Below are 57,671 nucleotides of genomic sequence, written 5' to 3'. Positions count from 1 at the left end.
GAAAGCAAAAGATGTTCGGTGGACATATATTCGTCCTCCATCTTTTCCGCTACTTTCTGAGCGTCTTGAAAGATCGTGTTCGTGCGCGAGCTGAAATATTGCTGGCCGCCTGTTACTTTGGGAAATTTTTCGATCGCAGCGTTAATTTCGCCGGCGATCGCACCGGCATTCGCACCGATCTTGCCGAAGATCGGTTTGACCACGCCCTCTTTCTGCTCAAGCATCGCTGCGAGCAAATGTTCTGGCTCGACCTGTTGATTTTGGCCTTTCTCGGCTATGCCGATAGCCTCCTGTACGGCCTCCTGGCCGCGGATCGTAAATTTATCGAATCTCATAGTCTTATTGTAAACAACGAACGGTGAATGATGAATGTTCGCACTCACCATTCACCGCTCGTCGTTTACCCTCGTGCGTTTTATGCACCGGCCGTCTTGGCCTTGTTTTCAGCCTCGATCGTCTTGGGCGTTGCATCACCCCCAACGATCTCGATCTTGCGTGCCTTGGTCTCTTCGCGTTTCGGCAGACTCAGATGCAGAATTCCGTTGTTGAATTCAGCTTTCACGCCTTCCACGGTAACCGTCTGCGGCAATGTGAACGAACGGGTGAATTCGCCGTATGAACGTTCGACGCGATGATAGTTGTCACCCTCGGTCTTCTTTTCAAATTTGCGTTCGCCCTTGAGCGTCAAGACATTGTTCTCGAATGACAGCTCAAAATCGTCCCGGCTCATGCCCGGAAGTTCAGCTTCAAGAACGAGATTTTCCTTATTCTCAAAAATATCGACCTTCGGCAACCATGCACCGTTGAGCATATCTTCACGGCTTGCGCTTGAAGGCGCAACTCCCGCAAAAAGACGCGTCATTTCGTCCTGAAGTCCGCGAAGTTCTCTAAATGGATCGTATCTTACTATGTTCATGATCATTTCCTCCAAAAATTCATTAGATTAATGACTAATCACTTAGTCTACGGAAATAATAAAATATGAGTGTAGGATTGTCAAGTATTCTGCGAAAAAAAATTCAAGGTCAAAAATAGTGGTAAGTTGTTGTTTTCGGGTGACACATTTGACGTTTCTCGGTTATATTTGTTGACGCACATTACCTACAAAGTAAATGAAGATTCTTCGCGAAGTTTTATGGCCGTTGATCGCCGTTTTGGCGGCGTTCGTTGTCGGCGGGATCATTGTGTTGCTGATCGGTGACAGTCCTTTCCAGACCTTTTACCAGCTTATCGGCAATTCCTTTGGTTCGCTCAACGACTTTGGCTACACGCTGTTCATTGCGACGCCGCTGATCTTTACGGGCCTAGCGGTTGCTGTCGCGTTTCGATGCGGATTGCTGAATATTGGAGCTGAAGGCCAATTGTATGTCGCCGCATTTGCGACGGCATGGGTCGGCATCAAGTTTGGGGGGACTATGGTCAATATCTTCGGAAAGGAAGAGAACTGGTCATGGTACAGTTTGCCGGCGGTTTTGCTTGTCTTACTTTGTATCGTCACGGCGGTGGTTGCGGGCGGTGTTTGGGGAGCGATCCCTGGAATACTGAAAGCAAAATTTGGCTCGCACGAAGTGATCAATACGATCATGCTGAACTTTATCGGCGTCGCCTTGGTCAGCTATTTTACACAGTATTATTTTAAGATCCCGGGCGACCCGATCATGCAGACCGCCGAAATAGGCCCGGCGGCCCATATTCCAAGAATCAGCCAGTACATTCCCGGAATGCCCGATTTTGTGCCGCTAAGTGTCGCCTTTTTGTTGGCAATATTGATGTGTGTGCTTGTCTACATTTTCTTATGGAAAACAAAATGGGGCTATGAGCTGAGAGCTGTCGGGGAAAATCCGTCCGCAGCGGAATACGGCGGCATTTCACCAAAAAGCAGATCATCATCGCGATGACGATCTCGGGCGGCTTGGCCGGAATGGTCGCCATCGGCGAGGTGCTCGGCTATCGATACCGTTACTACGACGGCTTCTCCGACGGCTGGGGATTTCTGGGGATCGCGGTAGCTTTGCTGGGCCGAAACCATCCGCTCGGGATCTTTTTCGCCGCTATCTTTTTCGCTGTTCTGAAACGCGGCGAGATCTTTGTGGATATCGAAACAAAATACGTTTCAAAAGATCTGGTCGAAGTACTTCAGGCGATCATCATTATATTTGTGGCTTCTCTACAGAGATTTACGAGGAAATAGAGTGGGCGAATTATTTACACCGGCATTTATTCTGATCTTGCTGTTTTCGACGGTGCGACTCGCAACGCCGCTCATTTTCGCTGCGCTAGGCGGCCTGTTCTCTGAGCGAGCAGGTGTGATCAACATTGCTCTCGAAGGACTAATGCTGGCGGGGGCCTTTGTCGGGGCCGTGGCAACGTATGAACTTCAGAATCCCTATATCGGTTTCATATGCGGAATTGTCGCCGGTGCGTTTGTCGCTTTGATTTATGCAGTAGCCGTGATCAAATTCGAGGCCGATCAGGTCGTTGCCGGGTTTGCAATTACGATGCTGATGATCGGTTTGCCGGCAGTGATCAGCAGCAGGATCTATGACTCGGCCGGGTCGACCCAGCAGATCGCCAAGGAATTTTTGCTTCCTTATTTTTACAACCGCGTCTCGATAGCATCGATCTTGGCGTTTGTCCTAGTGCCCGTTTGCTGGTACGTACTTTACAAAACGCCGTTCGGACTGCGTCTTCGGGCGACGGGCGAAAACCCTGAAGCTGCTGACGCTGCCGGCGTAAACGTTATCCGTCTGCGATACATCGCCGTCGTCATCTCAGGGGTTCTGGCCGCGGCCGGCGGCGCATATCTCTCGATCGGCCAGTCGTCATTATTCACTCGCGGAATGACTGCCGGCCGAGGCTATATCGCCCTCGCGGCATTGATCCTCGCAAAGTGGAAACCGATCCCTGTCCTGTTCGCTTGTCTTTTTTTCGGATTTACTGAGGCTTTAGCGATCCAATTACAAGGTGTAGTAAAAATGCCGTCCGGTGAAGACATCCCGGTCCAATTCATCCAGATGATCCCGTATGTTTTGACGATCATCGTCCTCGCTGGATTTATCGGCCTGTCACGGGCTCCAAAGGCGTTAGGAATTCCATATAGAAAAGAGAACTAGATTCGATCACAGTTTTGCCCGGATTACGCAGATGTAATTGATGCATCTGCGTTTTTCTATGTTAATCTGACATTCCGAAAATTTATGTCATACGAAAAAGCTGCTGAGGCGGCGGCGTTTATCAGATCAAAATATTCCGGTGAGACCGCGACGGCGATCGTGCTCGGCAGTGGCCTGGGTGCGTTTGCGGACGAACTCGAGAATGCGGTGAAGATACCATATGAGCAGGTCCCGGGTTTTGCGCGTTCTACAGTCGAGGGGCATGCGGGCCAGCTTGTTTTAGGCGAGATCGGCGGCATGGCGGTTGCCGTACAACAAGGCCGATTTCATTATTACGAAGGCTATGAGATGGAACAGGTGATGATGCCTGTCCGTACGTTTGGCTTGCTCGGTATTAAGAATCTAGTCCTGACGAATGCCGCCGGTAGCCTTAATTCGGATATGATCCCCGGCAGCCTGATGCTTATCACCGATCACCTCAACTGCATGGGCGTCAATCCGCTTCGAGGGCCGAACGACAGTCGATTCGGGCCGCGTTTTCCTGATATGAGCGACGTCTATGACCGTGAGTTTCAGGACATCGCGAGCGGGGAAGCAAAGGCGATCTCACACGAGCGGTTTGAAAAAGGCCTCGACAAAGAGAAGATCGATTTTATGCACCGCGGCATCTACTGCGGCCTGTCGGGACCGACGTATGAGACACCTGCGGAGATACGTATGCTTCGAGAATATGGCGCCGATGCCGTCGGCATGTCCACCGTACCCGAGGCCATCGCCGCCCGCCATCAGGGCACCCGCGTTCTCGGCATCTCGTGCATCACAAATCTCGCCGCCGGCATGAGCGACGAGCCGATAAATCACGAAGAAGTGATGGAAACGGGGGCGAGGGTCGCGGAGGTTTTCAAGGAACTTCTTCGCAGGATCGTTTCAAAGATCGGTTGAACCGCGGAGAGGCGGAGACGCCGAGGTAAAAACTTATTCCCTTTCTCTGCGTCTTTGCGTCTCTGCGGTTAAAATATTTTTATGATCATAGGAATTTGCGGTGGAACTGGTTCGGGAAAGACGACGATCGCGCGTTCGATCGTCGAGGCGGTCAGCGCGCAAAATGTGGTGTTGGTCGAGCAGGATTCGTATTACCGCAACCTCTCGGACATGCCGCTTGACGAGCGGCACCAGGCGAATTTCGATCATCCTGATTCCCTCGACAGCGATATGCTGGTCAATCACATCTTGCGCTTAAAGCAGGGCTTGTCGATCGAGATGCCGCTGTACGATTTTGCGACGCACACTCGCAGCGAGAAGATCGAGATCATCGAACCGCGTCCGGTCGTCATCGTCGAGGGGATTTTGATATTTGCCGAACCGCGGGTCTTGGACCTGCTTGACGTGCGTGTTTATGTCGATACGCCGGACGATATTCGCTTAATGCGGCGTTTGAGGCGTGACATAACCGAACGCGGACGCACATTCGAGCGCACATTAGAGCAGTACGAACGCACGATCCGGCCGATGCATTACGAATTTGTCGAGCCGTCGAAACGCCACGCTGATATCATCATCCCCGAAGGCGCCCAGACCGGCGTGACGGTCGAGGTGCTATGCGGGTTAGTGCAGCGAAAGTTGAATAAGGAATTGGCCGCCGATGGCCGGAAATGAAGTAACGTTGATGGAAATAAAAGAACTGATCAATGCCGCGATCGAAGCTCGTGAAAACGCATACGCCCCGTATTCCAACTTTCAGGTCGGTGCGGCCGTCGAGGGCGAAAGCGGTGACATCTACATAGGCTGCAACGTTGAGAGTGCGAGTTACGGCCTCACTGTCTGTGCCGAGCGGGTAGCTATTTGGAAAGGTATCTCCCGCGGCGAAAAGCGATTCAAGCAAATAGCCGTCGTAGTCGATACCGAGGAACTAACGCCACCGTGCGGCGTTTGCCGTCAGATCATTTGGGAATTCTGCGGCGATGTGCCCGTGATCCTCTCAAATCTCCACGGAAACACCGAGACCATCATGATGAGCGAACTCCTGCCGAGAGCATTTGATTCGAAGTTTTTGAAGTAGATTTGGCCGCGATCGGGCTCAGAAAATGCAAAAACCGCTTTTGCGCCTTTTGTGCTTTTTCGCGGCAAGTTGCCTTCGTCCGCCTATTTGATGTAACTTCAGCTATGGATAAGCTGAAATTTTTCTTTACAACATTCCTCCTTTTAACATTTTCAATTTCGACCCTTGCGCAGCGGATTCCGCATACGGAGAAGTATGTGGCGCCGTGGAGTTGTGACCTGTTGATCGTTGGCGGGACGGTGGTGACGATGGACGGCACACGCCGTGTGATCGAGGATGGAGCGGTTGCGATCAAGGACGGCAAGATTGCGATGGTCGGGACGCGGGCGGTGGTAACAAAGAATCTCAGAGCGAAGCAAACGATCAGCGCCAACGGCAAGGCCGTCATTCCCGGGCTGATAAATACTCACACGCACGCGGCGATGTCGTTGTTTCGCGGTATCTCGGACGATCTCGATCTGAATGATTGGCTGACGAAGTTCATATTCCCGGCCGAAGCGAAGAATGTGAACGAGCAATTCGTGCGGGCCGGAACTCGGCTTGGGCTCGCCGAGATGATAAAAGGCGGGACCACGACGTATTGCGACATGTATTACTTTGAGGATGCCGTCGCAGACGAAACGAAAAAAGCGGGAATGCGCGGCGTCTTGGGCGAGACGATCATCAGATTCCCTGTCTCTGACAACAAGACGCCCGAGGCGGCATTAGCCTATACCGAGAAATTCATCAACAAATGGAAAAACGATTCGCTGATCATTCCCGCAGCGGCTCCGCACGCACCGTACACGCTTGAGACCGCAACTCTCAAAGCCATAAAAGCTCAGTCTGACCGCTTGAATTCGACAGTGGTTATCCATGTCGCAGAGACGAAGAAAGAACGTGACGATATCCTCGCCCAATACGGCAAAACGCCTGCCGCGTATCTCGACAGCATCGGTTTTTTGTCGGATCGGACGATCGCTGCACACAGCGTTTGGCTGTCGACTGACGAGATCGATATTTACAAGACGCGAGGCGTCGGAGCCGCTCATTGCCCGACGTCGAATATGAAACTTGCGTCCGGCACCGCACCGATCGCGGCGATGCTTGCCAAAAATGTCGCGGTCGGCCTCGGCACCGACGGCGCAGCGTCGAACAACGATCTCGACATGTGGGAAGAGATGGACCTCGCCGCCAAGCTCCACAAACTCACCACGGGCGACCCCAAAACACTGCCCGCCGAACAGGCATTCGAAATGGCTACAATCCGCGGTGCACGTGCCTTGCATCTCGACAAGATCACCGGTTCGATCGAGACCGGCAAGCGTGCCGACATCGCCATCGTCGATCTCGACAGCCTCAATCAGGTGCCATATTTCAACATTTATTCGTCGCTCGTTTACTCGACCAAGGCGACGGATGTCCGCACAGTCATTATCAACGGCCGTGTCGTGATGCTCGACCGGCGGTTGCTCACGCTGAACGAAAGTGGTATAAAGAAAGACGCAAACGCATACCGCAAAAAAATCATCGAAAGCTTAAGGCAATGATTTAGCGGGCCCAACAAAGGCTCGAAAGCGTGATTATTTGGTAGCGTTATGAAATTTGGAACGGGTCGTACAAGTGAGCCTTCACGTTTAAGTTCGCTTGACCTTTACGGAAAATTTAAGTCAATGGGAGGACTCTAAATGCCGTTAAATGTCAGAAGGTTTTGCTCTGCAGTCTTCGTTAATTTACTGGTTCTTATCTTTATCGCACAGGCACAGGATGTGCCGACGGCGCCGACCTCGGGCGACGTGATGCGAGACCGCATCTCTAAGGCGAAAGCCTACATCGCCGTCCGCAATTACAACGCCGCGATCTACGAGCTGGAGAATATCCGCAAGGAAACGGCCGACGTGTCGGTCCAGGGCGTGGTCAACGTCCTGCTGATGAACAGCTATCTCGAACAGGGCGATTTCAAACGCGCTCAGGAATTTCTCAACGTATATTTCACCGCACAAAAATCTAATAAGGCCAACGCCGCCGCGTTTTACAACGCGATCGCCGGCCAGGTCGTCAAGGATGCCAAGAACCGTGCCGAACGCTATCGTTCCTTGGGGCTTAGCGTGTCCGATCGGACGCTGCCGCTCGAGGTTCTCAACGATCTCGAAAAGATGCGCGAGACGCTCGAGCTTGTCATCGAGCAATCAAAAGAAATCAGCAAAACGCCTGCGAGATCTGCCGACGCGATGGCGATGCTTGAGGAAGCGAGCAATTCACGCAGCATCCTCGCCCGCGACGATTACGACGCTCGTAAATGGAAGGACGAGGTCGCCGACACGCGTGAGCAGATGGTCAATACCCGCAGCGTCGTCAGCGCCGTCACCGAAAGCCCGTTGGCCGCCGGCAACACCAGCACAGTCGCTGCAAATACAAAGCCGGCAATCACAACACCCGTCGTGATGCAGCCGGTCGTCGAAACAAAGCAGCAGACGGTCCGCGACCGCGAAGTAAAACAAACGAACACCAAACCCGCTGACAATACGGTCGCCAAGAACGACAAACCGATCATTATCCGATCCGCTCCGGCCAAAGAACAGCCGCAAACCGACACCGCCCGCGAATAACACGGCCGCATCAACCGACGGTTCGCCGCTCGATGTCGGATCGCTGATACCGTACGCGACCAAACAGGCACAGCCTACATATCCGCCGGCAGCCAAAACGATGCGCGCGACCGGCGTCGTCAAGGTCGAATTCACCGTCGATGAAAAAGGCGAGGTCGCCGAGGTTCGAAAAGCCAGCGGCCCGACGATGCTGCAAGGAGCGGCCAAAGACGCGATCCTCAAATGGCGATTCAAACCCTTTATGCGCGACGGCCAGCCGGTCCGTGCGAACGGTTTTGTGAGCTTTAACTTCAATCTGTAGCATTGAGTGATATTTGAACGACCCATAGGCGGCAACCTTTTCGCAAGGTTTGCCGCCTAAGTTATTTGAGAAATATATCGTATTGAGGTCGCGGGACTAACGGGTCCGATAGTGTGCAATATGAATGCCACTGTAGCCGATAACCTTGCCATCGCGCTTCCCGCCAACGGCTTTGCGCACTTCGCGGATGGCTTTGCGCACTTCGCGGAAGGCTTTGCGCAACTCGCGAAGGGCTTTGCGCAACTCGCGGAAGGCTCTGCGCACTTCGCGGAAGGCTTTGCGCAACTCGCGGAAGGCTCTGCCACTTCGCGGAAGGCTTTGCGCAACTCGCGAAGGGCTTTGCGCAACTCGCGGAAGGCTCTGCGCACGGTGATATCCTAGATGTGTAATGCAGTGAACGTACAATTGACTACGAGGAATCAAAAGATATGCTGTTTCGGCTCTTATTTATCACGGTATTCGCAGCAGTGACGGCTCTTGCACAGGTTCCCGCCATCGAACCCGGCGTTTCGCACGACCTCGCTAAATGGCGTGCCGCGAGATACAGCGATGTTCGATACAAGCTAAACCTAACCCTCGTAAAGATGTCGCCGGTGCTGAAAGGGACGATGGAGATCCGCGTAAAGGTGCTCACCGTGTCACCAGACGGCTCCCCTCCTTACGAAGGAGGGGTGGACGCCGCTTTGGGCGGACGGGGTGGTTCTCTGCTTATCCTCGATTGGCGCAAGATCAAGGGAAGTGAGCAGCTTTCAACCATTTCTGCGGTTACTGTGAATGGCCGCGTGGCAGAGAACCACCCCGTCGGCGAAACGCCGCCACCCCTCCTTCGTAAGGAGGGGAGCCCGGAAGCAGCCGTCGCGTTCACCGAGCATAACGAACACCTCATCTTCCGCGACGGCGTCGTCGTCGGCGAGAACGTCATCAAGCTCGATTTCACTTCGCCGATATTGACCAGCGGGTCGGCGATCACGCGGTATGTGGATAAAGAGGACGGAGCGGAATACATCTACTCGCTCTTCGTCCCGTCCGACGCCAGCACCGCCTTCCCCGTCTTCGACCAGCCGGATCTGAAGGCGAGGTTTACGGTTTGCCCGATGATACCAAATGACTGGAAATTTATTTCAAATTCCGATGCGGGAACCTTTATGACCGGCCATGGTCCGTTATGTGTTACTGAAGAAACCAAACCCATCAGCACCTACGTCTTCGCATTCGCGGCCGGGCAGTTCGAGCAAATGTCAGAACCGCTTACGTTAGTGGGCGGCACGAACGCTATCGCGAAATCAACGTCGGGACCCACTGTTCAACGTCCGAGCAATGCCACCTCCACGCCGCCCGCTCACGCAGGCGGTTCTGACAAGACCAAGCCGCCGACCTCGATCTACGTCCGCAAATCCCAAGCCGCCAAGTTCAAGCCTCACGCGGCCGAGGTCTTTCGGCTTAACCGCGAGGGCATTAAATATCTCGAAACCTATTTCGACTACAAATTCCCGTTCCCTAAGTACGACATTGTGCTGATCCCCGAGTTTCCGTTTGGCGGGATGGAGCACGCCGGGGCGACTTTTTTGCGTGAGGCGTCCGTCATCTTTCCGCAGGAGCCGACCAAGAACGACTACATCTCGCGTGCCAACGTCATCTTTCACGAAGCGGCGCATCAGTGGTTTGGCGACACGGTGACGATGAAATGGTTCGACGACCTGTGGCTAAAGGAAGGCTTTGCCGAGTTCATGGCGTACAAGACGCTCGAAAAGGTGATGCCCGAATACAACGCCTGGAAGGTCTTCTACGAACGCAACAAACAGGCCGCCTACCTCACCGACTCCACCAAAGGCACCACGCCCATCTACCAGGAGATCGCGAACCTGAATTCCGCCAAAAGCGCCTACGGCAACATCGTCTATCGCAAAGCCCCGTCGTTCCTAAAACAAGCCGAGTTCTACCTCGGCCCCGACAAATTCCAAACCGCCGTCCGCGCGTTTTTGAAGAAGCACGAGTATGCGAATGCAGGTTGGGAAGATCTGGTGAAGGAGTTTGAGACGGCGAGTGGCACGAGACTTGCGAATGTTTTCGGGGATGGATGGGTTCAAGATCAAAGGAGTGGGTTACCCCGAACCACTGGTTGACTCGCTCTGGAGACCGCAACTTGAGTATGCTATTCGATGAAAGCGGCAGAGGCATGGGGCCTTCTATTCGCTGCGGACGACAAAGGCCCATTGGCGAATTTGAAGATCAATCCCCTCTCGATTGATAAGAAAGGCGGACAGAAATCCAGCCTTGTCGAATTCATTAGACCGGACCGTATGGTTTTTCTGGAAACAAATAATGAAGAACGCGTGCTAACGTTTCCAAACTTCCAAGACTACGGCTACGGCATCTTCCTTCTCGACAATAAGAGCCGCGATTACGTCCTGAAAAATATCCAAAACGAAAAGGACGATTTCCTTCGCACAATGATGTGGGGCAGCCTCTGGGACAGCGTCCGCGAAGCGGAACTCGACCCAAAAGACTATGTCGAACTCGTCATCAAACGTTCAGAGTGCAAGCTTTAGCTTGTCCTCACCGCCCGCAAGAAGACAGGCTAAAGCTTGCACTCTCAACTTGGCCGATACCGACGAAACCACAATGGCCACGCGACTCAACCGCCCTCCACCGCAATGCGACCCCTCCATATCAAGGGAGCAGACTGACAGTACCCTCGCCACGCTACTAGGCCGCGTCTCAACCGCAGTCCGGTACTATATGCCAGACGATGCAGCACGTCAGACGCGGCTCGAAGCATTACTCATCGACCGCATGCAGCACGCTCCGACGCCGGGACAGCGGATCACATACTACCGCGCCTTCCTCGGCCTAGCTTCGTCCGACAACGCGCGAAACGCGCTCAAACAGATCCTCGCCGGGCCCCTCAAAGGTAATCCGAAGGTCACGCCAACAGCCCCGCTCGACAACGACGGCCTGCCGACGCTGCGGACCAAAGACAAATTCGACATCGTCACACGCCTAATGATCCTCGGTGACGCCGACGCACCACGCTTGCTCGCACAGCTTGAAAAGACCGAAACCAGTGACGAAGCCCGACGCTACGCCTACGCCGCTCGTGCAGGTTTAGCGATGCCCGAGAACAAAGCAAAATACTGGAACGATTTTGTCAGCAACAAGGACATCAGTGAGAGCTGGATCGAAGCGGCGTTCGTCCCGTTCAACGCCACAAGCCACGCCGACCTAACGCTGCCGTATCTAGAACGAGCCCTCGCCGAACTGCCAAGCCTAAAACGAGGGCGCAAGATATTCTTCATAAACGGCTGGCTAGGCGCCTTCATCGGCGGCCAACGCTCCGAAGCGGCACTAGCGATCATCAACAAATTCCTGGCCGACAACCCAAACCTCGACAAAGATCTCCGGCTAAAGATCCTTGAAAACAGCGACCTCATCGAGCGAGCCGTGAAAATACAAGGGAAATTTAAGAATGGATAACCACAGATAAATACGGAAGCACAGAAAGAGTTTAGAATAAGATGAAAATGTTGGTTTGCATTCCTCTTATCCGTGCTTATCCGTGTCCATCTGTGGTTAATTTTCCTATTTCCTCGTAAACTCGACATTTATGCAGACGCCTGAGGATATTGAATTAGATAAGAAACGCCGAGTGGTCGATCGTTTGGCAGACCGTCTGGCGGATCGCGAAGAGGAGCTCGCCGACCTGCGTGCCGAGCAGGAGAGTTTTGAGGCGAGATATACGATGAGCGTCGGGCGTCTGTACGCCGAGATGGACGAGATCGAGGCGCAGATCGCTGAGGAAGAATACAAGCTCGTCCCCGACGATGTGGAGATCAAGAAAAAGGCCGAAGAGCTCCGCCGGCGAGCCGAAGAGTCTCTGGCACGAGCCGAAGAAGCTCTAAACCACGCCACTGAGTGGAAACCAACATTAGAGGCCAAAAAGGCGTATCACAACCTCGCCCGCACGATCCATCCAGACCTCGCGATGGACGCCGCAGAAAAAGAAAAACGCCACGGCCTGATGGCCGAGCTCAATCAGGCATACTCGGCCGGCGACCAGGCAAAGCTCAACAAGCTCGCTGACGACCTCAGAAACAGCCCTCACCTCGTCACCGGCGACAGCGTCGGCGACGAACTGGTACGCACCATACGCCAGATCGCCCAGATCAAATTGCGGCTGATCGAAATTCGACGGGAAATGGAAGAGGCACAGCAGTCGGAGCTTTTTGAACTTCATCAGAAGGTCGACGCGGAAATGGCCGAGGGCCGCGATATGCTCGCCCACATGGCAAACCGGACGAAAACGCACATAAATAAGGCCGAACGGCGGCTCCAGAATCTGAGAAACGTAAACCTTGCGGCTGAGGAATACGTAAAACAAAAATATGGAATGGATATTTCCGATTTCCGCTAATTTTGTTATAGTTATTTTGAGTTCAATTAACCTGACTTATTGCTTGACTTAGTCATTTGCAGGCTGTATTTTTAATCTTTCTCCCCCAGATTGTTGATACTATAAGATCAATTTTTCGCTGGCAGCCTGCTCCACGTAGGTGGCCGCGAAAAAAGAGGGGGACGGTGTGGGAGACGTTCCCCTCGCTTATTTTAAATCGAACTGCCTGCCGCATAGCCCGACGACCACGCCCACTGAAAGTTGTAACCGCCGAGCCAACCCGTCACATCGACCACTTCCCCGATAAAATATAGCCCCGGCTGACGTTTGCTCTCCATTGTTTGCGAAGATAACTCCGCCGTCGAAACGCCGCCGAGTGTCACCTCGGCCCGGTCGTAGCCTTCGGTCGTGTTGAATTCCAATTGCCAGCTGTTCAGTGCATCTGCGACGCGTTTTGTATCGGTTTTGGTTAGCTGTGAGACTGGTTTGTTTACGCCGACAGACTCGGCAAGGTGCTGGGCAAATCGCTGCGGCAGGTATTGGCTGAGGTAATTGCCAACCGTCTGGTTGCTCGATCGTCCTTTTTCTATCAACGCCGCCGCATCGGTCTCGGGCAGCAGATCGATCTCGACCGGTCTTCCCTTTTTCCAATAATTTGATATCTGCAGGATCGCCGGGCCCGAAAGCCCCCGATGTGTGAATAGGATATTCTCGCGAAAGCTGGCCTTGTCAGTCGAGACGTTTGCGTCGATCGAAACACCGGCCAGATGCTTCCAACCTTCGCCTTTCATCGCAAGTGCCACGAGAGACGGCCGAGTTTCGACGATCTTCAATCCAAACTGCCTGGCAATGCGGTAACCGAGATCGGTGGCACCGATCTTCGGGAACGAAAGGCCGCCGCAAGCGACGACAACGGATTTTGTTTTGAAGGTGCCGCGTGTGGTGGTGACCTCGAAGTTCGAAACGCTCGGCTGGCCCTTACTTACGTGCGGGCTACTGACACCGGTGACCGAACAAGACGTCTGGATGCGCACTTTTGCCGCACGACATTCAGCCAGCAGCAAGCGGACGATCTGGCTCGACGACTCGCGGCAGAATAGCTGGCCGAGCTTTTTTTCGTAATAGGCGATCTTGTGCTTTTTGACCAGCTCAATGAAATCTAGCGGCGTGTACCGCGAAAGGGCCGATTTACAGAAATGCGGATTTTGCGAGATGAAATTTTCAGGTTTTGTATGTCGATTTGTAAAATTACAACGCCCGCCGCCAGAAATAATTATCTTGCGGCCGACCTCGGCGTTGTGCTCCACAACAAGCACACGCTTTCCCCGCTTGCCCGCCTCTATTGCGCAGAACAATCCGGCCGCGCCGCCGCCAATGATGATCGCGTCGTAGATCACGCGGAGAGGTAACGCTCTTTCAAAATATTCAAATGATGCGTCACATGCCCGGCCGCGATGTAGGCAAGGGCACGAACGGAGACCGGTTTGTCGCTGGCGGTTCCCATCAGCCGCGAATTTTCGTCAGAGATGTTTCGCAGCATCAGCATGTTGGAACGGCGTTGGAAATCGAATTCGTTAAGGATATCGGCGAATGGTCGGCTGTTGGCATTTGACGTTTCGATATAATCATCTTGCTCAAAACCCTCGATCGGAGTCGTATCGCCGCGAGAGATCCGAAGTATCCGATAGGCAAAGATGCGTTCGCCGTCAATTATATGGCTGAGAAGTTCTTTGATCGTCCATTTGCCGAGCTCGTACGCAAACGCCCCTTTCTCCTCGGGAACAGACGCGAGAATAGCGCGCAGTTCGTTGGGCTGTTCATCCAGGATCGGCATCACATCGTCGCCCGGGACGAGCGAAACATATGTATTGTAATAGTCAAAGAATTCGTTGGTTTCAGGACGTTTCATAATTGAGTATAATATCAGAGTCAATCGACAAAGTTGTGCGAAGTGGAATTTATGCGATCTGTATTTTTGTTACTTGTCCTGTTTTTTGCAATAGGCAGCAGTCAAGTATTTGGCCAAAACGGCGGTAAGGCAGAACCGGGTCGTATCCAGTTTGCCAAGGGAACCTCGAGCAAATTGCTGACAGGCACGTTAAGAAACGGGCGGGAGATGGACTACGTTTTTGGCGCGGTCAAAGGGCAGATCGTTACGATAAAGAACACCACCTCAAGCATTTTTGATTTTCGTGTTTTCAACGAAGAACACTTTGACGAAGGCGATTTTGACAGCTCGCCGAGCTATTCGTTTGAAATACCGGAATCGGGTGATTATTTATTTACAGTTCGAAAGAAAATTGCGGGGCCGCGTACGGCACGATTCTCATTGACATTAACAATCAAATAAACCCGCCGGCGAGGTTGCGCATCAAATCGCGGTCAGTCAATTCTAATAAACAGAGAAAAGGAATCCACTATAATGAAAAGAGTTTCGTTTTTGTTAGCTATCACATTTTTTGCATTTGCGGCCGTTTCGACATTTGCTCAGGGCGGCGGCAAGGCCGAACCGGGCAGGGTCAAATTTGCAAAGGGCAAAACTAGTACGGTGCTTACCGGAACGCTTTCGGGCGATCAGGAGCAAGAGTTTGTTTTTGGTGCACGGAAAGGCCAGACCATCTATATTACAAATCCCGACTCAGTCAGGTTTGCATATCGTTTATTCAACGACGAGGAAAGCAGCGAAAGTACCGATCTGGCGGAACCAACAATGGTCTTTCTAGTGCCGGAAACCGGTGATTATATGCTTTTTGTCCGTAGGGCAGACAGTGCAAAGCGCGCAGCCAAATTTTCGATCACATTAGCCATTGAGTAGTAGTGATCTATAACCACGAACCAACCTCAGGAGATAAATTTTTATGAAACGAGCTTCCTTTCTCATAGGCATCGCATTTGTTGCCTTTATCATTTTGTCGCAGACCGGTGCCGAGGCGATCAACAGGTCGTTCGAACAGCGTTTTGCCGGAGCTTCGGCCGTCGGCGATTCTGGTATTTATAGCTTTGACAAGGCACACAGCTTTATCGGATTCAAGGTCAAACACATGGGCCTGATCGAGGTGCCGGGGTTTTTCCGCGATTTCGTCGGAACGGTTAATTTTGACGCGAAAGACATCACCAAATCGACGGTCGAATTTACCGCAAAGATGACAAGCGTGGACACCGGAGTTGCCGGACGCGATAACCATCTGCGGACAAAGGATTTCTTCGAGGTCGAAAAGTTCCCCGATATGACCTTCAAAAGCACGAAAGTCGAGAAAAAGGGTAAAGGCTATATGCTTACCGGCGATTTTACGATGAAAGGCGTGACTAAATCGATCACGTTCCCGTTTCAGATCCCGGGCTGGCTGCCTGCCGGCGAACGCGACGGCGGGAAAATGGGCATCACGGCAGAAACGACTATCAATCGACGCGATTATGGCGTAAATTACGGCACCAACTTGCCAAGCGGCATTCCGTCATTGTCTGATGATGTGAAGATCGTTCTGCAGATCGAAGCCGCTAAGAAGAAATAACAGATCAGAAAATTAACTGCAGCAAGGCACAGATAAACTCGGATCCTCGGATCGGAGATCTGTGCTTTTCTCTTTATATCTGAGGTTACCTCTCCTCTATCCTTCCGATCTCTGAGAAACCGATATCGTAGATCGCATAGTTTTGCCAGCTATTGTGATCGAAGTGCCACCATTCGTTGGCGTTGACGGTGAATCCATCGGCTTCCATGAGCTTTCGAAGCAGGTCGCGGTTCTTTCGTTCATCGTCGGTTCCGCCGGTGAATTCGGGCGACGCATGCTCGTTGAATTCGTCATAGCCGGAGGGCATGGGCAACTCTTTCCCGGTCCTGCGGTTATATAAGCTCAGATCTACGGCACAACCGCGATTGTGTTTCGAACCTTTTTCTGGATCGGCGACGTAGTCACGCTGATCTTCGCGAACCACCTGCCAGAACAATTTTGTGATCGTCCACGGACGATAAGCGTCAAAGATCAATAGCCCAAGATGCTGATTCTCCAGCTCATTGTGAACACGAATCAACGCTTCGGCCGCCGGCCGCTGCAAAAATGCACGAGCCTCGGTATAGACCGGACGGCCGACGAAATTGTCCGCCGTCGCATATTTGATGTCGAGTTTTATAGACTTGCTGAGCCGCGTGAGTTCTATCAAATTCGCCTCTCGGATCTCTTCAACCAGCGGCCGATATTGCACCGACCACAATAAAAAAGCACGCCATGCACGATACTTAATGGAGACTTTTTTCGCCTTAAATGGTTGAGGGAACGTAACGGATCGGATCTCGATCTTAAAAATTTACCTTCCAAATTGTAAGCTATGACTCAAGAAGAACCAACTAGACGAACGTCGCCGGCCCGCAAGTGGACAACGCTCGCCGGGAAGATAGCTTTTCTATTCTTCCTCGCGAAAGGCCTGGTTTGGCTCGGCATCGCAGCGGCGGGAGCCTACTACACCCTTGATTGATCTTGACGTGCAAAGTTTTAGGGCTTTTTGACCTCAGGGTCAGGCTCCGGCTTTACGTCGTCATCAAGTATCACGACATCCGTTCCATACTTCTGATAATTCCTAAATCTGATCACGTTTCGCTGTTCGAATCGCTGTTTGCCATTCTCGACCGTTCCCCGAAAATCTGAGAGCGTCGGAAGGAGATATTTTTCACCTGATATCTCGACCATATCGTAATCGATCGATTTGGTGACTGCCTTGACCGCAAAGTTCGGTTCGATGTCGGTCGCCATATATTCGATCCGGAGGATACGGAAACTCTCGCGGTCGATCCATATGCGGCCCTTCTCGCCGGCTGGTGAAAACCCGGGAACAGGCCCTTTAAGGCCAATACCGCCTTTCTTATTGTTTTCGATATCGATCTCGTAATTAAATACGGCCGCACGACGCCCACGCATCACATCGGTCGTCAGAAGTTCGAATGTTGTCTTACTCGCCGGATCAAAGATCTTTTTCAGATCCTCGACAAACTCACCTCCGGAGGTTGCTCCATCGAGGCCGCTGTAGCTGTTTTGGGTGACCGAATCGGTCACCGGTGCCCCGTTTTTGGCCAGGACGCGGTATTGTTCCCCTTTTTCGGTGCTGTAACTGACCGCGATCACGAGATTGTCGTACGGTTTCCAGTTCCCTGTCCCCGCGAATGCTTCAGAGCGAGTAATAAGCTGTTTGACGACAAAATCCGGCATTTCTGCCAGAGCCTCATTGGTGTTTGAACGCGTTCTATCAAGGATCTCTGCTTTTTCGGCTATCGTCGGCAGTTTGGTCGAGATCGGGTCCTGCCGGCGACGTTCCGCTTCTTCAAGTGCACGCTTCAGTTCGTCATTATTCGCACCCTTGGTGCGCGTGAGAGCGCGAATGCCGTCGGTCAGGACAAATTCGATACCGCGACGTCGCAGAGCCTCGACTATTTCCGCCTTGACTGCGGGTGTTTTTTGGATCGCGTAGAGCATCTTCACATATTCAGCCTGCGTCAGAGGCTTTTCCTGCGCGAATACAGCCTGAACCGAGATCGTGAAAATAATTGCAAAAACTAGCTTTTTCATCTGTATCATTGATGCCGCCGGGCTGGTATGCGTTGGTTCAGCATTACCGTAAGAGTATTTTACTTCAGCGTTTTTCGCGGGAATTCCAATCAAGGCGAAGCTGGAAATTAGGGTCTATTTTCAGAGCCATACCAAATTGTTTGTCGGCGAGTTCATTCATTCCGATGTTCTTGAGCCTTAAGCCAAGCATCCAATGAAAACGGGCATCGGCAGGAGTATGTCTTGCGGCTTCTGCCTCCAGAGATGCGGCCGTTTCGGGCCTTCCCATAGATATCGCCGCACCGGCGATCATATTCAGTGCGACCGGAAGTCCGGGATTCTGTTGGATCGCATCCCTCCACGCCATGATCGCCTCCTCGCGTCGTCCGAGCCGCCAAAGCGATTCGCCCTTTTCCTCCAGGGCCAGCGTCAAGTCGGGCCGTTCCGCAAGAGCTTGGTCGAGGCTCGCCATTGCTTCATCGCTCCGGCCCAATCTATTTAAGATAGCCCCTCGATAATATAGACTCATGACCCGGGTTTGCCCCTCTTGCTTGTCGGCGGCTCTGTCGAGCAATCGAAGGGCATTTTCGGTGTCACCGGATAAATATTCGAGCCAGGCGAGTTTTGAGATCGCTTCCCTGTTCGTGAACAGCGAAACTCTCGATGCCGCATAAAAGTGCTTTTCCCCGGCTTGAATATTCCTTCTATCAGAGGGACTTAACCACTCGTCAGGCTTTACGCGGGCGAGGGCAAGTTCATCGGGTATTTGGAGCTCGGCAAAGGCGATCGCAGCTGCACGTTCATGATAGCGGACCCATCCGCTGTGAATATTCAACCCGGTCCATATCAACGTAAACGTCAAAAACACCCAACCTGCTTTCTTTATCGTGCCGGCACTTTTGAGACTATATCGATAAAAGGTCAGATCAGAAGAGCTCAGCATCTTAAACGTACGAAGAACGACATAGGTCGTGACACACGCAATGCCAAGGGCCATAAGCATCGGAACGAGTTGATATACATCCCAAACCGCCATAAAACTGACGAAAAATATCAAAGCCGCCGCGACCTCTCCCGGCCATGAAAGAGAATAGTTCTTCTCGATCGTCTTCGGAACACCGACTGCGGGTTTTCCAAAGCCAAAATATAGTGCGTCGTTAGGGCAAACACTGACACAATCCATGCACTTCATACAGCCCTGATCGACGACCATTCCATATTGCTTGACCTCCGCGTGGACAATCACATTCGATGTGCAGACTGCGGTACAATGCCCGCATTCATTACAGGCATCGGTAACACGGATCTTGCCGGGGGCAAACTTGTCGGCGATGGCAAAAAAGCCTCCATACGGACACGCGTAGGTACAAAAGCCCTTTGAACCCAGAAAATATACGGTCATAAAACCGCAAATGAACAAAAAGGGTATTGCGACCCAAACCGGAGGGAATGTCGCCCAAAATTCGGTGGTAATTAAATGATTCGTAAATTGCGGAATCAGCGGTTCGGTCGGCGGAGCTGCAATTAGTCGTAAAACGGTCGGCCAAACGAACATGTAAAGTGCAACAACGAGCGGCACAAAAATGAGTACACGCGACCGAAACGGCTTCGGTGTCAACCGCATTTTTTTGAGCAACCATGCGCAGAAGTCCTGCAATGCGACAATGTGACAGCCCCAGCCGCACACGAATCGGCCAAAGATCAGAGTGGCGATGATCGCCAGCGAAAAGAAGATAAATCCCGCGTTGACGGCCCCATTCTGTATCGTGTACATCGCTTCCGAAGGCTCGATCGGAGAGACGGTTGTTCCCATGACCCACCATTGAATGATGTGTGCGATCATCAGCAACGTCAGTGTAATAAGCACCGCCGCTCGCCACCAACTGGTTCGCGATTCGGCGATCTTACCTTTGCCGGCGTGCCGATTGCTTAGCACCGGCAATTCGATGCTTCGCTTACTCTTCGGTTTTTGACTCTCACAACCAGCTTTCATAAGTCCAAAAGGGAAACAAAGGGGAAACACTAAACAAACGGGATTCTGCGATCAAACGCTTAGTTCATGATAGATCAAGCTATGAATATTTGAGTTCTTTCGCTTTCTAATATCAATCGGCTTTGGTTCTATAGTTGAATCTAATCTCACATTCTTAAAGGTGCAAGTATGCGACAAATATTCGCATCGGATAATGCTGCATCGTTCTTTCTGGCCAGGTTTCGGAGGCTTCAAAACGGCACATTGCGGAAATGCGGCAAACGCTCCGCGCCGATCATTAACAAACGAAGATTTTGAATTCTTTTTTCTCAAAATGGTAATATCGATTAAGGGTAAAATATATGATCGGTCACGATGACGAGAACGAGGAAGTACATTACAAAGTCGCTGATAAGCGAAAATTCAACTCAGACGGCAGTTTGCGCGAAGGCGTGACACTCGAGCCGGCGAAACCTGTCGAAAAACCGGCTACTCAGGAATCTGAGATTCGACCCGCAGAGGCAGTAGACCCGACATCGGGAGCGGGGCAAGCGATCGATGGGGAGCCTTCATCATATGACGAGGATGAGATTGGCGATGGTGAAATACCTGGTGCACAGGATCCTGCGAGTTTTGTAAATTTCCTATCGACCTTGGCCACCAACGCAGCAGCGGCACTCGGTGCTGTCCCGCATCCCGCGACGGGCCAACGCAGCCTCGACCTCGACAGCGGCAAATACTGGCTTGACATACTTTCAATGCTCCGCGAAAAGACGAAGGGCAACTTGCACCCGCAGGAAAGTCGGCTGCTTGAAGGCCTGCTAGCCGACCTTCGAATGCAATATGTACGTCTCGTTAAAGCGACCGAAGAAAAATTGAAAGCTCAGGCTGCGAAACAGTTCTCCGGAGACGAGCTGCTTGGAAAGAAATAAGATCGCTTGCCGAGACCATTGAGTTCAGCCCTCTGGTTTCACTTGCTCTTTGCTGACTGCGGTCCCCTATTAGATGAAACTTACATTTCTCGGCACGGGCACATCTACCGGCGTTCCATCGATCGGGTGCGATTGTGAAACTTGCCTTTCTGATGATCCGCGAGACAAGAGGCTTAGGGTTTCGATCTTGATCGAGCATCGAGACAAGAAGATCCTCGTTGATACCTCAATAGATTTTCGTCAACAAGCTCTACGGGCTAAAATAAGCCGCCTTGATGCGGTCATGATCACGCATTGCCATGTCGACCACGTTTTTGGCCTCGACGACATCAGACCGCTTAATTTTAGACATGGGGCGATGGGTGTTTATGCCAATGAGATCGCGTGGACCGATCTACGGCGGATATTCCAATATATCTTTAATCCGACCCACTTCGGCGGCGGCCTGCCCCAATTGATCCCTCACACTGTCGAGCCCGGAGCCAAATTCTGCATCGGTGAAGATCTCGAGATCACCCCGCTTGAAGTGACGCACGGCAAATTGCCCGTCATCGCCTATCGCTTCAACGACTTTGCCTACGCGACCGATCTCAAAATAATTCCACCTGCATCAATGGACGGGCTTCGCGATCTGGACGTTCTTGTTCTCGATTGCGTTAGAATAAAGCCTCATTCAACACATCTTTGCCTCGAAGAGGCACTCGATATCATCGCTGACTTGCGTCCCAGACGCGCCTTCCTTACTCATCTTAATCACGACATGCTTCACGAACGCGATTCGCGGTTATTGCCGGACAATGTTTCGTTCGCTCATGACGAATTAGTTGTTGAGCAGGCATAAAAGAGTCGAAAATTCCCGCCTAAATCATTGCGCCTCAAGGCGTTACCATTTTGTTACACACAATATAACCCTAAACCTTAGCCTACGCGCTCTAAATGTTGTAAAAATTAGAGTTAGCAGAAAGTTTTAAAACCACTATATTTTGTGTTGACAAAGGGTATTGTCTACCATATAGTCTATATCCACGCGGGAATAAACCCTACGGTTCGGTAGACAAATCATCGCGTGAAATACAAAACAATTTTGATCTGTTTGACGGCCTTGTTTGGTTAGTTACAAATCGGGCGGGTGGGACTTTCTCTCTAAAAACACCGTATCGGCAGATCGAAATGGTAAAAAAATAACAGGAAAAGCGACGAAAAATGGACAATTTCTTTGGGCAGACGAGCACCGCGGCTTCACGTCAAACGGACAATTCGGCACAGACCTCGATGCAGGTACGCAAACGAAACGGAGCTCTCGAACCGGTCGATATCAATAAGATCGTCCGAGCGATCACGCGATGCTGTGTAAATTTGACCTCGGTCGACAGCCTGAAGATCGCAACCAAAACGATCAGCGGCATCTATGATGGTGCGACGACCAAAGAACTCGACAAGCTTTCCATCCAGACGGCCGCAAGCCTCATCTTTGAGGAGCCGGAATATTCAAAACTCGGAGCCCGGCTTCTCAACCAATATATTGAGAAAGAGGTCCGTAATCAGGAGATCCATTCGTTTTCACAGTCGATAGCTTTTGGTGTTAAAGAAGGTTTGATCGGGGAACGCGTCGCTAATTTTGTCGTCCAGAACGCCCGAAAGCTGAATGACGCCATTAGCTACGAAAGGAATGACCTGTTCGAATTCTTTGGGCTCCGCACCTTGTATGACCGTTATCTGTTGAAAAATCCGGAGACCCGCGACGTCATCGAGACCCCGCAATTCTTCTGGATGCGCGTGGCTTGCGGTCTTTCGGAAAGCCCGCACGAAGCGATCGATCTTTACAATTTGTTCTCGTCGCTCGAATACGTTCCGTCGACGCCTACGCTTTTCAATTCGGGCACGCGTCACGAACAGCTGTCGAGCTGCTTCCTGCTTGATTCGCCGCAGGATAGCTTGGAAAGCATATATAAGAAGTACGCGGACGTGGCGATGCTCTCGAAATTTTCCGGCGGCATCGGCATCGCTTATCATCGGGTTCGATCACAAGGCTCGCTCATACGCGGAACGAATGGCCATTCGAACGGCATCGTGCCGTGGCTCAAGACGCTAGATTCGAGCGTGTCGGCTGTAAATCAAGGCGGCAAACGCAAGGGTGCCTGCTGTGTCTATCTCGAAACGTGGCACGCTGATATCGACGATTTCCTCGAGCTCCGCGACAACACCGGCGACGACGCCCGACGCACGCACAACCTGAATCTCGCGAATTGGATACCTGATCTGTTCATGAAACGCGTCCAGGCTGACGGCCAGTGGTCGCTTTTCGATCCGAAGGTCGTGCCGCATTTTCCTGATCTATACGGTGAGGAATTTGAGGCCGCCTATATCAAAGCCGAAGAAGAAGGCCTCTTCATGCGGCAGATCAACGCCCGAGATCTGTACGCCAAGATGATGCGGACGATGGCTCAGACGGGCAACGGCTGGATGACGTTCAAGGACGCATCGAACCGAAAATCGAATCAGACCGGACGACCGGAGAATGTCGTTCACCTTTCAAATCTCTGCACCGAGATCATCGAAGTCACGAGCGATAACGAGACCGCCGTCTGCAATCTCGGCTCGATCAACGCGGCCCGATATGTGAGGGACGGCCAGTTTGATTACGACAAACTTCGCCGCAATGTAAAGCTCGCGGTCCGCCAACTCGACAAGGTCATCGACCTCAATTACTATGCGATCCCGAGCACTTCGAGCTCGAACAACCGCTGGCGCAACATCGGTCTCGGCGTGATGGGTTTACAGGATGTATTTTTCCAAATGCGTCTGCCGTTCGACGGCGACGAGGCTCGTAAGATCTCGGCGAAGATCCAGGAAGAGATCTATTTCGGAGCCCTCGATGCGTCGAGCGATCTTGCGGTCGAGCGAGGAATGCATCCGGCGTTCTTCGAAACGCGTGCGGCTCAGGGCGATCTGCAGTTCGATCTGTGGGGCGTGACGCCCGACGATATGCCTCGCTGGGACGCTTTGCGTGAGAAGATAAAGACAACGGGACTTCGCAACAGCCTGATGATCGCCATCGCACCGACTGCCACGATCGCCTCGATCGCCGGCTGTTACGAGTGCATCGAACCGCAGGTATCGAACCTGTTCAAACGCGAGACGCTGTCGGGCGATTTTGTACAGGTGAACAAGTATCTTGTTCAAGAACTGAAAGCACTTGGCCTCTGGACCGACGAGATCCGCAACAAGATCAAATTGAGCGAAGGTTCAGTACAGGACATCGCCGAATTTAACGACGAACTCAAGGCGATCTATCGCACTTCGTGGGAGATACCAATGCGTTCGCTCATCGACATGGCCGCCGACCGCGGGGCATTTATCGACCAGAGCCAGTCGCTCAACCTCTTCATGGAAAGCCCGAATATCGGCAAGCTTTCGTCGATGTATATGTACGCGTGGCAAAAAGGCCTGAAAACGACGTATTACCTACGCTCACGCCCTGCAACGCGTATTGCACAGGTCAACGCAGTAGAAAACACCGCTGCCGAGGTCAAAGCGTATTCGGATGAAGAGGCTTTGGTTTGCTCGCTCGAAAATCCAGAGGCGTGTGAAGCCTGTCAGTAGACTCGAAGTGTCAGTAGCCCGCACGTAAGTAAGGGTTCGACGCGGTGTAGAGACTGATTTCGATTTACCCAAGTGCTGCAAGGGTGAACTGTGACTGTCAACTTACGTTGAATATTAATTGACTTGAGCCCTTACTTACGTGCGGGCTACCGACAAAATTATGCTTTTAGACCAAGGTTTCAATCTAACTCTTCGTCCGATGAAGTATCCGCAGTTTTATGAAATGTATAAAAATGCGATCAAGAACACGTGGACCGTCGAGGAAGTTGATTTTTCGACTGACGTGAACGACCTTCGAAATAAGATGACGCCGTCCGAGCGTCATATGATCAATCGTCTGGTGGCGTTTTTTGCGACCGGCGATTCGATAGTCTCGAATAACCTCGTACTCAACCTCTACAAGCACATCAATTCGCCTGAAGCGCGAATGTATTTGTCGCGCCAGTTGTATGAAGAGGCGGTCCACGTGCAATTTTATCTGACGCTGCTCGATACATATATTCCCGATCATCACGAGCGGGAACAGGCGTTTGCGGCAGTGCAGAACATTCCTTCGATCCATAAAAAGGCCGAATTTTGCTTCAAATGGATCGATTCGATCCAGAATCTCGATGCTCTTGAGACAAAAGAAGACCGTAAACAGTTTCTGCTCAATCTGATCTGTTTTGCGACCTGTATCGAAGGCCTGTTTTTCTTCGCCGCGTTTGCTTACGTTTATTTTCTGCGTTCAAAAGGCTTGCTCCACGGCCTTGCTGCCGGTACGAATTGGGTCTTTCGGGACGAATCGGCGCATATGGCGTTTGCACTCGATGTGATCAAAGAAGTGCGAAACGAAGAGCCTGAGCTTTTCGACGACCAACTCCACAGCCAGATCGCCGCGATGATCGACGAAGCGGTCAACTGCGAAATGCAGTTTGCCGAGGACATCCTGTCCGGCGGCATCTCGGGCCTTTCGGTCGCCGATATGCGTCAATACCTCGAATTCGTCGCCGATCAACGCCTCATAATGCTCGGAATGCAAAAGGTGTACGGAGCAAAAAATCCGTTCTCGTTCATGGACCTGCAAGACGTTCAGGAACTAGCCAACTTCTTCGAACGCCGCGTCTCGGCCTATCAAGTCGCGGTCGCGGGAGACGTCAGCTTTAACGAAGCGTTTTAAGATATCGCCCACGAATTACACGAAAGGACACGAAAGAAAGAGCGATCTTCTATTTCGTGTCTTTCGTGTTTTTCGTGGGCAGATCTTAATATTAGGGAATGAGCTATCTGCTTGAGTCTATCCTCAAGCGATCGAACACGCTATTCTTGTTCCGTTCCACCTCACACAAAACTTACGAAACATGGAACAAACGCGCCGCCGATCGTCTTTGTTCCAGTTCAGAAGTAAATATGAAGCCTGATCAATAGGGCCAGGCTTCAGATCTGACCGCGATCAGGGCACACTTATCGTCGCGGTCAATTGGCTGGCTGAGCGGTTGAATGAAAGGCCCGGTTTTACAACCTGCGATACCGTCAGCCGATACTTTCCGGGAATCGAGCTCACTGAGAACGAGGCGACGCCGAGGCTGTTGGTTTGGCTGGTCTGCTTTCGTTTACGTCCGTCCGGCGTATTCCAAATGATCGACACCGAGGCGCCGGAAACCGGTCCATTTGCTTCGTTCAGAACCGTCACGTTACCGGTAACAGTGAGCACCGGGCTGGGGACCGCTGAAAGCGAGATCGCGCTGACATGCATGACGGTCCCCGAAGTGTTTCCAACCACAACATTGACCTCAGACTGATCCCAATTTCCAAGCGTGTCCGAAGCAAACGCCCGGATCCTATATGTTGCCGGCACGAGCTGGCGCGTATCCCAATTAACTGAAAATTCGCCACCGTTTGCAGTTGAGCCAATGATCACCTGCTGACCGGAAAATTGATTCCAGAAGCTGATCTCCTGGTATTCAATAGCCACATTATCGGTAGCCAGTGACCTGACAAGAACGATTCCCGAGACACTTGCTCCGTCTGCAGGTTCCAAAAGCGCGACCTGCGGCGGTGTTGTATCAAGCGGAATGGCCGGCGAAGTGACAGTGGCAGTATTTGACCACGGGCTCGAGCCGCCTATGCCGATCGCCCTAACGCGATAGTTGTAAGTAATATTTACTCCGACCGTCGTGTCTGAGTGATAGGCCGTAGTTCCGGGCGGCACAAGTGAAAGGACTTCCCACACATTTGTTCCGAGAACGCTTCGCTGCAGTTCCCAACCGATGGTGAGCGGGCTGGTATCGACCCAAGAAAGATCGATCGAATTGTAAGGCTCCATCCGAGTTGCCTGATGCGCGACGCCAAATAGGTTCGACGGTGCGGTCGGCGTCGGCAAATTGCCGGCCGGTGAAAGCAGGACCGTGCCGGTTTCGCCGCTGACACTATTTCGCCCAATAGTGGCCACCTGTCTTAGGTCGTTTATGAAAGCTCCGTTGCCTGTGATCGTCCATCCCTGACCCGTAACAACTGGGTCGAGGAGGCTTCCGACGGCATAGGTCCCGAGGCCATCCAGGAAGAGTCCGGCACCATACTCGCCGTAACCTATGTCACCCAATGCATTGATACATTGGACAGATGTATATCTTGATGAACCCGCAATGAACATCCATTGGCTGTTAAGTCCATAGCGGAAAACGGAAACAATGTTCAATGATGTCGACCGAAGCGAAGAGGACCCTGCGATCATACCGCTGGAATTTATCGCCGTACTGGTGATCGCGTTGTAGTTTGCGGGGCCCTGGCCGGTCACGTCCAATTGGCCTGTTACAAGGTTTAGACGCTCTTGTCCTCCGATGACGATGCCGGCATTGTTGATATCGCGCGGAACGATCCAAAACCCGTAGGTCACAAGACTGGTAAATCCGTTTGTGTCGCTGTAAACCCAACCTTGACCGGTTGGCTGATACCCAAGAGCACTTCTTGAGCCGACTATCTGCCCGGCATCGTTTATCGCCGTGGCATACGACGACGGATCGTTGTTCATTCGGGGCAATATTTCGAGAGCATACCCGCCCGTTCCCCTCGTCCATCGCACTGATATCGGATTCCACTGGGGACTGTATGAGACTCCGACGATAACATCAAGATTATTGATATCAGTCGGAAATGTACTCATTGAGCCGGCCGGGACGGGCAGTGCGGTCCATGGCTGGCCTCCGATGCTTACCAATGGTAGATAGCTTCCGGCAACGTATCGATTACCAGCGATCGTCCTTGAATTATTGATCGCTGTCGGCGTGCCGTTTCCGATGAATTGAAGATCGAAAACCGGAGGGACGTTTTGCCCGAAGACGGCAGTGTCCGCTGCAGCTAGTAATAGAAGACTGGTTAAAATGAAAGCGAGAACTGAAGATCCATTGTTCGAACCGATTTTATTAAAAACACACCGCATACCGATACCTCCTGAAGCGAGTGGTTATCGACCGGTCGTCATCGGTTCTTTTTGGCAGATATTTTAGATATATCTATATAAACCCGGCGTGTAAGATACCCGCCTATGAGTATACTCGCACAAAAACCGTGTAGGTAATGTGACGCTCATCACGTCGCGTGAGATTTGAATTGAATAATTAAGAGTTGATAGAACGAGCCGCCCGAAATGCTGACACTCTCGGGCGGTGGGTCTCGGCGTACCAGGTTGCTGTGGCCGGAGATGTGAGTTTTAACGAAGCTTTTTAAAGTATTTTTAACCGCGAAAAATACGAAAAATACGAAAAGGAATGCGATCTATTTTCGTATCTTTCGCGTTTTTCGCGGTTAGTTCTTAGTATTCGCAAATGGGTTACCTGTCTTCGATCGCTGGATCTACTCGATGAATATCGAAGGCCCCGAATTCTCGTTCTTGTTCCGTTCCACCTCACACAAAGGTGTTTCACGGAACATGAGGGTGCCTAAATGATCGTAAGTGACAGGTTATTTCCGGCCCAAAAGGAGCTTTTCAATACTTCTTGTGAGTTGGGCGATCAGCTTTGACCGTTCTTTGTTTGCCGGAAGGGCCTCTAGCTGCTCGATCCGGAGTTTAGCGGCCTTCGCATAGCTCCGCCTATCTGCGGCCTCTTTTTCGATCCGAACAATTTCGCGAGTGCGGCAGTCATCCCGCAAATGACGCCAGCCGCGCACATCATCCTTTTTGGGGACCTCGACCTTAGAACCAAGCCAAAAAGTACCGGAACCGCACGCGAGGCACTTCGGGACCTGTTTAGCGTTCTTCGGGTACCGAATTACCATGCGGCATTCAAAACACACCCAATTGTCGTTGCTTGCAGGCATTTTGTATAGATTCAAAAAGGGGACCAAATGTAATAGTATTATAGTTTTCGTGCAGATTAGATGAAAGGCACTTATGAACGGACAAATAACAGAATTTATTAAACATCACTACCGGCATTTTAATTCGGCGGCTCTTATTGACGCGGCTGAGGCTTATACGCAGCATTTAAACGGCGGCGGAAAGATGATGATCACGCTTGCCGGAGCGATGTCGACGGCGGAATTGGGGTTGAGCCTTGCCGAGATGATCAGGCAGGATAAGGTGCAGATCATCTCTTGCACCGGTGCGAATCTCGAAGAAGACCTATTCAATCTCGTCGCTCATGATTTTTACGAACGCGTGCCGCATTACCGCGACTTGACGCCGGCCGACGAACAGGACCTGCTCGACCGCCATATGAACCGCGTGACCGACACGTGCATCCCCGAGATGGAAGCGATGCGTAGGCTGGAGAAGGCGATGGTCGATGTTTGGACAAAAGCAGATCAGGAAGGAAAGCAGTACTTCCCGCACGAATTCATGTATCAGGTACTCAGGAACGGCTCGCTCGAAGAGTATTACCAGATCGACCTCAAAGATTCGTGGATGTACGCCGCGATGGAAAAGAATCTGCCGATGGTCGTGCCGGGCTGGGAAGATTCGACCATGGGCAACATGTTCGCGGGCCACGTCATCACGGGCGATATCAAGAACGTCCACACGGTCCGAACCGGCATCGAGTACATGATGTCGCTTGCCGAATGGTACACGGCAAGTGCGACCGACGATTCGACCGTCGGATTCTTCCAAATTGGCGGCGGCATCGCCGGCGACTTTCCGATCTGCGTCGTTCCTATGCTCCATCAGGACCTGCAGCGTGACGGTGTCCCCGTTTGGGGATATTTTTGCCAGATCTCTGATTCGACCACATCGTACGGTTCGTATTCAGGTGCCGTTCCGAATGAAAAGATCACGTGGGGCAAGCTCGAAGCAGCGACGCCGAAATTCATCGTCGAATCAGACGCGTCGATCGTCGCACCGTTGATGTTTGCTTATATTTTGGGTTGGTAAAGACTCATGAAGATCTTTCATGGCACAGAGAACGCTAATATTGCACGGCCGACGGTGCTGACGCTGGGCGTTTTTGACGGGCTGCATATCGGGCATCAACGGATAATGGAGACGGTGGTCGTGCAGGCAAAGGCGGCCGGGGCCGTGCCGACGGCGATCACATTTGACCCGCATCCGCGTGCCGTTCTGCATCCCGAATCGGCTCCGCCGCTGCTGCAGACCCTCGACCAGCGTTTGTCAAATTTTGAGGTATTGGGTATCGAGCAGGCGATCGTTATTCCATTCACATCGGAGTTCTCACAGCAGCCGGCCGAGAAGTTTCTTTCTGAGATCATTCGTGACCGTTTGCATGCGAAAGAGGTCTATCTCGGCAAAGGTTTTGCATTTGGAAAGGGTCGCGGCGGCAATATCGATCTGCTCAAGAAAATGAGCGGCGAGCTCGGATTTGCTGCTGATGAGGTCGATGAGGTGCAGCTTCGCGGTATTCGTGTCAGCTCGTCCGCTATCCGCCGTTTGCTTGCCGAAGGCCGTGTAAACCTCGCCCGCCGAATGCTCGGCCGCCCGTACGGCGTCGAGGGCGTAATTATTCGCGGCAACCGACGCGGCCACACGATCGGTTTCCCAACCGCCAACCTCAAACCGCATAACCGCGTTATTCCGCGTTTCGGCGTCTACGCAACAGCCACTCTGATCGACGGCACCTGGCGAAAGAGCGTTACGAATATCGGCGTACGTCCGACGTTTGAATCCGAAGCCGACCCTTCTATCGAAACATATGTATTCGACTTCGACGGCGACCTTTACGGCGATGTCCTGAGAGTGAGGTTTTTGCATCGCATTCGCGACGAGAAGAAATTTAACGGAATTGACCAGCTCAAAGCTCAGATCGAACTGGACTCAGCCCGTGCGAGGAACTATTTCCACCATCAGGGCGTACAGAACATGCTGGCGATCTTGTAAAGATCGAAATACGAAATGACAGAAAGCGGAACCGGAACAATTACAGCTGAAAGGCCGATGCCAGTCAACGGAAACGGGAAACTGGTCCCGACGAGCACTTTGCCGATCGCGAAAATGACCTCGAACGAACAGCTGATCGCCGAGGAAAAGGCATTGTTAACGGTCGAATCGTCGGTTGAGGGCGGCTATCACGGAATACGCGGCTACTGGCGATTGTTCCAGATCTCGCGGGTGATAGCGATGCTGGCGATGTATCTGTACCTCGACCAATTCGACATGCATCGAATGGCTCAGGTGAGGAACAAGAAAACGAGATTGAAAACGGCCGCCCGTCTGACGCGGCTGGCGGTTTACGGTGAGAAATTGTATTCGATCAGGCTATGGACAGTACATCAGTTTACAGCGTTGTTGCGATGGTTCGTGATCGGTTCGAACGCCAACCGCGAACAGAATCAGGAGAAACAGGCGGTTTGGCTGAAAGAAAAGCTGATCGAGCTCGGCCCGACTTTTATAAAGATCGGCCAATCGATGGGAACGCGGGCTGATCTGCTGCCGCTGCCGTTCGTGAAAGAGCTGGGAACATTGGTCGACAGCGTTCCGCCGTTTCCAAATGACGTAGCATTCGCCCGAATTGAGCATGAACTCGGGCTCAAGATCAACGAGGTATACGCCGAGTTTGAGCTCCAGCCGGTCGCCGCTGCATCGCTCGGACAGGTCTATCGAGCCCGGCTGCACACCGGCGAAGAGGTCGCGGTAAAGGTTCAGCGGCCAAACCTGGAAGCCACGATCAAAGGCGACATCGTGATCCTCAAAAAGGTCGCAAAGTTTGCCGAACGCTTTCCGCAGTTGAACCAGAATGCCGATTGGGCGGGGATGCTTGGCGAATTTGACGAGACGGTCCACGAGGAAATGGACTACACCGCCGAGGGCCGAAATGCAGAGCGTTTTCGTGAGAGTTTTAAGAATTGGTCCAACATCCACGTGCCGAAGATCTACTGGAACGCGACCACCGAAAAAGTGCTGACCATGGAATTCATCCACGGTACCAAGGTCACCGAGGTCGATGAGCAGATCCAAAAGAACATCTCGCCTGAAAAGGTAAACCGTTTGCTGATAAAGACTTACCTCAAGCAATTGCTCGAGGACGGCTTTTTCCACGCCGATCCGCATCCGGGCAATTTGCTCGTCATGCCTGATGGCCGAGTGGCGTTTTTTGATTTTGGAATGGTCGGGCGCATTACGCCTGACCTGCAGGCCAAGATGATCGACGCATTCTTTCACGTGGTCAGCAAGGACGCGAGCGGCATCGCCGACGATCTGATCGCTCTTGATTTTCTGAAGCCCGGAACCAGCCCTGATGTTGTAAAACCGGTCGTCGAAAAGATGTTCGAGTTTCATCTCAACCGTAAGCTCAAGGACGTCAATTTCAAAGAACTAACATACGATCTTGCGGACGTGATGTACGATTATCCGTTTCGTCTGCCCTCCAATTTTACTTACATCATGCGTGCCCTGATGACGCTCGAGGGCATCGGCATCATTACCGATCCCGAGTTCAATTTCTTTGAAACGGCCAAGCCATACGCCAAGGAATTTATGCTTCGCCGTGAGGGCAATGATTTCCGCAAAGCGTTTGTAGGCAAACTGATGGGCCGGGACGAAGGCGGAAAGATCGACTGGGACCGAACGTGGAAACTTGCGAAGATGGCCTTTCGCACAGTTTTGAACACGGGAAATTAATGGAAGAACGGTTAACTCAACAGCCGTCGAGTCGTCAACACCCTGAAAATCCAAACATCGTCCGGGCGAGGGAACTCGTGCTCGCCCATGGCTGGAATTCCACTTCTTTTCAAATCGTTAACCCCGGGATCGAGCGTTGGTTCGCCGTTGCCGGAGATGCAGTGGTCGGGTATGCCGCCGCGGGCGGAATGCGCGTGGTGGCCGGTGCGCCGGTCTGCGAACGCGAGCGACTGCTAGAGGTCGCGGTTGAGTTCGAATCCAGCGCTCGCGATGCGGACCAACGAGTTTGCTATTTCTGCGCCGAGGCAAGGTTGGAGTCGGTATTTGCCGGGTCGGAAACGCATTCAAAATTCCTTCTCGGAGCCCAACCCACATGGGATCCGAAGCAATGGCCCGCGACGGTCGCCGGTCACCGATCGTTTCGAGCGCAATTGAACCGTGCCCGAAACAAACGTGTGACAGTCTCCGAATGGCCAGTCGAAAGGTCTCGTGAACATCCGGCTCTGCAGGAATGTCTCGATGATTGGCTCGATTCGAAGGGACTGCCGCCACTGCACTTTATGGTCGAGTCGGATACTCTGTCGCGGCTCGAAGGAAGACGCGTATTTGTCGCCGAGCGTTTGGATGAGGTGATCGGATTTTTGGTTTTGTCCCCTGTCGCTCAACGAAACGGCTGGCTTTTCGAACAATTTCCCCATCGCCCCGGAGCACCCAACGGAACGGTCGAGCTAATGATCGATACCGCGATGCGGCAGATCGGAGCCGATGGATCCGATTATGCAACCCTTGGGCTTTCGCCGTTATCGACGCGTGCAAATGTTGAGCCTTTTCACAATCCAATTTGGCTGCGGATGCTTCTGACCTGGTTTCGCCAGCACGGTAAGCGGTTCTACAATTTTGACGGGCTCGATTCATTCAAGGCGAAGCTGCGTCCGCAAAACTGGGAACCCGTATTTGCCCTTTGCAACGAACCGCGTGTATCATTCAGAACGCTTTACGCAATTGCCGCCGCTTTTAGCGGAAACTCGACTTCAAGAATGGTCCTTCGCGGTCTCGGTAGGGCCGTTGCGACGGAATTCAGAACACTCAGAGCGAGAAGGAAAACATGAAAAGGTGGGACATAACTCTCCTGATCTCTATATTCATTTTCGCCTATGCCTCGACCAACGCACAGACAATGAACTCAAAACGGTTAAAGATCACGCGGATCGACAGTGAATTAAGGCCCGACGAACTAAATTCGGCAGTATGGGATAACGCAACCGAGGTCGCTGTCGGGAACGATTGGTCGGGCGTCAAGGCACCGGAGGGTAGGCATTTTAGGGCACGGCTTTTGTGGTCGGCGACGGCACTGCACGTTCGTTTCGAGGCAAATCAGGGCGAGCCGCTTGTCATCAGCGAAAAGTCTGACTTAACGGCAAAGACCAACGGCCTTTGGGATCGTGATGTGTGTGAGATATTTATCGCACCTGATAAGGCGGTCCGAAATAAGTATTTTGAATTCGAGATCGCTCCGACGGGAGAGTGGATCGATCTAAGGATCAACGTCACGCCGAAAAGGCGAATTACGGATCTTGAATACAAGTCCGGGATGCAGTCGGCAGTTTCGGTTGAGACCGAAAGGGTCGTGATGGGGATCAAGATACCGTGGGAGGCATTTGGCAAGATTCCAAAAGCGGGCGACATTTGGCTCGGCAATTTGTTTCGCTGCGTTGGCAAAGATCCGACACGCGGATATCTGTCGTGGCAAGCGACGAAAACAAAGAAGCCGAATTTTCACGTACCATCAAAATTCGGCGAATTTGAGTTTGCTAAATGAAAACGCTAGGCACTAAAGAACTTCTCGTGGATCAGCAGTGAACCCCAAATAAGACTAAAACCGCCAGCCGCGAAGCGGATCGCCCGATTTACCATCGAGAAACGGCCGGCCGTGAAATAGAGCGATAATCCCAAAAATAGGCTCATTAGCATCATTCCTGCGATCGAACCGAGACCAAAGATCGCGATATAAAGAAGGGCAACGGCCGGTGACGATATGGTCGGCAAGACGAGCAGCATCAGGCCGGCACTGCCGGCAAGGCCATGCACCATTCCCACCATGACTGCTCGAGGCGCAAAACGATGGTGGCTTGATCCGGATTCGTCCTGTTTGTGCAGATGAACGTGAACGTGTTTGTGGCCGCCGTGCTCATGATCATGGGCGTGGATCTGATCAGCACCAAAAATTTTACGGATAGCGTTCAAGCCCAAGAGTACAAGCATGACCCCGACTATGCCCTCAAGCATTCCTTCGGTCGCCTTAGAGATCTGATATTTCAATAGGACTACAACGACACCGACTACAAACAGCGAGATCGTATGTCCAACGCCCCAAAATCCGCCGATCACTGACGCCGCAAAGAGGTTCTTGTGTTCGCTGACGATCGCCGAGACTGCGGCGAGGTGGTCCGCTTCGATGGCGTGGTAGAGGCCGAACAAAAAACCGATCAGAAGGACCGCGATCGCAGACTGTTCGGGTGATGGAGCAAGTAATTCTTCCATGTATCTAGACTGTCATTCCTCCGTCAACCGCGATCGTTTGGCCGGTTATATAGCTTGACGCATCGGACGCGAGAAACACCGTCACGCCCTTTAGTTCGCCTTCTTCGCCAACTCGGGGAATGACGTTGTTCTCCTGTATCGAGCGTTCGTAAATGTCGATCACGGCATCGGCCATTTTGGAATGGAAGAAGCCGGGAGCTATTGCATTCACCCTAATACCTTTTCGGCCCCAGCTTGCCGCGAGTTCACGCGTCAGGCCGATGAGTCCTGCTTTGCTCGCCACGTAGCCTGCATAGAAAGGGCCGTTTGCTGAAGAAGTTTGACCGGCTATCGACGCGATGTTGATCATCGAGCCCTTACCTTGTTTCAGCATCACACGTCCTGCCGCCTGAGCAAACAGAAAGCATCCCGTTAGATTTACATCGATCACCTGCTGCCAGCGCTCGAGCGGCATGTCTTCAGGCATTGCTCCCCACGACGTGCCGGCATTGTTTATCAAAATATCGACCGAACCGAACCGCTCAACGGCCGCATCGATAACGGCCTGAACTTCCTCGGGCTTTGCCACGTCGCACGCCTTTCCCGCGACATCATAGCCTTTGGCCTTAAAAGCCGAAACGGTCTCATCGAGCTGAGCAGCCTTTCGCGCACACAGCATCAAGTTGGCACCGGCCTCAGCCAAACCCTCGGCCAACTCACGGCCGATCCCACGCGAACCACCGGTAACGATCGCAGTCTTGCCGGTCAGGTCGAACAGATCTTTGACGTTTTTGGACATTAGATATGTTTGCACGTTTAAGCTTCGAAATCGAGGTAGGTAATTTAAAGTCTGCGTGCTAACCGTCAATCGGGTCCTCAAGGAGCTTTTTTGATACCCGAAATGCAGCAAGCCGAGGGTGTTGAACCTGTGACCTTAGTCAGTAAATAACACATCGGCGGATCCTCGGGGTTATAGAATCCCGCTCTGACGAGGCCGAAGGCACGGCATTTTGGGTCGGCGTCGCAGTCGGCCTGGCACCGTTCGTAGGTCGTTCCGCGATAAAAGGTGAGCCGGTCTCCGTTGAGGCTGGCGTTGAAGTCGATTGGTTCCCAGAGCGTCCAGGCGTCGGTGTTGGCATTAGCCGAGATCGTCGGCATGACGGTCGGGGTTTTATAATTCGAGTTCAACCCAGAACCGGTTTTCGAGCTATTAGAGCCCATAAACAGCCAAGCTGCGGCGATGCCCCCGAAAAGGACGCACATCCCGACCGCCGTCAGGCCGACTATCAGAAGCGTGTTTGACCCTCTTCCGTCCGGTGTGACGGTAGCATGGGTCATTCGGATCTTTTGATCGTCAGTCGTGATCGGATCTCGCCGGACGACGGTTTCCATTTCGGGAAGGACCTGGGTGGGATAGTTCCCCGAATTGCTTCCGATAAGTTCGGTTCCGTCCTGCAGACAAAACCGCAAAGTTTCATCTGTATATGAGGATTGGCAACTCGGACAGATCTTCATAACATCGCCTCAACTCTTCCGACTTGGTCACCGCGCCGATTCTTGATCGGCATGGGTGAGATCGGTTGCAGGTCGTCTTTTGACAATACGCCAAAATGACGTAGCAGGGCAACGGTAACTACCGGACGCGATAGGTAATCGTCACCGTCTTCGATCTTGAGGGCGATGCCGAGGCCTGTCGGCCACTTTTCGGATGGCAGGACGCCGCAGAGCCAGACGCCGTCGGCACCGACCTTCGAGATGAATCTGCCCGGAGCTGCTCGCATCAGCATCGTGTCGAGGCGGGTCGAGCCGCCGATGAGTTCGGGATATTTGATCATTGCCGAGACTATGCGCGAGCAGGCCCGCCGGGTAGCTTCAGGAAATTTCGATGGAGCGAGGAGATTAACAAAGCTTTTTGCCATTGCGGCGACGGGCAATGCAAAATTCGGTGCTGCGCAGCCATCGATGCCGATCGCGATCAGGTCTGACGGTATCTCGGTAAAATCTGACACGCATCTCAAAATACGCCGCTGAATTCGACTGTCCGGCGATTCGTATGAGGTGATGTCGGCACCGATGTGTTTGGCGAACGCGAGCATCGCGGAGTGTTTGCCGGAGCAGTTGTTGTGAAGCTGCGTCGGTTTTTCTCCGGCAGCTATCATTCGATGTGACTCGGCCTCATCGAATGGAAGGTGAGCACCGCAGCGCAGATCAGGTTCGGCGAGGCCGACTTTCGCGAGCATTCCCTCCGCTATCTCTACGTGCCGCTGCTCGCCGGAATGCGATGCGACCGAAAGGGCGATCTCCTCTTCCGTGAAATCGAAGGCGTCCGCTGCACCGCTCGTGATGAACGGTATTGCCTGAAATGCCTTTGCAGACGAGCGAAAATACGTGACCGTAGACGGATCGCCGAGCGAAAAGACCTTCTCGCCGTTGCCATCGAGGACGATCAAATGCCCGCGATGGATCGATTCTACCGTTTCTCCGCGAATAACATTGGCTAGAATTTCGGAGTTCATAATATTTCACCGCGGAGTCACTGAAACGCAGAGAACAGAATGTTTACCGTCCGGCCAGCATCGTCCGGGCATTTTCGCGGGCAGCCTCGGTTATCTGTTCGCCGGCGAGCATCCGGGCTATCTCTTCGACCTGCTCGACCGAGGTAAGTTCCCGGATCGAAACATTAGTGCTCTTTCCGATCATATCTTTGTCTACGACAAAATGCCTGTCCGCAAGCGAAGCTATCTGCGGCTGATGTGTAACACATAGGACTTGCTGATTCGCTGAAAGGTTTTTCAATTTTCGCCCGACCGCCTCAGCAACACGGCCGCCGATCCCGATATCTATCTCATCAAAAACGGCGCTCTTTTGTGCTTCGTTCGATCTGGCCACGGTCTTAAGGATCAGCATCAAACGCGAAGCCTCGCCGCCCGAGGCAACTTTAGCAAGCGGTTTTGGCGATTCGCCCGGATTCGCGGAAAAGTAAAACTCAACGCGATCAAAACCTGTCTCGGTAAATGTCATTTGATCGGTCTCGACGCGAACCTCGAATTTCGCCTTGTCGAGTGCAACGTCCTTGAGATCGATCTCAACAGCTGTTGAGAACCGCTTTCCGGCGGCGACGCGCGAATCATGCAGTTTTTGTGCAGCGTCAACGTATTTCGCACTGCGGGCGGCGAGTTCGCGTTTGAGCTCTTCTTCGCGAAACTCGGCAGTCTCGATATTTTGCAGCCGCTGTTCGGACGAATTGAGATGCTCGAGGATCGCCTCGATCGATTCGCCATATTTTCGCTTCAAACGCGTGAGTTCGGCAAGGCGGTCTTCGATCTCATTCAGCCGCTCGGGCGAAAATTCAAGCTTCGAACGAAAATCTCGGGTGGTGATCGCCAGCTCTTCGATAACGGCCTGAGCCGATCTGAGGCCTTCGTCGTATTCGTTGAATGCGGAATCGAACTCGGCAAGCTCGGCGAGCTTTCGTGCGGCACGTTCGAGCGTCGAGGTCGTTGAATCGTCGTTGTCGTATAGCAATTTATAGGTGTCTTCGCTTAGCGAAGAGAGTTTTTCGATGTTATTCAGCCGCCGCTTTTCTTCCTCGAGCAGATCATCTTCGCCGGACTGCGGCGAGACGCGTTTTATTTCGTCTACCTGAAAACGCAGGATATCGAGCAATTGCAGCTTTTCCGATTCGTCTTTTTTGAGAGAAGCCAACTCCGACCGGATCGACGCCCAAGCCTCATAAGAATCGGCGACATCACTTAGTAGTTTGGCGTTCCCGGCAAATTCGTCGAGCATCGCGACATGTGACGACACGTCGTAAAGCGATGCCTGCTCGCCCTGGCCGTGGATATCCACGAGGAAAGCACCGATCTGCTTAAGGACACCCTGTGTAACTAGCTGATTGTTGACAAAAACTCGATTCTTTCCGGCCTGTGAAAGCTCGCGGCGGACGATCAATTCATTTTCATCCGCATCTATATCGATACCGCATTCTTCAAAAACGGCAGCCAACCGATCGGTCACACCGATAGAAAACAGGCCTTCGATCTGAGCCGTCGATTCACCTTCTTTGATCAGATCGCTCGAGACGCGCGTTCCGGTCAACGCCGCCAGGCTATCGACAATGATAGACTTTCCCGAGCCCGTTTCGCCTGTTAACAGATTGAGCCCGCTGCCGAATTCGACAGAGAGCTCATCGATCAAAGCGATGTTCCTGATCTTGAGAAGAGTCAGCATCTGTTACTTTATCTTTGGGATGATACCCTCGCCTACTGTCCATTTCCCGCCGGAAAATACCGCGTCGGGAGGAAAGGTCTTTTCGATGCGTGCTGCGGCCCAGTCCACAACGCGGCCCTTTCGGTAAAACAAGAAGTCAGCCAGATTTCCGGCCTTTAAGCTCTTAAACCGCTGAAGTGTCACAAATCCGCTCGTGTCGTATTCCTCAAGGCCTTTCACCGCTCCAAGCGAACCAACGGCACGTATCGTATTTGAAACTGCAAAGCTTGCCCTTCGCCGTGTGGTCACAGCTGATATGTCGCCGATAGCGCGTACTTCATTTCCATTCACAGTACTCGCGCTCCTAAAAACGTAATTCACGAGATTCCCTGATCCGTTCTCGGGCAGCGAAAGGTATGGAGCCGGGCTTTGCGTTTTTTCTTTTCCGGTTGCGATCGACTGAACGGCGGTGACTAGCGCGATGAAATTCATCTTTACAAGGAACATCTCGTCCTTGCCGCGAAGTGCTCCGGTCTCGATCAAAATAACGGGCGTGCCCCACGCCGAAAAATTGTCACCGAATGCAGTAGCTGTGTATTCGTCATCGTACTTTCCGATGTGCCCCGGCATGAACTTTTGCAGAGCCTCGACCATCGCCGATGTGATGCGTTTGTTTCGTTCGTGCCCTTCGCTTGTTGTTTTTGCCTTGTCACCAAACACGACCAAGAACGAGATCGCAGCCTGTTTGGGGTTATTGCCGACGGTGGTCAGTGCTTGTTGGTTGTGCAGGTTGAAGCCGATCTCAGGATTCCAACTGTCACGGAGCTGTTTCAGCAATCGAGCCTCCGGAGTTTTGAGGTCGATTGCGTCACGGTTGATGTCGATGTCCTGCAAATTTCGCCGCTTGAACGTCTCTGCGCCGTCGGGATTGAGCATCGGAACGACGCGGATCGTCATTTTCTCTTCGATCTTTTTGACCCAATCCTTATCCCGATGCGCCTGAAAGACGGCCAGCATATCGATCACCGAAGACGTCGCCGTCGGTTCATCTCCATGCATTTGTGACCACATAAAGACCCTCAACGGGCCGCGGCCAAACTCGGCCTGAAAGATCTCGCGGTTAGCTCCGCTTCGGCCGACCTCGTTGACGTTGAGCCCGTTCTTTTTTAGCTTCTCGAGGTAGTTCTTAAGGTCGCTGTGACGGACGTCCGACGGAAATTTCGACGAGATGTGCTCTTTGTCCCACATTTCGGCCAAGTCCTTTGGTGATTGAGCGTAAGCAGTCATCATTGAGACACACAGCAAGATAAACCCAACTGTTTTCATAGCTTTAAGATAAACCGTCATAACAGAATACATCAAACATTGGACGCAAAAAATCTGAATTGATACGTCCGTAAATTATGGGCCGGTATCTTTTGTAAATTTGGCATTAAAGATCTGATAATATCTGGTCATACAAAACCCGGCCGATAGAGGATATATGGGAAATCTATTATTAAATACGCAATCCGTGATCATGTGCCCACACGGCGGTATGGTCTCACATGTTCCGACAACCTACACGAGTTATCGCGTTGATGGCCGACGGCCGATGTTCCTGACCGATACCTATCTTGTCGTAGGTTGCCCGAATTATATGTATGGACCCAGCCCGTGCACGATCGTGACATGGCTAAACGGCACTGTTAACCTGCTGGTGAGAGGAACACCGTTATTGACACTGGCAAGTGTCGGGCTTTGCCAGAGTGCTTCGGGAATAATGCAGGGACCGGCGATAATTACCTACACCCAAACCGGACAGCGGGAACCCGATACGTTCACGATCGTCAATAACTAGTCTGGGATACGACACGCTCGTACAATGACTCGGTAGCTGAGACCATGCGGTCGAGCGAAAATCGCTGTCTTGCCGAATTTCCCAGCCTGAGCCCCGTCTCACGGCATCGCTCACGGTCTCCAACTAATGCGACGACCGCATTAGCCATCGCGAAGGGGTCCCGCACAGGAACGAGCAGCGAACTGTCAGACAACAGATCTTCGGCACCAAGCGTCGAGGTCGCTATCACCGCCGCGTGATTGGCCATCGCCTCAAGGATCGCCAGGCCGAAACTCTCGGAATGCGACGGAGATACAAACACGTCAAGCGAAGAGAGCAGCGGCGTCAGATCTTCGACCCAATCAAGCCAAAGGAAGTTTTCCGCCATATCGAATACCTTGACGAGGCGTTTCAATTCCCGGCGAAACCGCTGGTCGATGGTGTTGTCCTTACCGGCGACAACGAAGCGGCAATCCGGAATTACCTTGACTATCTCGTGTGCCGCAAGAACAAAATCGCGCTGACCTTTCAGCGGCACAAGTTCGCCCACGGTCCCAACGAGCGGAGCGTCTAACGGTATATGATGCAATTCGCGAAACTCGCTCCCCAATCGTTCGCGCTCGTCTGTCGTATGCATGACCAAGCCGTTTGGGATCACGGTGATCTTTCTGTCCGGGAAGATATTCAACAGCTGCTGCCTGACCCCTTCAGAAACAGCAATGGCTGCATCGACATTTCTCAACGCGAATCTGTGAAATGGCTTCATCGAGAAAAGCACGTGCCGCGTCAGTACGATCTTTGTATCCTGCGCAATTCGTCCGGCAATACTTGCCGCCAAATAGTCACGGGCCACATGGGCGTGAATGATGTCGATCTTGTTCTTGATCAAAAATCTGCTGATACGCTTTGCACTGAACATCCCAAAAGAGTTTCGAATGGAAACATGAAGGAAATTCTCGGGCGGGATGAAATCTAAACGGCCTTGCCATTCATTGGTCGGACGCAATGCAACAAAGATCTCGTGGCCTTTTTCCTGCAGCGACCGGCTAAGATCGACCAAATGCCGTTCACCGCCGCCATAGGTTTTTGCCGATGATACCTGCAGAATACGCATGTTCCAAAGATTACACTTTAGCGCGATGAAAAAAAAGGCACGCTCCCGTCTGAGCGTGCCAATAAACATTCCAAAATCGGAAGTCCTAGAATTGGAACCTAGCTGCAAACTGTACCTGACGTTCGCGGAAAAGTGTACTGTCAGTACCTGTCACTAGTCCGTATGACGTGTTGTAGTTCAACGTTCCGGTCGTTCCACTTCGGTTATATTGGGTCGAGTTGGTTGAGAATATGTGCGTTTTATTAAGCACATTGAAGGCTTCGGCCAAGAACTCGAGAGACATGGTCTCGTTGAACTTGAATCGTTTTGAAAGCCTTGCGTCCCAATTAGAAAGGCTCGGGAGCCTTTCTGAGTTTCGCCCAAGTACCGGATTCCAGTTGCCGCCGTTCGTACCGTTCAAGCTGGTACCCGAAATTGCGGCACTAAATGGCCTGCCCGAAAAATAGTTGAAGATCGGAGAGAACGTCCAGCCGTTCAGCAGGTAATTACCGATCGACGACTTGCTTCCCTTATAGAAGGTAGGCGCCCAGACCGCACTTGCCACAAAGCGATGGCGGGTGTCGAAATTGCTCGGCCCGGCATCATAACGGCCGTCGAAAATATCGTACGGGCTGTTTGTCTGTGTAAAGGTAGCTGAATTCTGGTTGGTATCTGTCGATTTAGACAGCGTATAGCTCGCCTGGAACTGCAGTCCTTTCGTCAGTCTTCTTTCGCCCTTGAAAACAAGAGCGTCATATTGTGACTTCACCGAACTACGGATACTCGTCAACGCCTGTGTGCCGGCTCCGGGTACTCGTCCGTATCTCGGGAGCGAGAACGTCTGGGCATCAAGCGGACCGCCGACAAACGTGTAATTGGTTTGGCCGGTTTGGACAAAGTTCAGGTCAAAGAACGTCGGAAGTTGGCGTCCAAGACTGCCGATGTACGAGACCGAGACGACAGTGTTCCTGGACAATTGATGCTCAAGGATAACGTCATACTGGTGAATTTTCGGAGCTTCGAAATTGCGATCGAAGAACTGAACCGCACCGCCGGCGAATGTCAACTGAGCCGGTGTCAAAACCATCGGGAAGATCGGAGCATTCGCAGCGGTCGCTGCAACCTGCACCTGAGCCTGTCCGCCGGCATTTCCGGTATTTACCAACGCATTATACGCAGTGGAATTCTGAATGCGGCCAAAGTAGATGCCATATCCGGCACGGAAACTTGTACGGCCATTGCCGAATACGTCATAGGCTACGCCGACGCGAGGCCCAAAGTTGTTCTTATCACTTGGGATCTGTGATGTTGCCTCGGCCAAGGTGCGGCCGTCATTCGGGATAACTACATTACTCGGACTAGGAAGCGTGGCTCCCGGGAGTTTGATGAATTCATAACGCAAACCAAGGTTTACGCTAAGCCGCGGCGTGACGCGAATGTCATCTTGAATGAAGAAATTGTAATCCCAACTCGTCATCTTCAAACCGGGATTGCCAATACCCTGCTGGAAGTTGCTTGTATAGCATTTTCCGACGGTGCGTGTGCCCGTTGCGCAAAGCGTGGCTCCCGGCAGCGGGGTCCGGTAGTTCGTGTAGTCAATAATAAAATCGTTGATATTATTATATGAATACGAACCGGCCTCGAATCGAAGATTCTGGATATCATCGGTCACCCTGTTGATATCGAAACCAAATTTGAGGTTGTGGTTACCCTTGATCACGCTTAACGTGTTTGCAAACTGCCAACGTGTCTCATCAGGGAACTTAGGCCTTTCGAGAAACGTCGGTGTTCCAAATTCGAGACCATTTGTGATGAACACATTGGGCGAACGTGTGCCGCCGATCGCGGTGGCCGCAGTCGTAGGCTCTCCCGGAAGCGGCGGAGTGCTGAACTGGTACTCGAGATCACGTCCATATTGGAAACGAAACTCGTTAAGAATGTTAGACGAAATGGTGGTCGAGAGACGGGCATTCAGCGAGTCTACCTCGACAAAATCGTCACCAAAATTGGAACGGCTGCGGGTGTTCACTGCCTGTGTTTGGATGCCGTTCGGCGATTCCCAACGGAGGCGGTTGTAACTAACGGCAAGCGAGTTCTTGGAATTTATGATCCAGTCAATCTTTGGCAGAAAAAGTGTCTGATCTCCGCGGCGGGGAGTTTCGCCGGTAAGCGAGTTCAGGAAACCAAGCGTCGAATCGATCTGTGCATTCGTCAGACCGCGGGCAAGCAGGAGAGTTCGATTAGCAGTGTTAAGAAAATTCGGGTTCGAAAATACGCCGAGGCCCGGGAAATTACGACGCTGCTGATCGTAGCTGAAGAAGAAGAAGAACCGATCTTTTACGACCGGGCCGCCGATCGCTCCGCCAAATCTTTCGCGAAGATCCTTCGGCTTAGCACCAACCAGAGTCGAAACACCGTTTACCAAGACCGAGTTGAATGCACGCGGGTTGCGGGCACCGTTGCGGTTGTTGCGGTTGTAGTAAAGGCTTCACCGTGAAACTCATTCGTTCCGCTCTTAGTTACCGCATTGGTCACGCCGCCGGCACTGCGTCCGTACTCAGCCGAGTAGTTCGAAGTGTTGACCTGAAACTCACGAATCGCCGATTGGCTGATAACGTAACCGATTCTGGTACGGCCACGCTCTTCAGAGAAGAATGCCTGGTTGTTGTCGCCGCCGTCGACCGTATTATTGTTGAGCAAGCCTGAGACGCCGCGAAAGCTGATCAGACCGAATGTTCCGTCCGGAACCGCTCCCGGCGTAAGCAATGCGAAGTTCGACCAGCGGCCGCCGTTGATCGGCAATTCATTGATCGAGGTCTGGTTGATATTTGACGCATTGGCGTTATCGCTGAGATTTATTACCGGAGCCTCGGCGGTCACTTCGACCTCGGCGACGGCGGTACCGACCGTCAACTTGACATCGATATTGGTAGCTCGCCCGACCTCGACCACCACGCCTTCGGCTTTGGATGGTGCAAAGCCGCCGGATGAGATCTCAAGACGGTAAGTTCCGGGCTGAAGGTTCGTTACGCTGTATGCACCTTCGTTATTTGCGGTCACTGTTACCGTGCTGTTGGTGCCGGTATTCGTTACCTTAACCGTCGCATTCGGAACAATTGCACCTTGCGGATCGGTCACCTTACCGGTGACGCCGCCTGTAAGTGTCGACTGGGCAAGTACCTGCCCGACACAGATCAGCAACGTAAACAACATCGCCGAAATAAGTTTGTTTGAATAATTTTTAGTCATTTGCTTTTTTGACTCCATTTTTGAGTTTTTCAAATGCAGAATTGTGTCTCCGAGCTTAAGTAAAGAGCACTAATTTCGAAATTTGGATTTTTATTTTACTTTTTGGATTTCGTGCTTTCAAAAATTGCATTGTATAGCTCGAATCTCAACCCGCAAATTCTGCCAAATCAACTGTAAACTGTTGATTTACATACCTATCACCAAAGTAAGACTGTCACCAAATAAGGTCACAAGTCTAGCCAAAGATCACAACTATGCTTGTTGACACGGAATGACGCAATTTGAGTACCTTTCGCCAAATTTCTAACTGTACGAGCGGCATCAAAATATAGGGTTAATTCGGTGTTAATTCAGTGTGAAATCAGGCGATCTTGAAATGAAAACGCAGATAGTGCATTTTTTCACGAATTCTCTTGCTATTTGTAATATTTTGTGTTACAAACGATTAGTACTTTTACTGTGAACCGAAAATTATTTATTCACAGTAATTTACAAAAATGTCAGATACTTGACTTTTTTGTAAGAATGCATTAGATTGGTCACGCATTTGAACGAATCGATATATTATCGGCGAAGCAGATGCATATACAAGCAGGGTAAAGGGGGAAATAATGGCAGACGTAGAATATTCTACAGCATCATACAAAACGCCATTGCACCATCGTATCATTGCTAGCATGCCGGTTTTGGCAAGCTGGGTCGATGCAGAGAGCGGCGAGACAATTTCTGTCGAAGGACTAACGGAGAATGTTGGTGAAACCAGCGCTTTGGTCAATCTCGAGACATTACCGCCGGTCGGTTGTGAAGTCCGTTTGAAAATAATGGACGAGAACAAGGCGATCATCGAAGTTTCAACTCAGGTAATTCGGGTCGAACGCGATCCGAGCAAACCAATGGCAGCACTTTCTATTCTTGAGAATCTTAAGAAATGGAAAAATGTCGCTATGACGGCCGCTCAAGCGTGGGTTACGAGGCATTGGCAGTTAAATTACGAGGAAGAATGGGTTAATTAATAGTTACTCTATTCGTTATTATGAAGCGGCGGGAATGATCTAAAAGATCATTCCCGCTTTTCGCTTTGTTCCGGCGATCAGTTGTCGATATTCGAATCTGCGCAAAAAAGGCGGCCCGAGGGCCGCCTTAATTTTCCATGGAAAGATCCGGACACTACGGCAGAGCCGTAAAATTCAAATCCGTCAAATTGTCGTTGACCGCGATGGTCTGCGGCGTGAAGGTATGCCGTTTCGAGACCGGAGTGAATGAATACATAGCGCCTGTCGCGACATTATCAAATTGATAATAGCCGAAAGAGCTTGTAACCGTCGAAACGCGGATAACGCCGCCCAAGTCAGCCATCGATACCCTTACGCCGCCAAGTCCCTGGCCGGCCGCATTGGTCACCCTTCCCGAAACAGATACGAATGCAGCCGTCGGAGTGCTTGGGCCCTGGATCTGAACGGTCATCGGCGCTCCCGTCTTGAAGAAACCGACAGTTGCATTCACATTTGCCGGCGGACGGTTTGAATCGAAACGGATGTTATAAAGTGTTCCCCAGCGAACCGCGTTCGCATTCGGGTTTTGCGCGAAGGTCTCGGAACTCCATGTTGTTACGCCGCCGGAATTCGACGAGTTCCATGCTGCATTACTGTAACCGGCACTGCCCACGGTGCCATCAGCCGTAGATCCGGGATGTTGAGGCGGTGCGTGGAACCCGGCGTTAGTGATCGTCACACCGGAACCGACGGGAATACCGAACGACTGAATGGCACGATCGAGATTCTGGTTATAAATGGCATATTCGTAATGCCAAACACCCGGGGAGGGGTTAGTCACTTTATAACCGATCGCCGCCACACCATCGTTCACGGGATCAGGACGAAACTCCACGATCGACGCTCCGGTCCAGGCGGTGAGTGCGGTCTTCATCCGTACAGTTGCCGCCGCAGCCGAGAAGCTGAACGGGCTGGCAGCATTAGTAACATTGTATCTTCGGTAAGAGACATTGTTATTCATATTGCACTGCGTCGGATTTGCCTGACACCAGACATATTCATGCGGAGTCACGTACTGTGATTCGGCATAATAGGTCGCTCCCACATTCTGTGCAGGAACCAGATCAGCGATCTCGGTGAGTATGCGGTGGGTCGGTCCGAGATGCGTGTGACCAGTATGGTTGTTATTCGGCGTAGCTGAGTCGTTACGCGGATATGCACCGGTGAACGGATTGATCCATGCCCTCGACCCGAGATTCGGGCCTGAGTTCAGGCTTGCTCCGTAAGGGTCCGAACATCCCGATCCGAGACGCGATCCTCCGATACCGTTACAGCCCAATGCACAAATGTTGTTTGTCAGAGCTGTAAACGCATGTTTGACGCTGGATTGTCCGATCTGTTCGAATGTGTCGCTATTACCGGCACCGCCTTTCATGCGATACAGGTTTTGCGGAATAACGGGATGATCATTCGAGGGGTTTGCAAACCAGTTCAGATCGACCGTACCAAAATTACATGAGTCGGTTCCAACGGCAAGGCCAACCTGCGTTCCCGCCGACGAGCCAAACTGGGCTAGCCCGGTTAGGTCACCGACGACGACGTCCGGTCCCGGTACAGATCCTGCGTTCGTTTCAGTTCCTGCTCCGGCGGGCAATACATTTGCTTCAGTTTCGCCGTTGATCACGGTGGTAACTTCGATCGGCCTCAAGGTCGCGGCGATATTGATCGTTCCGACGATCGCACCTGCATCTGACGGCCGTTTCATTTCGGCAGCGAACTCATCTGAGATCAGCATTCGGCCGCCCTTGATATTTAACAATCGTACATTCGGGTCATATTCGTATTCCTGGCCTTCAACGTTAAAGAAAATAAACCCGGTGTTAGAATCGCGAATGACAAATTCATATTGTCCGCCCCATTCCAAACTTTCAAAGACAAGATGACCGATCGAGTCATGCAACTTTGCAGGAAAGTTAGTTGATTCTTGCGTGGTGATCTTGACCGAACTGGGCAATGCACCGCGAAATTCCTCATTGAAGACAAGCGTCTTAAAGAAGGCATTTGTTTCAAGTTCGAAATTTATCCGCGCGTTTCGTGCCCTTGTTTTGTTACCGTTAAGCTTATTTAGGTCAACGTCCATCGCGGCGTTACCGCCTGCAACGATCATCTTTTCAAGGGTCCCGGTTTCCCCTTGCGAACCTGCCATGGTGCGTTGATCAATAACGACCCAAGCAAAGCCCAAGACCAGAAACACCCCCAAGATCGACAAAGCGATACGTAGCCGGCCGGCCGGCAAGAACTTATTCATCATTCCTTACTCCTATTGAATTACTAACCCTCTAACCCCTTGATCCGAAAAATATACGATTGACTAAACTTTGTGGAAAATAGTTCGACAGTTTATCGTACCCAGGCCGAAAAGTCAACGAGTTATAAGCTGCATTTTGACGCCGGGCAGCTCACTGCAAATTGCTGAGTTTATGTTATTTGACACATTCTAAAGCGAACTTATGTTCATCATGGAATGAATTTGGGAGAGCATAATGTAGAATAGCCGTAAGATCCTATTCGTCCTTTGGCCTGTTGACGGATCTTGTCCTTTGACCATCTAACTCATGTCCAAATCGTTTGACGAACTAATTACCGTTATGGCCCGTTTGCGTGCACCGGGCGGCTGCCCTTGGGACGCAGAGCAGACATATCGGTCACTCTCGCAGTATTTGCTCGAAGAGGCATACGAGACATTTGACGCGATCCATGAGGCCGATGAGACCGGCGAAACTGAACATTTGAAGGAAGAGCTGGGCGATCTTCTGCTTCAGGTAGTATTTCATGCGACCATCGGGGCCGAACGCGGCGATTTTACGATCGACGAAGTTGCCGAAGGTGTGACGAAAAAACTGATATTGCGGCACCCGCACGTATTTGGCGAAGCGAGTTTTGCCCGCGCCGAGGATGTACTGAACAATTGGGACCAACTCAAGGCCGATGAGAGGAAAGCTTCCGGAAAGGTCGAGAAGGTGTTGGAGTCGTTTCTTGACGAGATCCCCGTTCACTTCCCCGCCCTGCTCGAAGGACTGAAACTAACAAAGAGAGCCGCGAAAGTTGGATTTGATTGGGAGAATACCGATCAGATATTCGACAAGATCGATGAGGAGATCGGCGAGTTGAGGGCGGCTCTCAAAAATGGTGATAAAAAGAACATAGATGAAGAGGTCGGCGATTTGCTTTTTGTCGTGCAAAATCTGGCAAGGCACCTTGACGTAGAGCCTGAAAGCGCTCTGAAACGCACGAACATCAAATTTAGATCGCGCTTTAATTACATTGAGAAAGAGCTTATGCAGGCCGGGAAGAACCTTCAGGATGCCAGCCTTGAGGAGATGGACATACTATGGAATCGTTCGAAAGCAGCCCTTGCCAATAAGGGGTCCTGATCCTGCAAATGGTCTCTTTTCGTTGCAGCAGGCGCCGCGTGCCCACGCCAATCGGCTTTGATCAGGCAACAGCGTTTTCAAAATTTATCAGTTTACTCAAAAAAAACTTTGACAATGCATGTCAACTAAGGTTACAGTGTCTCTGAATTTTACTTTAATGGAGAGGTTTGTATGATGGTGAATAAACAAAAGTCGCTATGGCTCCGCAATTTGGTCGGGCTTGGCCTGTTGGTATCGCTTTTTTTCAGTTCGTCAATGGTCACATTGGCAGCCCCTGGAAATGCGTTATCTGGTGAAATAACCGTGTCGGGAAGTTCGATTGACGGCATGCAGCCTTCGGTGTCACTTAATGGCGAAAAAGCATTGAGCGGCCGCACATTCTTTACGTCGGGGACGATCTCGACCCCTGAAGGTAATTCCGCAACAATTAATCTTGGAAAACTTGGCCGCATCACGATGTCGCCAAACTCGAGCCTCAGCCTTAATCTATCCGAGAACAGCATTTCGGGTGATCTCGCAGCCGGGCAAATTCGCGTTCTTAACAACGAAGGCGTCGCTGTCAACATTCGCACCAATGACAATGTCGTCACTAACGACGCGAATGCGGGCAACTTCTCCGTGGATGTAACGTCAGGTACTACTGCCGCCGAATCAGAGGTCGGTAATGTTTCTATGGCCAATGGACAGCCCACCGCTGCCAAGATGACAAGGCGTCAAGGCTGGATCGTATTCGGAGTCGTTGCAGCTATCGTCGGGGGAGCACTGATCATCTACTACGGCTTTATTCGCGACGATGATGTAGTTAGCCCTGCAAGGTAAACCATCAAATTACAAACGGTATATGAAAAAGCACGTGAGAAATTTCTCACGTGCTTTTTTTGCTCTGCAATCGTTTAGCTTTAGACGGCGGCCCGGCTAGTCGGCAAACAACTCCTGTAACCTGTCGATGATGACCTTTCTGACAGGCGGTTCGATCTCTCCGACCTTTTTGACCAAACGTATTTTATCTACTGTCCTGATCTGATCCAAAACCACGGAACGCTCTGCGTTAAGAAATGTCACTGCGATCCGAGTCGGATAATCGACACCGGCGGAGGACAAAGGAGCTACGATCACATTCTGGACGTTACGATTCATCTCATCAGGTGAGATCACAACGCATGGACGCGTATTTTTAGCGTCACGCCCGGGCTCTGCGTCGAGGTTTACAAGATACACGTCAAAACGGTTCACCAATGCCACTCCTTTTTGTCAAAGTTGGTCGCCAGATCGCCCGCTAACAGATCGTCGTCTTCGTTCTCCGCCATCATTTTGAACTGCTCATCCCAACCTGCACGCGGCTTCTGCGCATTGCGGATCAATATTCCGTCGGGGTGAAGTTCCACCTCCACCTCACCGGTTATTCGACTTTCCTCCAGCAGCACTTTCGGCAGCCGGATCCCTTGTGAATTGCCGATCTGGATTATTTGACTTTTCATAATTACATCGTAATTACGTTAAGGTTCCTCGTCAAACGATCTGCTTCGCTCCATGCATGTATTTATGAAGCACTTCGGGAATTTCTATCGAACCGTCGGCACGCTGATAGTTTTCGATGACAGCAACCCAGGTCCGCCCGACGGCAAGTCCGCTGCCATTCAGAGTATGTGCAAACTCCGGTTTTGCTCCGCCGGTGCGGCGAAAGCGGAGGTTCATTCTTCTTGCCTGAAAGTCGCCGCAATTCGAGCAGCTTGATATTTCACGGAACGTGTTTTGGCTCGGTATCCAAACCTCGATATCGTAGGTCTTCTTAGCCCCGAAACCCATGTCACCGGTCGAGAGCACCACAGTTCGATACGGCAAACCGAGTAACTGCAAAATTCGCTCGGCGTTGGCTGTCAGTTTTTCGTGTTCGTATTCGGAGTCTTCCGGCAGGCAGATCTTGACAAGCTCGACCTTCTCAAACTGATGCTGCCTTATCAGACCGCGTGTGTCACGGCCGTAGCTACCGGCCTCGCTGCGAAAACACATGGAATATGCCGTGAAATGTTTCGGCAGATCGGACGGTTCAAGTATCTCATTAGCAAAGTAATTCGTGACCGGAACTTCGGCAGTCGGTATCAAGGCCAACCTGCGTTCGTCGGTCGTGTGGAACAGATCCTCCTCAAACTTGGGCAGCTGGTTTGTTCCGAATAACGAACTCCGGTTCACGAGATAGGGCGGCAAGGTTTCAGTGTAGCCGTGCTCCGTCGTATGAACCTCGAGCATAAAATTAACAAGTGCCCGTTCCAGACGTGCTCCCATGCCGTTCAAGATCGCGAAGCGAGACCCGGAGATCTTTGTCGCCCTCTCAAAATCAACAATACCAAGAGCTTCACCAAGATCGACGTGGTCCTTCGGTTTGAAATCAAACTCTCTCGGTGTCCCCCATCGTCTGATCTCGACATTTGCGTTCTCGTCCGCACCGACAGGAACTTCCGGGGCCGGAATGTTCGGAAGATTTTCCAAAAGGTCACGCATTTCCGATTCGGCCAAATCGCGTCTGTTATCGAGTTTCGCCTGTTTATCTTTGAGTTCGGCAACTTCTGCCTTTTTCGCTTCCGCATTTTCGCGATCACCGGACTGCATCAGAGCTCCGATCTCTTTGCTCGCCGTGTTTCGAAGTGAATTGATCCGATCGGATTCTCCAATGACCGCGCGGCGTTCCGCATCGAGTTCCATGAAGGTATCCAGCGGTCCGTCCGGAGAATTCCGGTTCCTCAATGCCGTTCTCACGGCCTCCAAATTATCTCTAACAAAATTAAGATCCAGCATTATGTTTACTTCTTTTTGCCACCGACATCATAACCGCCGATCCTATGCTCGCGGCTTTGGTTTCTCTCGTTCACTCGTTGCTATCCGCATCGACGTTCTGTTTGCTTTTCAACTGAGCGATCACGGAGATCTTGCAAATATACGTTCTCGTTAAAATGAGAATCGGGTGGAAAGTCGAAAAGCGTCGACGTCCGCCCGTCATTTTCCCGGCGACCCGTAACTACAATGTGCCAAACTACACTGGTCGCTACTGCATACCTAACGGCCGAACGCACCGATCGTCGCCTTTGCCCCAGACCTTTGTCCGACTGAAATTGCGTATCTCAACGCCTGAAGCAAGCAATTTATCCTTCCTGATAGGTCATAGTTTCGAATATTTGTTTCAGATTCACTTTTGACCTAAAATCTAATGCTTACTCAATGCAATAGACTTAACGAATTTAACATCCGTTACTATGACTAACAAAATTCGCAAGGCCGTATTCCCCGCTGCCGGATTGGGAACAAGATTTTTGCCGGCGACAAAAGCGTCGCCAAAGGAAATGCTACCGCTAGTCGACAAACCCCTGATCCAATACGCTATCGAGGAGGCGGTTGCGAGCGGTATCGAATCCATCCTGATAATTACCGGACGCGATAAAAGCGCAATTGAGAACCACTTCGATATATCGTTCGAGCTTGAACAACTCCTGATTGAAAAGGGGAAAGACGCTATGTTCAAGCAGATCAGGGCGATCTCGGATATTGCCCAGATCAGCTACACACGGCAAAAACAGGCTCTCGGCCTCGGCCATGCGATATATCAAGCGAAGGACTTTGTCGGCAGCGACCCGTTTGCTGCACTCCTGGCTGACGACATTGTGGATGCCGATGTGCCTGCTCTAAAGCAGATGATCGATGTGTACAACAAATATGAGTCACCTGTCATTGCTACGATGCAGGTCGAGGGCGAATCGATCTCGAGGTTTGGAGTGATCGATGCCGAGGAAATAGAACCAAACGTCTATCGCATTAGGGACATGGTAGAAAAGCCGTCGTTCGCTGATGCTCCGTCAGACCTGGCGATCATTGGGCGTTATATCTTTACTCCCGACATTTTCGAGGCAATTGAAAGGACTCCGCCCGGGGCAGGCGGCGAGATCCAAATAACCGATGCGATGAGGTTATTGCTCTGTGAACGTCCGTTCTATGCGGTTAAGTTGGATGGCCGGCGCCATGACGCCGGTGATAAGCTTGGATTTCTGATCGCCACAGTCGAATATGCTCTGAAACGCACAGATCTCGGCAGAATTCCGCAATTACCTGAAAACATTAGATCTTGGCGACTAGATCAAATGAACAAAAACTCGAACCTCACACAGCACGATTTTGACGAATTGTTGGCTTGGCTTTCGCCAGATCGGGAGACTGCTGGGCAGTTGATCGTTCAAATAAGTGCGGGGCTGAACCGATATTTTCAAATGCGAGGCTGTAGTGAGCCTGAGATCCTTGTCGATGAGACCATCAACCGGGTTGCTGCAAAACTTGGAACGCTCGATCTGTCGTCGGAAATCAAACCGGTAACTTATTTTTACGGATTTGCCAAGAAGATCTGTCTGGAATCACTCTCGAACTCATACAGATCCATGACAGCCTTGGACCTTGATAAGATGGCCGGGCCTGAATTCGATCTTGAATATCTTGATTCGGACGATCGACTCAAATGTCTTGACGAATGTATCAACAGACTTAGTCGTAAAGAATCGTCCCTTGTTATTGCATACTATGAAAAGGGCAAAGGGGAAAAGATCCAGGCTCGACGCGATCTGGCCAAGAAATTGAAGCTCAATATCGGAAATTTGCAGCTTCAGGTTCATCGATTGAAAAATATTTTGCGCAAATGTATGGAAAATTGTCTTCAAAATGAAAAAAACTTGTAAGGTTTCTGCTAAAAACCCCATTAAACAATAGAGGTGACACGAAACGCATTGATTGACGAAGCAGATAAGATCAGAAGCTACTTTTTAGGAACCCTGTCGGAGTCCCAGGCCGAAGAACTTGAGCTGCGTCTGATCTCAGATGCTGAGTTTGAAGCGAATGTGCTTGCCGCGGAAAATGAACTTATCGAAGACCGTTTGGACAATACTCTGACCGAGACCCAGGCCCGCAATTTTGACAAGAACTACCTGTCTTCGCCCGAACGTATAAGAAATCTCGAGACCGTTGCTTTACTGCGTCGATACGCCAAAATTCGAGTCCGAAATACAGCGAATTCGAAGAGCGAAGATGAAAGCCATGTGTCGTTTTACGACAAGATCCGTGAACTGTTTTCCGGTATTCCGGCAATCGCATATGCGGCATGTTTGATGTTAATTATCGGAGTCGGCCTGGCTTACCTTTGGTTGGGTGGCAATACCGCCGATCGCTCGCTGCAAATGGAATATGCCTCTTTGAATGAGCAGGATCTGAGTGATCTCAATAGATTCAGATCTCTACCGCTTATTACGGCGGTTCCGGGCGTTGTGCGGGGAAACGGTGGGAACGTGAAAGTTCTAAATAGCGAAAAGAGTGTATTTGTCCGATTGGTCCTTATCGATCTTCAGAATGAGACGGTGCTGAACGCCAGTTTGTTTCACTCAAACTCACTGCTGCTCAAATTTGATTCGCTAAAGACCTACGAAGTTAACGGCAGCCGCGAACTGAGGCTGCTGCTCCCGGCAAATCTCCTTCAAAAGGGAGCATATCAGATCAAAGCATCGCCCATTGACAACCCGGGGAAGGAAGTTATTTATAACTTCGCTATCGAATAAGGCCTAGGTTGCATTCGGTTCGCCAACTCGTGTTCTTCTCGATCCAAGCCAAACCTGAAGCACGATCAATAAGACCACGCTTACAACAAGGACGTACATTCCCGACCGCAAATTTCCGGTTTGATTCGAGACGAATCCGATCAACCATGTCGACGATGCTGCACCAAGTGTTCCGAAAATGAACAACGGAGTTGCCCGGCGGCTGGCAGACGCGCCAAATGTGTGTGAAAATCGCGAGACATTGGTCGGAAATATCCACGATGTGCCAAACCCGGATACTGCTGCTCCAATCCCTAATACAATTACCGACGAAGCCGTAACCGCTATCAGCATTCCCGCCAGGATCGTAAATAGACCCAAAAAGAGCATTTTGTTCTCATTCAAGAACCGGAATAAAGCCGGGGCAACGCCTCGCCCAAATACGAAGAACAAGAAGTACAGTAATGTTGGTGACAGCCAGTGGACCGCCTGCGTCTCATCGAGACGTTCCGTGTAGATCGTCAGCCAACCACCCATGCCGCTTTCAAAACCAACGTGAATGAAATTAAAAAGTGCGATCGCCCAAGCCAGCGGGAGCGTCCAGATCGGGGTATTCGAGATGTCATCAGCGGAATTCGTAGACCCATCCGCAGCGACCATCCGAGTTGGTTGAAAATAAAGCATTGCCGCTGCTATCAACAAGGGTGCCGCGAGGACAGTTGTTGTTACCACGATATCTGAACCTCGGCTCGAGAGATCGACAAATGGCTTACAGACAATAGCTCCGACGCCCCAAAAGAAATTTAGAAAACTTAGCGACGAAGCTGCATTTTCCGGGCTCAGTTCGAGCACTGTCATATTGATCGCAGGGAGCGTCAATCCGATCCCTATCCCGTTTATTAAGAAGGCTGCAAGCGAAACCGGAAATGAATCAATGTTCATCACGAGCACGCCGATCGCCATTAGAATTGCACCTATGAAGGATGCGGCGATAAATCGATTTGAGCGGGCAAAACGGCTAGTGAGCCATGTGCCTAAAAGCGAACCGGCAAATTGGGCCGGAAAATAGAAGCTGAGTTGCAGGTCGTTCAATGCATATTGCTTAGCAAATATCGGCAATAGTTGGCCGATCAGAACAGTTACGCTTCCTGATACTAAGAATAGGCCCGATAGGATCAGCTTGATCCGGTTAGCATTAGATGGAAGCGAGGTAGGCATAAACAGCTATTTTGGCAACATCCCCCGCAAACAACAAAAGCCGAGCCCAAAATACTTGGCCGAGCAATTATTCGCTAAAAAATGTGTATTTCGTTAAGATTTATTTAAGAAAGAACTTACTGTCCGCAAGCTACGCGGCTATTTTGTAAAAAAGATGTCTCTTGATTCGATAGAAGCGGCCGTCAGCGATATTCGCGACGGCAAAATGATAATTATTGTTGATGACGAGGATCGCGAAAATGAGGGTGATCTGGTTTGCGCCGCAGAAAAGGTGACGCCCGAGATCGTCAATTTTATGGCGGTTCACGGCCGTGGGTTGATCTGCCTTCCTCTTACCGAAGAGCGGTGCGACGAACTCCAACTTTTTCCGCAGACTGCAGAAAATACATCGAGCATGGGCACAGCATTCACAGTCTCGATAGAAGCTCGTGAGGGCGTGACGACCGGCATTTCCGCGGCCGATCGGGCCAAGACGATATTGACAGCGGTCGATCCTGTTTCGACCGCTGCTGACCTCGCACGGCCGGGACATGTCTTCCCGCTCAGGGCAAAACGCGGCGGGGTCCTTGTCCGGGTCGGCCAGACCGAGGCGAGTGTCGATGTCGCTCGCGCGTTGCCAAGGAAACGTTGGTCCGGCGTGTCGTCGAGACCGACCTTCCGACTGAATTTGGTACTTGGCGAACGATCCTGTACGAGAACATCATCAACGGCGAAACGCACGCGGCATTTGTGATGGGCGATGTTTCAGATACAACGGAAGCGACGCTAGTTCGCGTCCAAACGGAGAATGTAACGTTTGCGATGTTTGGCTCTACATTGGGCGAAGCGTCGGCGGCGATGCAGACTACGCTTCGCGAGATCTCTAGTGCAGGGCGCGGTGTTATTTTGTATTTGCGTCAGCGGGAGAATAATCTCGACCTTGTCAATCAGCTCAAAACCTACGCAGTGATGCACGAAAAGGGAGTCGATTTTCACACCGCGAAGGCAATGACCGGTTACGGTAAGTTTCACGACTATGGAATCGGCGCCCAGAT

The 57,671-nt window shown here is 51.6% G+C and carries 56 protein-coding genes and 1 pseudogene (2 of these 57 only partly in view); 34 read left to right on the top strand and 23 right to left on the bottom strand.

Translation table 11 applies throughout. From position 1 onward, the window contains the following. Positions 1-335, bottom strand: the beginning of a protein-coding gene (clpB, locus tag IPK01_06825; GenBank protein ID MBK7933206.1) for an ATP-dependent chaperone ClpB. Its footprint begins 2,275 nt before the window's first position; 335 of the gene's 2,610 nt are visible here — the first part of the coding sequence; it begins with the start codon at positions 333-335; its stop codon lies beyond the left edge, outside the window. An 80-nt stretch (positions 336-415) separates the two neighbouring features. Beyond that, a complete protein-coding gene (locus IPK01_06820) occupies positions 416-919 on the bottom strand; it encodes an Hsp20/alpha crystallin family protein (GenBank protein MBK7933205.1) in 504 nt (167 codons plus the stop codon). 193 nt (positions 920-1,112) lie between these two features. Between IPK01_06820 and IPK01_06815 the strand changes: the two genes are divergently transcribed. The 14 genes from IPK01_06815 to IPK01_06750 all read left to right on the top strand — a co-directional run bounded on the left by IPK01_06815 (position 1,113) and on the right by IPK01_06750 (position 12,472). Then, positions 1,113-1,898 carry an ABC transporter permease gene (locus tag IPK01_06815; protein MBK7933204.1) on the top strand — a complete coding sequence of 262 codons (786 nt, stop codon included), beginning with the start codon at positions 1,113-1,115 and terminating at the stop codon, positions 1,896-1,898. Further along, on the top strand, positions 1,895-2,191 hold the full coding sequence (locus IPK01_06810; protein ID MBK7933203.1) for an ABC transporter permease: 297 nt from the start codon (positions 1,895-1,897) through the stop codon (positions 2,189-2,191). The genes IPK01_06815 and IPK01_06810 overlap by 4 nt, the downstream gene beginning before the upstream one ends. 1 nt (position 2,192) lies before the next feature. Next, a complete protein-coding gene (locus IPK01_06805; GenBank protein ID MBK7933202.1) occupies positions 2,193-3,113 on the top strand; it encodes an ABC transporter permease in 921 nt (306 codons plus the stop codon). Positions 3,114-3,197: 84 nt separating this feature from the next. Next, positions 3,198-4,055, top strand: coding sequence for a purine-nucleoside phosphorylase (locus IPK01_06800; GenBank protein ID MBK7933201.1), 858 nt, complete (start codon positions 3,198-3,200; stop codon positions 4,053-4,055). Between the two features lie 81 nt (positions 4,056-4,136). Beyond that, positions 4,137-4,769 (top strand): uridine kinase, encoded by a 633-nt coding sequence (udk, locus tag IPK01_06795; protein MBK7933200.1) that lies wholly within the window; start codon positions 4,137-4,139, stop codon positions 4,767-4,769. A 16-nt stretch (positions 4,770-4,785) separates the two neighbouring features. Further along, positions 4,786-5,172 carry a cytidine deaminase gene (locus IPK01_06790; GenBank protein ID MBK7933199.1) on the top strand — a complete coding sequence of 129 codons (387 nt, stop codon included), beginning with the start codon at positions 4,786-4,788 and terminating at the stop codon, positions 5,170-5,172. A 104-nt stretch (positions 5,173-5,276) separates the two neighbouring features. Further along, positions 5,277-6,701: an amidohydrolase gene (locus IPK01_06785; GenBank protein ID MBK7933198.1), complete on the top strand. Its 1,425-nt coding sequence runs from the start codon at positions 5,277-5,279 to the stop codon at positions 6,699-6,701. A gap of 138 nt (positions 6,702-6,839) precedes the next feature. After that, positions 6,840-7,760, top strand: coding sequence for a hypothetical protein (locus IPK01_06780; protein ID MBK7933197.1), 921 nt, complete (start codon positions 6,840-6,842; stop codon positions 7,758-7,760). Between the two features lie 100 nt (positions 7,761-7,860). After that, positions 7,861-8,061, top strand: coding sequence for an energy transducer TonB (locus IPK01_06775; protein ID MBK7933196.1), 201 nt, complete (start codon positions 7,861-7,863; stop codon positions 8,059-8,061). Positions 8,062-8,181: 120 nt separating this feature from the next. Then, complete coding sequence (locus tag IPK01_06770; protein ID MBK7933195.1) at positions 8,182-8,442, top strand: hypothetical protein; 261 nt, start codon at positions 8,182-8,184, stop codon at positions 8,440-8,442. A gap of 47 nt (positions 8,443-8,489) precedes the next feature. Then, positions 8,490-10,184: a hypothetical protein gene (locus tag IPK01_06765; protein ID MBK7933194.1), complete on the top strand. Its 1,695-nt coding sequence runs from the start codon at positions 8,490-8,492 to the stop codon at positions 10,182-10,184. A 36-nt stretch (positions 10,185-10,220) separates the two neighbouring features. Beyond that, positions 10,221-10,610, top strand: coding sequence for a hypothetical protein (locus IPK01_06760; protein ID MBK7933193.1), 390 nt, complete (start codon positions 10,221-10,223; stop codon positions 10,608-10,610). 73 nt (positions 10,611-10,683) lie between these two features. Then, positions 10,684-11,535 carry an ERAP1-like C-terminal domain-containing protein gene (locus tag IPK01_06755; protein MBK7933192.1) on the top strand — a complete coding sequence of 284 codons (852 nt, stop codon included), beginning with the start codon at positions 10,684-10,686 and terminating at the stop codon, positions 11,533-11,535. A 130-nt stretch (positions 11,536-11,665) separates the two neighbouring features. Continuing rightward, a complete protein-coding gene (locus IPK01_06750; protein MBK7933191.1) occupies positions 11,666-12,472 on the top strand; it encodes a hypothetical protein in 807 nt (268 codons plus the stop codon). Between the two features lie 191 nt (positions 12,473-12,663). On the opposite strand, the gene IPK01_06745 is transcribed toward IPK01_06750, so the two are convergent. Together IPK01_06745 and IPK01_06740 are read right to left on the bottom strand one after the other, a co-directional pair. Then, complete coding sequence (locus IPK01_06745; GenBank protein MBK7933190.1) at positions 12,664-13,848, bottom strand: NAD(P)/FAD-dependent oxidoreductase; 1,185 nt, start codon at positions 13,846-13,848, stop codon at positions 12,664-12,666. Next, positions 13,845-14,360, bottom strand: a complete 516-nt coding sequence (locus tag IPK01_06740; protein MBK7933189.1) for a DinB family protein — start codon at positions 14,358-14,360, stop codon at positions 13,845-13,847. The genes IPK01_06745 and IPK01_06740 overlap by 4 nt, the downstream gene beginning before the upstream one ends. A gap of 51 nt (positions 14,361-14,411) precedes the next feature. Between IPK01_06740 and IPK01_06735 the strand changes: the two genes are divergently transcribed. The 3 genes from IPK01_06735 to IPK01_06725 all read left to right on the top strand — a co-directional run bounded on the left by IPK01_06735 (position 14,412) and on the right by IPK01_06725 (position 15,963). Then, positions 14,412-14,801, top strand: a complete 390-nt coding sequence (locus IPK01_06735; protein MBK7933188.1) for a hypothetical protein — start codon at positions 14,412-14,414, stop codon at positions 14,799-14,801. Between the two features lie 72 nt (positions 14,802-14,873). Further along, positions 14,874-15,266, top strand: coding sequence for a hypothetical protein (locus IPK01_06730; GenBank protein ID MBK7933187.1), 393 nt, complete (start codon positions 14,874-14,876; stop codon positions 15,264-15,266). Between the two features lie 43 nt (positions 15,267-15,309). Further along, positions 15,310-15,963: a YceI family protein gene (locus IPK01_06725; GenBank protein ID MBK7933186.1), complete on the top strand. Its 654-nt coding sequence runs from the start codon at positions 15,310-15,312 to the stop codon at positions 15,961-15,963. A gap of 85 nt (positions 15,964-16,048) precedes the next feature. On the opposite strand, the gene IPK01_06720 is transcribed toward IPK01_06725, so the two are convergent. Next, positions 16,049-16,663 carry a M15 family metallopeptidase gene (locus IPK01_06720; GenBank protein ID MBK7933185.1) on the bottom strand — a complete coding sequence of 205 codons (615 nt, stop codon included), beginning with the start codon at positions 16,661-16,663 and terminating at the stop codon, positions 16,049-16,051. A 114-nt stretch (positions 16,664-16,777) separates the two neighbouring features. On the opposite strand from IPK01_06720, the gene IPK01_06715 reads away from it, so the two are divergent. Further along, positions 16,778-16,924 (top strand): hypothetical protein, encoded by a 147-nt coding sequence (locus IPK01_06715; GenBank protein MBK7933184.1) that lies wholly within the window; start codon positions 16,778-16,780, stop codon positions 16,922-16,924. A 17-nt stretch (positions 16,925-16,941) separates the two neighbouring features. Here the strand turns inward: IPK01_06715 and IPK01_06710 are convergent, their stop codons facing one another. Further along, positions 16,942-18,009: a hypothetical protein gene (locus IPK01_06710; protein ID MBK7933183.1), complete on the bottom strand. Its 1,068-nt coding sequence runs from the start codon at positions 18,007-18,009 to the stop codon at positions 16,942-16,944. Between the two features lie 64 nt (positions 18,010-18,073). Then, positions 18,074-19,981: a tetratricopeptide repeat protein gene (locus IPK01_06705; GenBank protein ID MBK7933182.1), complete on the bottom strand. Its 1,908-nt coding sequence runs from the start codon at positions 19,979-19,981 to the stop codon at positions 18,074-18,076. A gap of 341 nt (positions 19,982-20,322) precedes the next feature. Between IPK01_06705 and IPK01_06700 the strand changes: the two genes are divergently transcribed. The 4 genes from IPK01_06700 (at position 20,323) to IPK01_06685 (ending at position 25,654) form a co-directional block, all read left to right on the top strand. After that, positions 20,323-20,892 (top strand): DUF1844 domain-containing protein, encoded by a 570-nt coding sequence (locus IPK01_06700; GenBank protein ID MBK7933181.1) that lies wholly within the window; start codon positions 20,323-20,325, stop codon positions 20,890-20,892. 73 nt (positions 20,893-20,965) lie between these two features. Beyond that, positions 20,966-21,733 carry an MBL fold metallo-hydrolase gene (locus IPK01_06695; protein ID MBK7933180.1) on the top strand — a complete coding sequence of 256 codons (768 nt, stop codon included), beginning with the start codon at positions 20,966-20,968 and terminating at the stop codon, positions 21,731-21,733. Positions 21,734-22,164: 431 nt separating this feature from the next. Then, entirely contained in the window at positions 22,165-24,495 is a 2,331-nt protein-coding gene (locus IPK01_06690; GenBank protein MBK7933179.1) for a ribonucleoside-diphosphate reductase subunit alpha, read from the top strand. A 160-nt stretch (positions 24,496-24,655) separates the two neighbouring features. Next, a complete protein-coding gene (locus tag IPK01_06685; GenBank protein ID MBK7933178.1) occupies positions 24,656-25,654 on the top strand; it encodes a ribonucleotide-diphosphate reductase subunit beta in 999 nt (332 codons plus the stop codon). 273 nt (positions 25,655-25,927) lie between these two features. Here the strand turns inward: IPK01_06685 and IPK01_06680 are convergent, their stop codons facing one another. Next, on the bottom strand, positions 25,928-27,913 hold the full coding sequence (locus tag IPK01_06680; protein MBK7933177.1) for a hypothetical protein: 1,986 nt from the start codon (positions 27,911-27,913) through the stop codon (positions 25,928-25,930). A 521-nt stretch (positions 27,914-28,434) separates the two neighbouring features. Continuing rightward, on the bottom strand, positions 28,435-28,791 hold the full coding sequence (locus tag IPK01_06675; GenBank protein ID MBK7933176.1) for a hypothetical protein: 357 nt from the start codon (positions 28,789-28,791) through the stop codon (positions 28,435-28,437). 73 nt (positions 28,792-28,864) lie between these two features. Here IPK01_06675 and IPK01_06670 point away from each other — a divergent pair, with 73 nt between their 5' ends. From IPK01_06670 to IPK01_06650, 5 genes are read left to right on the top strand one after another with little or no spacing between them, the layout of a single operon-like run. Continuing rightward, positions 28,865-29,842 (top strand): deoxyhypusine synthase family protein, encoded by a 978-nt coding sequence (locus IPK01_06670; GenBank protein ID MBK7933175.1) that lies wholly within the window; start codon positions 28,865-28,867, stop codon positions 29,840-29,842. Positions 29,843-29,848: 6 nt separating this feature from the next. Continuing rightward, entirely contained in the window at positions 29,849-30,802 is a 954-nt protein-coding gene (locus tag IPK01_06665; GenBank protein ID MBK7933174.1) for a bifunctional riboflavin kinase/FAD synthetase, read from the top strand. A gap of 15 nt (positions 30,803-30,817) precedes the next feature. Further along, the gene (locus IPK01_06660; protein ID MBK7933173.1) at positions 30,818-32,542 is read left to right on the top strand and encodes an AarF/ABC1/UbiB kinase family protein; all 1,725 of its coding nucleotides are present in this window, start codon (positions 30,818-30,820) and stop codon (positions 32,540-32,542) included. After that, positions 32,542-33,651, top strand: a complete 1,110-nt coding sequence (locus tag IPK01_06655; protein ID MBK7933172.1) for a DUF2156 domain-containing protein — start codon at positions 32,542-32,544, stop codon at positions 33,649-33,651. The genes IPK01_06660 and IPK01_06655 overlap by 1 nt, the downstream gene beginning before the upstream one ends. After that, a complete protein-coding gene (locus IPK01_06650; protein MBK7933171.1) occupies positions 33,648-34,361 on the top strand; it encodes a carbohydrate-binding family 9-like protein in 714 nt (237 codons plus the stop codon). Before IPK01_06655 ends, IPK01_06650 begins: the two co-directional genes overlap by 4 nt. Positions 34,362-34,366: 5 nt before the next feature. Here IPK01_06650 and IPK01_06645 read toward each other — a convergent pair whose 3' ends face one another. The 6 genes from IPK01_06645 to IPK01_06620 form a co-directional block, all read right to left on the bottom strand. Next, on the bottom strand, positions 34,367-35,083 hold the full coding sequence (locus IPK01_06645) for an urease accessory protein UreH (protein MBK7933170.1): 717 nt from the start codon (positions 35,081-35,083) through the stop codon (positions 34,367-34,369). 4 nt (positions 35,084-35,087) lie between these two features. Further along, positions 35,088-35,861, bottom strand: a complete 774-nt coding sequence (locus tag IPK01_06640) for a glucose 1-dehydrogenase (protein ID MBK7933169.1) — start codon at positions 35,859-35,861, stop codon at positions 35,088-35,090. A 77-nt stretch (positions 35,862-35,938) separates the two neighbouring features. Next, positions 35,939-36,532 (bottom strand): hypothetical protein, encoded by a 594-nt coding sequence (locus IPK01_06635; protein ID MBK7933168.1) that lies wholly within the window; start codon positions 36,530-36,532, stop codon positions 35,939-35,941. 41 nt (positions 36,533-36,573) lie between these two features. After that, complete coding sequence (locus IPK01_06630; GenBank protein ID MBK7933167.1) at positions 36,574-37,578, bottom strand: asparaginase; 1,005 nt, start codon at positions 37,576-37,578, stop codon at positions 36,574-36,576. A gap of 43 nt (positions 37,579-37,621) precedes the next feature. Then, positions 37,622-39,292: a DNA repair protein RecN gene (gene recN / locus IPK01_06625; GenBank protein MBK7933166.1), complete on the bottom strand. Its 1,671-nt coding sequence runs from the start codon at positions 39,290-39,292 to the stop codon at positions 37,622-37,624. 3 nt (positions 39,293-39,295) lie between these two features. Then, positions 39,296-40,597 carry a hypothetical protein gene (locus tag IPK01_06620; GenBank protein ID MBK7933165.1) on the bottom strand — a complete coding sequence of 434 codons (1,302 nt, stop codon included), beginning with the start codon at positions 40,595-40,597 and terminating at the stop codon, positions 39,296-39,298. A gap of 157 nt (positions 40,598-40,754) precedes the next feature. On the opposite strand from IPK01_06620, the gene IPK01_06615 reads away from it, so the two are divergent. Then, complete coding sequence (locus IPK01_06615; GenBank protein MBK7933164.1) at positions 40,755-41,111, top strand: hypothetical protein; 357 nt, start codon at positions 40,755-40,757, stop codon at positions 41,109-41,111. On the opposite strand, the gene IPK01_06610 is transcribed toward IPK01_06615, so the two are convergent. The 3 genes from IPK01_06610 to IPK01_06600 all read right to left on the bottom strand — a co-directional run bounded on the left by IPK01_06610 (position 41,101) and on the right by IPK01_06600 (position 45,432). Continuing rightward, positions 41,101-42,204 carry a glycosyltransferase family 4 protein gene (locus IPK01_06610; GenBank protein MBK7933163.1) on the bottom strand — a complete coding sequence of 368 codons (1,104 nt, stop codon included), beginning with the start codon at positions 42,202-42,204 and terminating at the stop codon, positions 41,101-41,103. The genes IPK01_06615 and IPK01_06610 overlap by 11 nt on opposite strands. A gap of 85 nt (positions 42,205-42,289) precedes the next feature. Next, complete coding sequence (locus tag IPK01_06605) at positions 42,290-44,608, bottom strand: TonB-dependent receptor (GenBank protein ID MBK7933162.1); 2,319 nt, start codon at positions 44,606-44,608, stop codon at positions 42,290-42,292. Continuing rightward, complete coding sequence (locus tag IPK01_06600; GenBank protein ID MBK7933161.1) at positions 44,602-45,432, bottom strand: carboxypeptidase regulatory-like domain-containing protein; 831 nt, start codon at positions 45,430-45,432, stop codon at positions 44,602-44,604. Before IPK01_06600 ends, IPK01_06605 begins: the two co-directional genes overlap by 7 nt. A 611-nt stretch (positions 45,433-46,043) precedes the next feature. Here IPK01_06600 and IPK01_06595 point away from each other — a divergent pair. Then, positions 46,044-46,445 (top strand): hypothetical protein, encoded by a 402-nt coding sequence (locus tag IPK01_06595; GenBank protein MBK7933160.1) that lies wholly within the window; start codon positions 46,044-46,046, stop codon positions 46,443-46,445. Positions 46,446-46,599: 154 nt separating this feature from the next. Here IPK01_06595 and IPK01_06590 read toward each other — a convergent pair whose 3' ends face one another. Beyond that, on the bottom strand, positions 46,600-48,735 hold the full coding sequence (locus IPK01_06590) for a carboxypeptidase regulatory-like domain-containing protein (GenBank protein MBK7933159.1): 2,136 nt from the start codon (positions 48,733-48,735) through the stop codon (positions 46,600-46,602). Positions 48,736-49,039: 304 nt separating this feature from the next. Between IPK01_06590 and mazG the strand changes: the two genes are divergently transcribed. Continuing rightward, a complete protein-coding gene (gene mazG, locus IPK01_06585) occupies positions 49,040-49,858 on the top strand; it encodes a nucleoside triphosphate pyrophosphohydrolase (GenBank protein ID MBK7933158.1) in 819 nt (272 codons plus the stop codon). Between the two features lie 171 nt (positions 49,859-50,029). Further along, positions 50,030-50,677, top strand: coding sequence for a hypothetical protein (locus IPK01_06580; GenBank protein ID MBK7933157.1), 648 nt, complete (start codon positions 50,030-50,032; stop codon positions 50,675-50,677). 96 nt (positions 50,678-50,773) lie between these two features. Here IPK01_06580 and IPK01_06575 read toward each other — a convergent pair whose 3' ends face one another. The 3 genes from IPK01_06575 to serS are packed head-to-tail and all read right to left on the bottom strand — an operon-like array spanning position 50,774 to position 52,651. Further along, a complete protein-coding gene (locus tag IPK01_06575; GenBank protein MBK7933156.1) occupies positions 50,774-51,091 on the bottom strand; it encodes a type II toxin-antitoxin system PemK/MazF family toxin in 318 nt (105 codons plus the stop codon). Continuing rightward, positions 51,088-51,336, bottom strand: coding sequence for an AbrB/MazE/SpoVT family DNA-binding domain-containing protein (locus tag IPK01_06570; protein MBK7933155.1), 249 nt, complete (start codon positions 51,334-51,336; stop codon positions 51,088-51,090). Before IPK01_06570 ends, IPK01_06575 begins: the two co-directional genes overlap by 4 nt. Before the next feature lie 31 nt (positions 51,337-51,367). Next, positions 51,368-52,651, bottom strand: coding sequence for a serine--tRNA ligase (gene serS / locus IPK01_06565; GenBank protein MBK7933154.1), 1,284 nt, complete (start codon positions 52,649-52,651; stop codon positions 51,368-51,370). Between the two features lie 455 nt (positions 52,652-53,106). Here serS and galU point away from each other — a divergent pair, with 455 nt between their 5' ends. Both galU and IPK01_06555 read left to right on the top strand, forming a co-directional pair. Beyond that, a complete protein-coding gene (gene galU, locus IPK01_06560; protein ID MBK7933153.1) occupies positions 53,107-54,570 on the top strand; it encodes a UTP--glucose-1-phosphate uridylyltransferase GalU in 1,464 nt (487 codons plus the stop codon). Positions 54,571-54,603: 33 nt separating this feature from the next. Next, a complete protein-coding gene (locus IPK01_06555) occupies positions 54,604-55,440 on the top strand; it encodes a hypothetical protein (GenBank protein MBK7933152.1) in 837 nt (278 codons plus the stop codon). Between the two features lie 3 nt (positions 55,441-55,443). On the opposite strand, the gene IPK01_06550 is transcribed toward IPK01_06555, so the two are convergent. Continuing rightward, entirely contained in the window at positions 55,444-56,637 is a 1,194-nt protein-coding gene (locus IPK01_06550; protein ID MBK7933151.1) for an MFS transporter, read from the bottom strand. A gap of 154 nt (positions 56,638-56,791) precedes the next feature. On the opposite strand from IPK01_06550, the pseudogene ribB reads away from it, so the two are divergent. Next, positions 56,792-57,671 (top strand): annotated as a pseudogene (gene ribB / locus IPK01_06545) (3,4-dihydroxy-2-butanone-4-phosphate synthase); it runs 109 nt beyond the window's last position.

Source organism: Acidobacteriota bacterium, from assembly GCA_016713675.1.
Lineage (GTDB): Bacteria > Acidobacteriota > Blastocatellia > Pyrinomonadales > Pyrinomonadaceae > OLB17.
Note: the sequence above shows the minus strand (reverse complement) of the source record. Positions and strands in the feature narration are given on the sequence as shown.

Excerpts from the sequence above, each read along its gene's own strand:
- IPK01_06675 (MBK7933176.1), bottom strand. The coding sequence starts at position 28,791 with ATGCCTGCAAGCAACGACAATTGGGTGTGTTTTGAATGCCGCATGGTA.
- IPK01_06590 (MBK7933159.1), bottom strand. The coding sequence starts at position 48,735 with ATGATGAATAAGTTCTTGCCGGCCGGCCGGCTACGTATCGCTTTGTCG.
- IPK01_06710 (MBK7933183.1), bottom strand. The coding sequence starts at position 18,009 with ATGAAAAAGCTAGTTTTTGCAATTATTTTCACGATCTCGGTTCAGGCT.
- IPK01_06640 (MBK7933169.1), bottom strand. The coding sequence starts at position 35,861 with ATGTCCAAAAACGTCAAAGATCTGTTCGACCTGACCGGCAAGACTGCG.
- IPK01_06740 (MBK7933189.1), bottom strand. The coding sequence starts at position 14,360 with ATGAAACGTCCTGAAACCAACGAATTCTTTGACTATTACAATACATAT.
- galU (MBK7933153.1), top strand. The coding sequence starts at position 53,107 with ATGACTAACAAAATTCGCAAGGCCGTATTCCCCGCTGCCGGATTGGGA.
- IPK01_06695 (MBK7933180.1), top strand. The coding sequence starts at position 20,966 with ATGAAACTTACATTTCTCGGCACGGGCACATCTACCGGCGTTCCATCG.
- IPK01_06815 (MBK7933204.1), top strand. The coding sequence starts at position 1,113 with ATGAAGATTCTTCGCGAAGTTTTATGGCCGTTGATCGCCGTTTTGGCG.
- IPK01_06615 (MBK7933164.1), top strand. The coding sequence starts at position 40,755 with ATGGGAAATCTATTATTAAATACGCAATCCGTGATCATGTGCCCACAC.
- mazG (MBK7933158.1), top strand. The coding sequence starts at position 49,040 with ATGTCCAAATCGTTTGACGAACTAATTACCGTTATGGCCCGTTTGCGT.
- IPK01_06600 (MBK7933161.1), bottom strand. The coding sequence starts at position 45,432 with ATGACTAAAAATTATTCAAACAAACTTATTTCGGCGATGTTGTTTACG.
- IPK01_06785 (MBK7933198.1), top strand. The coding sequence starts at position 5,277 with ATGGATAAGCTGAAATTTTTCTTTACAACATTCCTCCTTTTAACATTT.
- recN (MBK7933166.1), bottom strand. The coding sequence starts at position 39,292 with ATGCTGACTCTTCTCAAGATCAGGAACATCGCTTTGATCGATGAGCTC.
- IPK01_06705 (MBK7933182.1), bottom strand. The coding sequence starts at position 19,981 with ATGAAAGCTGGTTGTGAGAGTCAAAAACCGAAGAGTAAGCGAAGCATC.
- IPK01_06810 (MBK7933203.1), top strand. The coding sequence starts at position 1,895 with ATGACGATCTCGGGCGGCTTGGCCGGAATGGTCGCCATCGGCGAGGTG.
- IPK01_06680 (MBK7933177.1), bottom strand. The coding sequence starts at position 27,913 with ATGCGGTGTGTTTTTAATAAAATCGGTTCGAACAATGGATCTTCAGTT.
- serS (MBK7933154.1), bottom strand. The coding sequence starts at position 52,651 with ATGCTGGATCTTAATTTTGTTAGAGATAATTTGGAGGCCGTGAGAACG.
- IPK01_06770 (MBK7933195.1), top strand. The coding sequence starts at position 8,182 with ATGAATGCCACTGTAGCCGATAACCTTGCCATCGCGCTTCCCGCCAAC.
- IPK01_06800 (MBK7933201.1), top strand. The coding sequence starts at position 3,198 with ATGTCATACGAAAAAGCTGCTGAGGCGGCGGCGTTTATCAGATCAAAA.
- IPK01_06730 (MBK7933187.1), top strand. The coding sequence starts at position 14,874 with ATGAAAAGAGTTTCGTTTTTGTTAGCTATCACATTTTTTGCATTTGCG.
- udk (MBK7933200.1), top strand. The coding sequence starts at position 4,137 with ATGATCATAGGAATTTGCGGTGGAACTGGTTCGGGAAAGACGACGATC.
- IPK01_06775 (MBK7933196.1), top strand. The coding sequence starts at position 7,861 with ATGCGCGCGACCGGCGTCGTCAAGGTCGAATTCACCGTCGATGAAAAA.
- IPK01_06765 (MBK7933194.1), top strand. The coding sequence starts at position 8,490 with ATGCTGTTTCGGCTCTTATTTATCACGGTATTCGCAGCAGTGACGGCT.
- IPK01_06610 (MBK7933163.1), bottom strand. The coding sequence starts at position 42,204 with ATGCGTATTCTGCAGGTATCATCGGCAAAAACCTATGGCGGCGGTGAA.
- IPK01_06645 (MBK7933170.1), bottom strand. The coding sequence starts at position 35,083 with ATGGAAGAATTACTTGCTCCATCACCCGAACAGTCTGCGATCGCGGTC.
- IPK01_06660 (MBK7933173.1), top strand. The coding sequence starts at position 30,818 with ATGACAGAAAGCGGAACCGGAACAATTACAGCTGAAAGGCCGATGCCA.
- IPK01_06755 (MBK7933192.1), top strand. The coding sequence starts at position 10,684 with ATGGCCACGCGACTCAACCGCCCTCCACCGCAATGCGACCCCTCCATA.
- IPK01_06580 (MBK7933157.1), top strand. The coding sequence starts at position 50,030 with ATGATGGTGAATAAACAAAAGTCGCTATGGCTCCGCAATTTGGTCGGG.
- IPK01_06655 (MBK7933172.1), top strand. The coding sequence starts at position 32,542 with ATGGAAGAACGGTTAACTCAACAGCCGTCGAGTCGTCAACACCCTGAA.
- IPK01_06620 (MBK7933165.1), bottom strand. The coding sequence starts at position 40,597 with ATGAAAACAGTTGGGTTTATCTTGCTGTGTGTCTCAATGATGACTGCT.
- IPK01_06735 (MBK7933188.1), top strand. The coding sequence starts at position 14,412 with ATGCGATCTGTATTTTTGTTACTTGTCCTGTTTTTTGCAATAGGCAGC.
- IPK01_06700 (MBK7933181.1), top strand. The coding sequence starts at position 20,323 with ATGATCGGTCACGATGACGAGAACGAGGAAGTACATTACAAAGTCGCT.
- IPK01_06665 (MBK7933174.1), top strand. The coding sequence starts at position 29,849 with ATGAAGATCTTTCATGGCACAGAGAACGCTAATATTGCACGGCCGACG.
- IPK01_06630 (MBK7933167.1), bottom strand. The coding sequence starts at position 37,578 with ATGAACTCCGAAATTCTAGCCAATGTTATTCGCGGAGAAACGGTAGAA.
- IPK01_06570 (MBK7933155.1), bottom strand. The coding sequence starts at position 51,336 with ATGAAAAGTCAAATAATCCAGATCGGCAATTCACAAGGGATCCGGCTG.
- IPK01_06595 (MBK7933160.1), top strand. The coding sequence starts at position 46,044 with ATGGCAGACGTAGAATATTCTACAGCATCATACAAAACGCCATTGCAC.
- IPK01_06715 (MBK7933184.1), top strand. The coding sequence starts at position 16,778 with ATGACTCAAGAAGAACCAACTAGACGAACGTCGCCGGCCCGCAAGTGG.
- IPK01_06550 (MBK7933151.1), bottom strand. The coding sequence starts at position 56,637 with ATGCCTACCTCGCTTCCATCTAATGCTAACCGGATCAAGCTGATCCTA.
- IPK01_06780 (MBK7933197.1), top strand. The coding sequence starts at position 6,840 with ATGCCGTTAAATGTCAGAAGGTTTTGCTCTGCAGTCTTCGTTAATTTA.
- IPK01_06670 (MBK7933175.1), top strand. The coding sequence starts at position 28,865 with ATGAACGGACAAATAACAGAATTTATTAAACATCACTACCGGCATTTT.
- IPK01_06650 (MBK7933171.1), top strand. The coding sequence starts at position 33,648 with ATGAAAAGGTGGGACATAACTCTCCTGATCTCTATATTCATTTTCGCC.
- IPK01_06760 (MBK7933193.1), top strand. The coding sequence starts at position 10,221 with ATGAAAGCGGCAGAGGCATGGGGCCTTCTATTCGCTGCGGACGACAAA.
- IPK01_06685 (MBK7933178.1), top strand. The coding sequence starts at position 24,656 with ATGCTTTTAGACCAAGGTTTCAATCTAACTCTTCGTCCGATGAAGTAT.
- IPK01_06725 (MBK7933186.1), top strand. The coding sequence starts at position 15,310 with ATGAAACGAGCTTCCTTTCTCATAGGCATCGCATTTGTTGCCTTTATC.
- IPK01_06690 (MBK7933179.1), top strand. The coding sequence starts at position 22,165 with ATGCAGGTACGCAAACGAAACGGAGCTCTCGAACCGGTCGATATCAAT.
- IPK01_06750 (MBK7933191.1), top strand. The coding sequence starts at position 11,666 with ATGCAGACGCCTGAGGATATTGAATTAGATAAGAAACGCCGAGTGGTC.